Source organism: Streptomyces sp. NPDC050528, from assembly GCF_044457795.1.
Taxonomy (GTDB): domain Bacteria; phylum Actinomycetota; class Actinomycetes; order Streptomycetales; family Streptomycetaceae; genus Streptomyces.
The window spans coordinates 167063-224180 of the sequence record NZ_JBITHH010000001.1 but is presented as its reverse complement, the minus strand read 5'-3'; the positions used below and the strand labels follow the sequence as shown (position 1 = coordinate 224180).

The 57118-nt window shown below is 70.1% G+C and carries 50 protein-coding genes, 2 pseudogenes and 1 riboswitch (2 of these 53 cut by a window edge); of the genes and pseudogenes, 29 read left to right on the top strand and 23 right to left on the bottom strand.

Translation table 11 applies throughout. From position 1 onward, the window contains the following. The 6 genes from ACIBK4_RS01085 to ACIBK4_RS01060 form a co-directional block, all read left to right on the top strand. On the top strand, window positions 1-568 hold the final stretch of the coding sequence (locus tag ACIBK4_RS01085; RefSeq protein WP_366434036.1) for a gamma-aminobutyraldehyde dehydrogenase. The gene continues 872 nt to the left of window position 1, outside the view; the window shows 568 of its 1440 coding nt (coding positions 873-1440); the start codon falls outside the window, past its left edge; the stop codon is at window positions 566-568. Between the two features lie 217 nt (window positions 569-785). Next, window positions 786-1976, top strand: coding sequence for an extracellular solute-binding protein (locus ACIBK4_RS01080; protein WP_398990935.1), 1191 nt, complete (start codon window positions 786-788; stop codon window positions 1974-1976). Window positions 1977-2199: 223 nt separating this feature from the next. Next, a complete protein-coding gene (locus ACIBK4_RS01075; protein WP_398990933.1) occupies window positions 2200-3123 on the top strand; it encodes an endo-beta-N-acetylglucosaminidase H in 924 nt (307 codons plus the stop codon). Between the two features lie 259 nt (window positions 3124-3382). Beyond that, a complete protein-coding gene (locus ACIBK4_RS01070; RefSeq protein WP_398990931.1) occupies window positions 3383-3745 on the top strand; it encodes a hypothetical protein in 363 nt (120 codons plus the stop codon). Beyond that, on the top strand, window positions 3729-8042 hold the full coding sequence (locus ACIBK4_RS01065; protein ID WP_398990929.1) for a DUF6531 domain-containing protein: 4314 nt from the start codon (window positions 3729-3731) through the stop codon (window positions 8040-8042). Before ACIBK4_RS01070 ends, ACIBK4_RS01065 begins: the two co-directional genes overlap by 17 nt. Then, entirely contained in the window at window positions 8042-8254 is a 213-nt protein-coding gene (locus tag ACIBK4_RS01060) for a hypothetical protein (RefSeq protein ID WP_366434029.1), read from the top strand. Before ACIBK4_RS01065 ends, ACIBK4_RS01060 begins: the two co-directional genes overlap by 1 nt. Window positions 8255-8321: 67 nt before the next feature. Here the strand turns inward: ACIBK4_RS01060 and ACIBK4_RS01055 are convergent, their stop codons facing one another. After that, window positions 8322-9338, bottom strand: coding sequence for an Lrp/AsnC family transcriptional regulator (locus tag ACIBK4_RS01055; RefSeq protein WP_398990926.1), 1017 nt, complete (start codon window positions 9336-9338; stop codon window positions 8322-8324). A gap of 112 nt (window positions 9339-9450) precedes the next feature. Between ACIBK4_RS01055 and ACIBK4_RS01050 the strand changes: the two genes are divergently transcribed. After that, window positions 9451-10890 (top strand): carboxylesterase/lipase family protein, encoded by a 1440-nt coding sequence (locus tag ACIBK4_RS01050; protein WP_398990924.1) that lies wholly within the window; start codon window positions 9451-9453, stop codon window positions 10888-10890. Window positions 10891-11002: 112 nt separating this feature from the next. Further along, window positions 11003-11845 carry a PhzF family phenazine biosynthesis protein gene (locus ACIBK4_RS01045; RefSeq protein WP_398990922.1) on the top strand — a complete coding sequence of 281 codons (843 nt, stop codon included), beginning with the start codon at window positions 11003-11005 and terminating at the stop codon, window positions 11843-11845. 3 nt (window positions 11846-11848) lie between these two features. On the opposite strand, the gene ACIBK4_RS01040 is transcribed toward ACIBK4_RS01045, so the two are convergent. Further along, on the bottom strand, window positions 11849-12304 hold the full coding sequence (locus tag ACIBK4_RS01040; protein WP_398990920.1) for an Lrp/AsnC family transcriptional regulator: 456 nt from the start codon (window positions 12302-12304) through the stop codon (window positions 11849-11851). Between the two features lie 171 nt (window positions 12305-12475). On the opposite strand from ACIBK4_RS01040, the gene ACIBK4_RS01035 reads away from it, so the two are divergent. Continuing rightward, window positions 12476-13660: a trans-sulfuration enzyme family protein gene (locus ACIBK4_RS01035; protein ID WP_398990918.1), complete on the top strand. Its 1185-nt coding sequence runs from the start codon at window positions 12476-12478 to the stop codon at window positions 13658-13660. Window positions 13661-13714: 54 nt separating this feature from the next. Next, complete coding sequence (locus tag ACIBK4_RS01030) at window positions 13715-15019, top strand: amidohydrolase family protein (RefSeq protein WP_398990916.1); 1305 nt, start codon at window positions 13715-13717, stop codon at window positions 15017-15019. A gap of 16 nt (window positions 15020-15035) precedes the next feature. On the opposite strand, the gene ACIBK4_RS01025 is transcribed toward ACIBK4_RS01030, so the two are convergent. The 6 genes from ACIBK4_RS01025 to manD form a co-directional block, all read right to left on the bottom strand. After that, on the bottom strand, window positions 15036-15677 hold the full coding sequence (locus ACIBK4_RS01025) for a bifunctional 4-hydroxy-2-oxoglutarate aldolase/2-dehydro-3-deoxy-phosphogluconate aldolase (protein ID WP_398990913.1): 642 nt from the start codon (window positions 15675-15677) through the stop codon (window positions 15036-15038). Window positions 15678-15793: 116 nt separating this feature from the next. Continuing rightward, window positions 15794-16786: a sugar kinase gene (locus ACIBK4_RS01020; RefSeq protein ID WP_398990911.1), complete on the bottom strand. Its 993-nt coding sequence runs from the start codon at window positions 16784-16786 to the stop codon at window positions 15794-15796. Window positions 16787-16886: 100 nt separating this feature from the next. Then, a complete protein-coding gene (locus tag ACIBK4_RS01015) occupies window positions 16887-18008 on the bottom strand; it encodes an L-idonate 5-dehydrogenase (RefSeq protein WP_398990909.1) in 1122 nt (373 codons plus the stop codon). Next, the gene (locus tag ACIBK4_RS01010) at window positions 18005-19408 is read right to left on the bottom strand and encodes an MFS transporter (RefSeq protein WP_398990907.1); all 1404 of its coding nucleotides are present in this window, start codon (window positions 19406-19408) and stop codon (window positions 18005-18007) included. The genes ACIBK4_RS01015 and ACIBK4_RS01010 overlap by 4 nt, the downstream gene beginning before the upstream one ends. Window positions 19409-19474: 66 nt before the next feature. After that, entirely contained in the window at window positions 19475-20941 is a 1467-nt protein-coding gene (locus ACIBK4_RS01005) for a mannitol dehydrogenase family protein (RefSeq protein ID WP_398990905.1), read from the bottom strand. Next, window positions 20938-22146 carry a D-mannonate dehydratase ManD gene (gene manD, locus ACIBK4_RS01000; protein WP_398990903.1) on the bottom strand — a complete coding sequence of 403 codons (1209 nt, stop codon included), beginning with the start codon at window positions 22144-22146 and terminating at the stop codon, window positions 20938-20940. The genes ACIBK4_RS01005 and manD overlap by 4 nt, the downstream gene beginning before the upstream one ends. Window positions 22147-22268: 122 nt before the next feature. Here manD and ACIBK4_RS00995 point away from each other — a divergent pair, with 122 nt between their 5' ends. Then, on the top strand, window positions 22269-22982 hold the full coding sequence (locus tag ACIBK4_RS00995) for a GntR family transcriptional regulator (RefSeq protein ID WP_398990901.1): 714 nt from the start codon (window positions 22269-22271) through the stop codon (window positions 22980-22982). 15 nt (window positions 22983-22997) lie between these two features. Here ACIBK4_RS00995 and ACIBK4_RS00990 read toward each other — a convergent pair whose 3' ends face one another. Further along, entirely contained in the window at window positions 22998-23447 is a 450-nt protein-coding gene (locus ACIBK4_RS00990) for a MarR family winged helix-turn-helix transcriptional regulator (protein ID WP_398990899.1), read from the bottom strand. Between the two features lie 115 nt (window positions 23448-23562). On the opposite strand from ACIBK4_RS00990, the gene ACIBK4_RS00985 reads away from it, so the two are divergent. The 8 genes from ACIBK4_RS00985 to ACIBK4_RS00950 all read left to right on the top strand — a co-directional run bounded on the left by ACIBK4_RS00985 (window position 23563) and on the right by ACIBK4_RS00950 (window position 31441). After that, window positions 23563-24666 carry an ABC transporter permease gene (locus ACIBK4_RS00985; RefSeq protein ID WP_398990897.1) on the top strand — a complete coding sequence of 368 codons (1104 nt, stop codon included), beginning with the start codon at window positions 23563-23565 and terminating at the stop codon, window positions 24664-24666. A 96-nt stretch (window positions 24667-24762) separates the two neighbouring features. Beyond that, a complete protein-coding gene (gene lpdA / locus ACIBK4_RS00980; protein ID WP_398990895.1) occupies window positions 24763-26193 on the top strand; it encodes a dihydrolipoyl dehydrogenase in 1431 nt (476 codons plus the stop codon). A 155-nt stretch (window positions 26194-26348) separates the two neighbouring features. Continuing rightward, the gene (locus ACIBK4_RS00975) at window positions 26349-26726 is read left to right on the top strand and encodes a sortase-dependent protein (RefSeq protein ID WP_398990893.1); all 378 of its coding nucleotides are present in this window, start codon (window positions 26349-26351) and stop codon (window positions 26724-26726) included. Next, window positions 26723-27334: a class F sortase gene (locus ACIBK4_RS00970; RefSeq protein ID WP_398990891.1), complete on the top strand. Its 612-nt coding sequence runs from the start codon at window positions 26723-26725 to the stop codon at window positions 27332-27334. Before ACIBK4_RS00975 ends, ACIBK4_RS00970 begins: the two co-directional genes overlap by 4 nt. A 58-nt stretch (window positions 27335-27392) precedes the next feature. Beyond that, entirely contained in the window at window positions 27393-27884 is a 492-nt protein-coding gene (locus ACIBK4_RS00965; protein WP_366434010.1) for an RNA polymerase sigma factor, read from the top strand. Then, window positions 27868-28344, top strand: a complete 477-nt coding sequence (locus ACIBK4_RS00960; RefSeq protein WP_398990889.1) for a hypothetical protein — start codon at window positions 27868-27870, stop codon at window positions 28342-28344. Before ACIBK4_RS00965 ends, ACIBK4_RS00960 begins: the two co-directional genes overlap by 17 nt. A gap of 140 nt (window positions 28345-28484) precedes the next feature. After that, the gene (locus ACIBK4_RS00955) at window positions 28485-30101 is read left to right on the top strand and encodes a carboxylesterase/lipase family protein (protein ID WP_398990887.1); all 1617 of its coding nucleotides are present in this window, start codon (window positions 28485-28487) and stop codon (window positions 30099-30101) included. Window positions 30102-30172: 71 nt separating this feature from the next. Continuing rightward, a complete protein-coding gene (locus tag ACIBK4_RS00950; RefSeq protein ID WP_398990885.1) occupies window positions 30173-31441 on the top strand; it encodes an alpha/beta hydrolase-fold protein in 1269 nt (422 codons plus the stop codon). 57 nt (window positions 31442-31498) lie between these two features. Here ACIBK4_RS00950 and ACIBK4_RS00945 read toward each other — a convergent pair whose 3' ends face one another. Further along, complete coding sequence (locus tag ACIBK4_RS00945; RefSeq protein WP_398990883.1) at window positions 31499-32173, bottom strand: IclR family transcriptional regulator; 675 nt, start codon at window positions 32171-32173, stop codon at window positions 31499-31501. 95 nt (window positions 32174-32268) lie between these two features. Here ACIBK4_RS00945 and ACIBK4_RS00940 point away from each other — a divergent pair, with 95 nt between their 5' ends. Both ACIBK4_RS00940 and ACIBK4_RS00935 read left to right on the top strand, forming a co-directional pair. After that, on the top strand, window positions 32269-32913 hold the full coding sequence (locus ACIBK4_RS00940; RefSeq protein WP_398990881.1) for a nitroreductase family protein: 645 nt from the start codon (window positions 32269-32271) through the stop codon (window positions 32911-32913). 64 nt (window positions 32914-32977) lie between these two features. After that, window positions 32978-33505, top strand: coding sequence for a hypothetical protein (locus tag ACIBK4_RS00935; protein ID WP_398990879.1), 528 nt, complete (start codon window positions 32978-32980; stop codon window positions 33503-33505). Here the strand turns inward: ACIBK4_RS00935 and ACIBK4_RS00930 are convergent. After that, window positions 33498-34649: a serine hydrolase domain-containing protein gene (locus ACIBK4_RS00930; protein ID WP_398990877.1), complete on the bottom strand. Its 1152-nt coding sequence runs from the start codon at window positions 34647-34649 to the stop codon at window positions 33498-33500. The genes ACIBK4_RS00935 and ACIBK4_RS00930 overlap by 8 nt on opposite strands. Before the next feature lie 295 nt (window positions 34650-34944). Between ACIBK4_RS00930 and ACIBK4_RS00925 the strand changes: the two genes are divergently transcribed. Further along, entirely contained in the window at window positions 34945-36234 is a 1290-nt protein-coding gene (locus tag ACIBK4_RS00925; protein ID WP_398990875.1) for an alginate lyase family protein, read from the top strand. 23 nt (window positions 36235-36257) lie between these two features. Beyond that, a complete protein-coding gene (locus ACIBK4_RS00920) occupies window positions 36258-38453 on the top strand; it encodes an RNA polymerase sigma factor (RefSeq protein WP_398990872.1) in 2196 nt (731 codons plus the stop codon). Here ACIBK4_RS00920 and ACIBK4_RS00915 read toward each other — a convergent pair. Beyond that, window positions 38435-38572: pseudogene (locus ACIBK4_RS00915) on the bottom strand (winged helix-turn-helix transcriptional regulator); the annotation flags it as partial. The gene ACIBK4_RS00920 and the pseudogene ACIBK4_RS00915 overlap by 19 nt on opposite strands. A 14-nt stretch (window positions 38573-38586) precedes the next feature. Here ACIBK4_RS00915 and ACIBK4_RS00910 point away from each other — a divergent pair. Next, window positions 38587-38922 (top strand): annotated as a pseudogene (locus ACIBK4_RS00910) (NADP oxidoreductase); the annotation flags it as partial. Here the strand turns inward: ACIBK4_RS00910 and ACIBK4_RS00905 are convergent. Further along, window positions 38906-39592, bottom strand: coding sequence for a glycerophosphodiester phosphodiesterase (locus ACIBK4_RS00905; RefSeq protein ID WP_398990870.1), 687 nt, complete (start codon window positions 39590-39592; stop codon window positions 38906-38908). The pseudogene ACIBK4_RS00910 and the gene ACIBK4_RS00905 sit on opposite strands and share 17 nt — an antisense overlap. A 37-nt stretch (window positions 39593-39629) precedes the next feature. After that, window positions 39630-40697 (bottom strand): adenosine deaminase, encoded by a 1068-nt coding sequence (locus ACIBK4_RS00900; protein ID WP_398990868.1) that lies wholly within the window; start codon window positions 40695-40697, stop codon window positions 39630-39632. Window positions 40698-41276: 579 nt separating this feature from the next. Here ACIBK4_RS00900 and ACIBK4_RS00895 point away from each other — a divergent pair. Beyond that, window positions 41277-42065 (top strand): DUF4190 domain-containing protein, encoded by a 789-nt coding sequence (locus ACIBK4_RS00895; RefSeq protein WP_398990866.1) that lies wholly within the window; start codon window positions 41277-41279, stop codon window positions 42063-42065. Between the two features lie 331 nt (window positions 42066-42396). On the opposite strand, the gene ACIBK4_RS00890 is transcribed toward ACIBK4_RS00895, so the two are convergent. From ACIBK4_RS00890 to ACIBK4_RS00880, 3 genes are all read right to left on the bottom strand, one after another. Continuing rightward, window positions 42397-43272 carry an ABC transporter permease gene (locus tag ACIBK4_RS00890; RefSeq protein ID WP_398990864.1) on the bottom strand — a complete coding sequence of 292 codons (876 nt, stop codon included), beginning with the start codon at window positions 43270-43272 and terminating at the stop codon, window positions 42397-42399. Then, a complete protein-coding gene (locus ACIBK4_RS00885; protein WP_398990862.1) occupies window positions 43259-44233 on the bottom strand; it encodes an ABC transporter ATP-binding protein in 975 nt (324 codons plus the stop codon). Before ACIBK4_RS00885 ends, ACIBK4_RS00890 begins: the two co-directional genes overlap by 14 nt. Window positions 44234-44301: 68 nt before the next feature. Next, on the bottom strand, window positions 44302-45528 hold the full coding sequence (locus ACIBK4_RS00880; RefSeq protein ID WP_398990860.1) for an outer membrane lipoprotein carrier protein LolA: 1227 nt from the start codon (window positions 45526-45528) through the stop codon (window positions 44302-44304). Between the two features lie 376 nt (window positions 45529-45904). Here ACIBK4_RS00880 and ACIBK4_RS00875 point away from each other — a divergent pair, with 376 nt between their 5' ends. Further along, window positions 45905-46429, top strand: coding sequence for a hypothetical protein (locus tag ACIBK4_RS00875; RefSeq protein WP_398990858.1), 525 nt, complete (start codon window positions 45905-45907; stop codon window positions 46427-46429). A gap of 6 nt (window positions 46430-46435) precedes the next feature. On the opposite strand, the gene ACIBK4_RS00870 is transcribed toward ACIBK4_RS00875, so the two are convergent. After that, on the bottom strand, window positions 46436-47446 hold the full coding sequence (locus ACIBK4_RS00870) for a polyprenyl synthetase family protein (RefSeq protein WP_398990856.1): 1011 nt from the start codon (window positions 47444-47446) through the stop codon (window positions 46436-46438). 205 nt (window positions 47447-47651) lie between these two features. Between ACIBK4_RS00870 and ACIBK4_RS00865 the strand changes: the two genes are divergently transcribed. The 3 genes from ACIBK4_RS00865 (at window position 47652) to ACIBK4_RS00855 (ending at window position 52083) form a co-directional block, all read left to right on the top strand. Next, window positions 47652-49157, top strand: coding sequence for a peptide MFS transporter (locus tag ACIBK4_RS00865; protein WP_398990854.1), 1506 nt, complete (start codon window positions 47652-47654; stop codon window positions 49155-49157). Between the two features lie 16 nt (window positions 49158-49173). Beyond that, window positions 49174-51168: a CocE/NonD family hydrolase gene (locus tag ACIBK4_RS00860; protein ID WP_398990852.1), complete on the top strand. Its 1995-nt coding sequence runs from the start codon at window positions 49174-49176 to the stop codon at window positions 51166-51168. Window positions 51169-51399: 231 nt separating this feature from the next. Then, window positions 51400-51601: riboswitch (cyclic di-AMP (ydaO/yuaA leader) on the top strand. 5 nt (window positions 51602-51606) lie between these two features. Then, window positions 51607-52083 carry a transglycosylase SLT domain-containing protein gene (locus ACIBK4_RS00855; protein ID WP_398990850.1) on the top strand — a complete coding sequence of 159 codons (477 nt, stop codon included), beginning with the start codon at window positions 51607-51609 and terminating at the stop codon, window positions 52081-52083. A 109-nt stretch (window positions 52084-52192) separates the two neighbouring features. On the opposite strand, the gene ACIBK4_RS00850 is transcribed toward ACIBK4_RS00855, so the two are convergent. The 5 genes from ACIBK4_RS00850 to ACIBK4_RS00830 all read right to left on the bottom strand — a co-directional run. Beyond that, complete coding sequence (locus ACIBK4_RS00850; protein WP_398990848.1) at window positions 52193-52999, bottom strand: HAD family hydrolase; 807 nt, start codon at window positions 52997-52999, stop codon at window positions 52193-52195. Window positions 53000-53105: 106 nt separating this feature from the next. Next, entirely contained in the window at window positions 53106-54134 is a 1029-nt protein-coding gene (locus tag ACIBK4_RS00845; RefSeq protein WP_398990846.1) for a LacI family DNA-binding transcriptional regulator, read from the bottom strand. Between the two features lie 58 nt (window positions 54135-54192). Then, window positions 54193-55074 (bottom strand): carbohydrate ABC transporter permease, encoded by an 882-nt coding sequence (locus tag ACIBK4_RS00840; RefSeq protein WP_398990844.1) that lies wholly within the window; start codon window positions 55072-55074, stop codon window positions 54193-54195. Further along, window positions 55071-56060 carry a carbohydrate ABC transporter permease gene (locus tag ACIBK4_RS00835; RefSeq protein WP_398990842.1) on the bottom strand — a complete coding sequence of 330 codons (990 nt, stop codon included), beginning with the start codon at window positions 56058-56060 and terminating at the stop codon, window positions 55071-55073. Before ACIBK4_RS00835 ends, ACIBK4_RS00840 begins: the two co-directional genes overlap by 4 nt. Further along, window positions 56057-57118 carry the 3' portion of an ABC transporter substrate-binding protein gene (locus tag ACIBK4_RS00830; protein WP_398990840.1) on the bottom strand. 273 nt of this gene lie beyond the right edge of the window, so 1062 of the gene's 1335 nt are visible here — the last part of the coding sequence; the start codon falls outside the window, past its right edge — the gene reads right to left on this strand; it ends in the stop codon at window positions 56057-56059. The genes ACIBK4_RS00835 and ACIBK4_RS00830 overlap by 4 nt, the downstream gene beginning before the upstream one ends.

Here is a 57118-nt window from a genome sequence, read left to right as displayed (position 1 = left end):
GCTGGTCCAGGAGTCGATCCACGACGAGTTCGTGGCGGCGCTCGCGAAGGCGGCGGCCGAGACGAAGACGGGTCAGCCGGACGACGAGGACGTGCTGTACGGCCCGCTCAACAACGCCAACCAGCTCAAGCAGGTGACCGGCTTCATCGAGCGGCTGCCGGCGCACGCGAAGGTGGAGTCGGGCGGTCACCGGGTCGGTGAGGTCGGGTACTTCTACGCCCCGACCGTCGTCTCGGGACTGAAGCAGGACGACGAGATCATCCAGAACGAGGTCTTCGGGCCGGTCATCACCGTCCAGTCCTTCACGGACGAGGCCCAGGCCATCGAGTGGGCCAACGGCGTCGACTACGCGCTGGCGTCCTCGGTGTGGACGAAGGACCACGGGCGGGCGATGCGGCTGTCGAAGTCGCTGGACTTCGGGTGCGTGTGGATCAACACGCACATTCCGCTGGTGGCCGAGATGCCGCACGGCGGGTTCAAGAAGTCGGGGTACGGCAAGGATCTGTCGGGCTACGGCTTCGAGGACTACACGCGGATCAAGCACGTGATGACGTCGCTGGACGCGTGAGCGTTCGTAGATCTGTAGGAGCAACTGCGCGGCCCCGGACGGGAGTTGACCGTCCGGGGCCGCGCAGTTTTCGTGTGCTTCCTTGTTCGCCGCGCACGCTCCGTGTGAACGGGCGGTTACTTCACAGGCAACCGATCGACAAGGTGTCGGGTCCGCGGGAAGCCGCTCGACGCAGCGTCCATTGATCGGAGACAGGTCGGCGGGTCATGCTGCGCGGGTGCCCCAGACTCCGAAGTCGTTCCCGCCCTCCCGTCGCTCCCTCCTGCGCGCGCTCGGCGGAACCGCCGCGCTCGGCGCGCTCGCCGGGTGCGGTGTGCCCGCCGCGTATGTGAAGGCGGGGGACCGTGCCGGTGCCGATCTGTCCGCCAAGGACAAGAAGCTGACCTGGGCGAACTGGCCGCTGTACATCGACACCGATGACGACGACCAGACGAAGCGGCCCACGCTGGACGCGTTCGAGAAGAAGACCGGGATCTCCGTCGACTACATCGAGGAGATCAACGACAACGACGAGTTCTTCGGCAAGATCAGCCCGGCGCTCATGAACCACCAGCAGACCGGCCGCGATCTGATCGTCATGAGCGACTGGATGTGCGCGCGGTTCGTCCGCCTCGGCTGGGTCCAGCGGATGGACCGGGCCGCGCAGCCCAACGTGGCGAAGTACCTTGACCCGCAGCTCAGTTCGCCCGCGTTCGACCCGGGGCGCCGGTACACCGTGCCGTGGCAGTCGGGGATCACCGGCATCGCGTACAACCATCGCAAGCTGGGCCGCGAGATCCGCCATGTCTCCGACCTGTGGGCGAGCGACCTGAAGGGCCGGGTCACGCTGCTCTCCGGCCTGGACGAGGCGTTCGCGCTGCTGATGCAGGGCAACGGCGTCGACATCACCAAGTGGACCGCGGCCGACTTCCACAAGGTGTGCGACCAGGTGCGGACCCAGATCAGCCGGAACCAGATCCGCCGCTTCACCGGCAACGACTACACCAAGGACCTGGTCAGCGGCGACGTCCTCGCCTGTCAGGCCTACTCCGGCGACGTGATCCAACTCCAGGCCGACAACCCGGACATCCGCTTCGTCGTCCCCGAGGAGGGCGCCGAACTCTGGGCGGACTCCCTGATGATCCCGGACCTGGCCCGCCACAAGACCAACGCCGAGAAGCTGATCGACTACTACTACGACCCCGAGGTCGCCGCGGAACTCGCCGCCTGGGTCAACTACGTCTGCCCCGTCCCGGCCGCCCAGGACGTCCTCGCGTCCTCCAAGGACAAGGACACCGCGGCGCTCGCCGAGAACCCGCTGATCTTCCCGGACTCGACGATGCGGAAGCATCTTGCGATCGCGCGGGACATCACGTCGACGGAGCGGGTGGAGTTCGCGAAGGAGTGGAACAAGATCGTGGGGTTGTAGGGGCGGTGTCCGCGGCGTGCGCGTCCTGTTCGTTCGCGGCAGCATGGCGTTCCGTCAACTCCCCTGCCCGGATTGAGAGTTGTGGCGCGATGTGCGTGGAGTCGGGAAGGGCTGTCGCATGGTTCCGGGGGTGCGGTCCCGGGAACGGAGAGGGTCGGGGGAACCCACTCGGCGCTCGCCGGCAGGGCGGGCGCCGCTCCATGTGATGGGAGACCGATCAACGATGTTCACTCCGGTGCGGAGAAGAATACGGACGGCCGCGCTCGCCCTCTCGACGATCGCGGCCCTCGCCCTGGGCGCGACCGCCACGGGCGGCGCGGCAGCGGCGCCCGCCGCCGCTCTCGCGAAACAGGGACCGACCTCGGTGGCGTACGTCGAGGTGAACAACAACAGCATGCTGAACGTCGGCAAGTACACCCTCTCCAACGGCGGCGCCAACGTCTTCGACATCGCCGTGATCTTCGCGGCGAACATCAACTACGACGCGAGCACGAAGGCGGGGACCCTGTACTTCAACCCGAACGTGCAGAGCGTCCTCGACAACGCCGCCACGCAGATACGGCCGTTGCAGCAGAAGGGCATCAAGGTCGTCCTCTCGGTGCTCGGCAACCACCAGGGCTCGGGCTTCGCCAACTTCCCGTCCCAGCAGACGGCTTCGACGTTCGCGAAGCAACTGTCGGACACCGTGACCAAGTACGGCCTCGACGGCATCGACTTCGACGACGAGTACGCCGACTACGGCAACAACGGCACCACCCAGCCCAACGCCAGCTCGTTCGTGTACCTCGTGTCGGCACTGCGCGCCAACATGCCCGGCAAGATCATCAGCCTCTACAACATCGGCCCGGCCGCGTCGCGCCTGTCCTACGGCGGCGTCGACGTCACCTCCAAGTTCGACTACGCCTGGAACCCGTACTACGGCAGCTGGCAGGTCCCCGGTATCGCCCTGCCCAAGTCGAAGCTGTCGCCGGCGGCCGTCCAGATCGGCGGCACCTCGCAGAGCACGGCCGCCTCCCTCGCCGCCCGCACGGTCAGCGAGGGATACGGCGTCTTCCTGACGTACAACCTCGACGGCACCGACCGCACCGCCGATGTCTCGGCGTTCACCAAGCAGCTGTACGGCAGTGCCGCCGTCTACACGCCGTAGGCCGACCATGCTCCCCGGCGTCCGGCGCCCCCTCGGGTCTTGCCGCATTCCGTAGGGCCACGCCTCGGGCAGACCGCGCTTCCGACAACGATGTCGGGGGCGCGGTTGCCGTAGGTACCGCGGATCGGGGCCTCGCTGTCGGTGGCTCGCTGTCGCTGGCTTGCGCCAGGAGCGTTGCCTCTGCATGACCAAGACATGACCTTCCCTTGGTTCGACTCTTCTAGGGTCGTGGACGCGACTGCGAACGGGGGAACGCGCGATGGGTGACGGCAAGGATCCGGCCAAGGTCCTCGACATCAAGACCGCCGATATCAAACGGGCGGCGCCGGACTTCCAGACGGCGGCAGTCGATCTGGGCAAGGCGCTGACCGCGCTGGTGAAGTCCCTGGACGGCCTGGGCGAGCCCTGGGGAAACGACAAGCAGGGCAAGGAGTTCGGCGACTCCTACAAGCCGTTGCAGAAGAAGATCGAGAGCGCGGCGGGCACGCTGGTGCTCGGTCTGACCAGCATTCACGAGGCGATGGCCGACCTGACGGACGGTCATGTCGACAACGACGAGCTGATCGCGGGAATGTTCACCGAAGTGAAGGTCCCGAAGTCGGACGGTGCCGGTGAGCGTTGAGGACGAGGCCCGGAAGATCCTGCTGCATCTGGGCCTGTGGTGGCCGGAGGCCGACTCGGGGAAGCTGCGCTCGGCGGCGACGGCCTGGCGCACCTTCGCGGACGCCGTGGACGATGTACGGGGTCCGGTGCAGCAGAGCGCGTCCTCGATCATCCACAACAACACCGGTGAATCGATCGAGGCGTTCGACAAGTTCTGGGGCCGGTACGCCAAGGACAAGGACACCGGCTGGCTGAGTGATCTGGCCGGCTCCGGGCGTCAAATGGCCACCGCGCTCGACAAGTTCGCCGACGCGATCGACGACGCCATCAACAAGCTCTGGACGCAGATCGGCATCGACGCGGCCGTGATCGCGGGCGGGGTGGCGCTGGCGTTCTTCACCGCGGGGCTGGCCTCCGGCGCGGCTGTCGCGGCGGCCGACCTGGTCATCGAGTTCGGCGCCGGGCTCGGTGTGGCCGTCTCCACGACGATCGCGGAGATCGCCGGGGGCACGCTGGTCGCGGCGACCTTCGGCGGGATCGAGTCGGTGACCGTCGACCTGGCGGTGGCCCAGCCGCTGAAGATGGCGACCGGGCTGCAGCAGGGCTTCAGCCTGGACGAGGTCAACCAGGCCGCGAAGGACGGCATGATCTTCGGCGGCGCGCTGGGCGCGGGCGGCGGGGTCGTCAAGGCGGGCATCGAGGGCGCCTTCAGCGACACCACACCCCTGCTGCTACGGCCCCCGTCGCTTCGCCCCGACCTGGTGGAGCTGGGCCCGGCCGCCCGCAACGCCAAGGGCACCCCCTGCGTCGGCGAGCCGATCGACGTGGCGACCGGCGCGATGCTGATGACCGCGACGGACCTCGCGCTGCCGGGAAGCCTCCCGCTGGAGTTCACCCGCACCCACCTCTCCTCCTACCGCGGCGGCGTCTGCTTCGGCCCGACCTGGATCTCCACCCTCGACGAGTGCCTCCAGATCGACGGCGAGGGCGTGGTGTTCGCCGCGGCGGACGGCATGCGCCTGGTCTACCCGGTCCCGGAACCGGGTGTCCCGACCATGCCGGTCAAGGGCGCCCGCTGGCCCCTGGACTGGGACGGCAAGCCGGACAGCGCGATGACGGTCACCGATCCGGCGACCGGCGTCGTCCGCACCTTCGCCGCCCCGGTCCCCTCCCCCACCTTCGGCGTCTTCCACCTCGCCCTGGACTCCTGGAGCGACCGCAACGGCCACCGCGTCGACGTCGAACGCGACGACGAGGGCGTCCCGTTCGGCCTGCGCCACTCCGGCGGCCACTACATCGCCGTCGACACGACCGGCCCCCGCATCACCGCCCTGCGCCTCCTCGACGAACCCCCCTCGCGCTACGGCCCCGACGGCCCGGTAGGCGAGGGCACGGTCGTGATGCGCTACGGCTACGACGGCGCCGGCAATCTCACGGAGGTCGTCAACTCCAGTGGGGAACCACTGCGGTTCGCGTACGACGACCAGGGCCGGATCACCAAGTGGACCGACCGCAACGGCACGTGGTTCTCCTACGTCTACGACGAGCGCGGCCGGGTCGTCCGCACCGAGGGCGTCGACGGCATCCTCTCCGGCACGCTGGCCTACGACGACACCGCGCGCACGACGACGTACACCGACTCCCAGGGCCGCGTCTCCACCCACCGCCACAACACGGAAGGCCAGGTCGAAGAGGAGACCGACCCCCTCGGCAACATCACGCGCACCCAGTGGGACACGTACGGAACACACCCCGTCACGGTGACCGACCCACTGGGCCACACCACCCGGTACACCTACGACGACGCCGGTAATCTAACTGAACTCGCCCTGCCGGATGGGTCGTTGGCGCGGGCGGTCTACAACGGGCTCGGTCTGCCGACGGAGGTCACGGAGCCGGGCGGGGCGGTGTGGCGCCACACCTACGACGAGCGCGGCAACCTGCTCGCCACCGTCGACCCGACCGGCGCCGAGACGCGGTACACGAACGACGAGGCCGGCCGTCCGACCACGATCACGAACGCGCTCGGCCACACACGGACGGTGGCATACGACGCGGCCGGTCTACCCGTGTCCCTGACGGACGAGCTGGGCCACACCACGACGATCCGCCGGAACGTCTTCGGCCGGATCACCGCGATCACCGACCCGCTGGGCCACACCACCCGCCTGGGCTGGACGCCGGAGGGCAAGCCGTCCTGGCGTGAACTGGCCGACGGGGCACGGGAGTCGTGGACGTGGGACGCCGAGGGCAATCTCCTCGCCCACACGGACGCGGCGGGCGGCACGACCCACCACACGGCGGCGCACTTCGACGTCCCCGCGGCGCGGACCGACCCGGACGGCGCGCACTACGCGTTCTCGTACGACACGGAACTGCGCCTGGCCGGGGTCACCAACCCGCAGGGCCGGACCTGGTCGTACAGCTACGACGAGGCCGGCCGGCTCGTGGCCGAGACCGACTTCAACGGGCGCACGCTGACGTACGGCCACGACGCGGCGGGCCGGCTGGTCGCACGGACCAACGGGGCCGGGGAGACGCTGGACTTCGTGCGGGACGGGGCGGGCCGCGTCGTCGAACAACGCACCGCCACCGGGGGGACGACGACGTTCGAGTACGGAGCGGACGGACTGCTCGCCCGGGCGGCCAACCGGGACGCGGGGCTGGCCCTCGCCAGGGACGCGCTCGGACGGGTGCTCAGCGAGACGGTCGACGACCACGTCACGGCCTATGGCTACGACCTCATGGGCCGCTGCGTCCGCCGTGAGACTCCGTCCGGGCTGGTCTCGCTGTGGACGTACGACAGGGCAGGCCGCCCGACCGAGCTTCGTTCGGAGGCGGGGACCCTGTCCTTCGGCCACGACGCCGCCGGACACGAGACGGAGCGCCGTCTCGGTGCCGATGTCCTGCTGGCCCAGAAGTGGGACGCGGCCGGCCGCCTCACGGTCCAGTCCCTCACCGCGGGCGCCGCCGACGCACAGAACCTGCTGCAGCACCGCACCTACGCCTACCGCGCCGACGGCCATCTGACGGAGATCCGCGAACTCACCACGGGCACCCGCCACTTCGACCTGGACGGGACGGGTCGTGTCACGGGCGTACGCGCCCACGGCTGGACCGAGACCTACGCCTACGACCAGGCCGGCAACCTGGTGAGCGCCACGGCACCCGATCACGGCTCCGCCGGGCAGCGCGACTTCGACGGCACCCTCGTCCGCCGCGCGGGCCGCACCGCCTACGAGCACGACGCCCAAGGGCGTCTGGTCCGCAGGACCCGCAAGCTCCTCAACGGGCAGGCCCTCACGTGGACTTACTCCTGGACGGCGGAGGACCGTCTGGCCGAAGTCCGCACACCGGACGGCGAGCGCTGGAGATACGCGTACGACCCGCTCGGGCGCCGTCTCTCCAAATACCGGTCGGCGGACGACGGAACGCCGACCGATCGCACCGACTTCTCCTGGGACGACACCAGGCTGTCCGAACAGCGCCGGGCGGACGGCAAGGTGACGACCTGGGACTACGAGCCCGGCACCTATCGGCCGGTCGCCCAGAGCGATCACCGGCGATCGGGCGTCGGTCACCACGACTCGTTCCTCGCCCGGTTGGCCGAGGAGTCGGACCCCGGCCACGCGGTCCTCTTCCAGGCGGTCGTCACGGATGCCGTCGGCACTCCGACCGAACTCGTCACCGATGACGGCGCGACGACGTGGCAGGGCCGCACCTCGCTGTGGGGCACCGCGCTCCGCGACCCGGCCGGCCCCGCCGCCACCGACTGCCCGCTGCGGTTCCCGGGGCAGTACGCGGACGCCGAAACGGGCCTGCACTACAACTACTTCCGCTACTACGACCCGGAGACGGCCTGCTACCTCAGTCAGGACCCCCTGGGACTGGCACCGGCCCCCAACCCGTCGGCGTACGTCCGCCATCCCGGCACCTGGTCGGACCCGCTGGGTCTGTACGGCTGTGAGCTGGCGGACCTCGGAGACAGCTGGTACCGGTCGCCCGAAGGACTGGACTACGGTCCGGGGTCGGCCGAGGGGCACCGCATCACCCATGTCATGCAGCACACCCGGGACAACCCCGTGAAGCCCGCCCACGGAGTCTTCGACACGGGCAACCAGGGGGTGCTGGAGACGGTCGACGAGGCATGGAGCCGGCGGGCCGCGGCGGTCTCGGTCAACCAGCAGGGCGCTCGTACCACCTACATCATCCCGATGGCCCGGCAGGTGGGGTACAACCCCGGCGAAGAATATATTTCGATCACCGTCGAACACGGCAACGAAGTGATCACGGCCTTTCCGAGGAGTTGGAACTGATGGAAAAGGTTGCCTGCGCCCACTGCGGCCAGGACTGGGTGCGTTGCTACGAGCGCAAGGACACGGGCAGGAAATTCTTCCTGTGCCCGGAGTGCGAGTCCGTCTGGGAGCTGGGGGACGACCTCCACGAGGACACGGACCTGTACTTGAGCGAGTACCTGCTGACCGGAGATCCCGCGAAGGACTGGGAGATCATCGCTCCGTGCGACTGAGGGGGCGGTGCGTCGGGAGCCGGTGGCCTGCCCACCGCTCCCTTCAACTCCCGTTCCCCGAACAGGTTCAGAGACTGCCGGGGCGGACCAGGCCCGTTCTCTTCACCCCGCTCAGGATCGGGGTCACCTCCAGCGTGGTGACGTGGGGGAGGGCCCCGATCGTGTCGTTCAGGAAGTGGTACAGCGCGTTGAGATCGGCGGCGGCGACGGCCACGAGGAGGTTGGCCGAGCCGGTGGTGGCGGAGGCGAAGCGGACCTGGGGATGCCGGCTGAGTTCGCGGCCCGTCTCCTCCAGACCGCCGGGGGCGACTGTGATCCACAGCAGCGCCTCGGTACGGATGCCCAGCCGGGCCAGGTCCACCTCCGTCGCGAGCCTCACGACCTGATCACCGACCAGCGCCTCCAGCCGGCGCCGGGCGGTGAGCGCGGTGGTGTCGGCGCGGCGGGCGAGGTCGGAGTAGGAGGCACGTCCGTCCTCGACCAGGGTGGTGATCAGCGCGTGGTCGAGAGGCTGGAGGGTGGTCGGTCGGGCGGCCGGGGCGGAGGTGTCTTCCCCGCCTGGGCTGTCCGACCACCCCGGCTTCTCCGGCCGAAGGCTCATCAATTCCGCATCCGTCAGCAGGCCCCCGCTCCAGTCGAACGCCGCAGGGAAGACCCGGAGGAGGACGTGCGAGGTCCACGACTGGACCGCCGGGGTGGCCGGAAGGTCGCGCAGGAGAAGGGAGTTGCGTGCGTCGGGGCCGTCCAGGAACAGGATCGTGCAGATCTCGTCGCCGCCGCCGAGGATGTCCACCCAGATCGTGTCGGGGCGGCGGGCCAGGGTCGCGGCGATGGCGCTGATCCGGTTGGGCCGGCAGCGGACGCGCAGGGCCAGCGGGATCAGGTCGGGGAACCACACCGGGCTGCGTACGGCGGTGGCGCGCAGCGTCTTGTCGTGGAACAGCGGGGCGGCGCGACGCACCACGGTGCGCTCCGAGATGCCGAGGACGCGTCCGACCGTACGCCAGGAAGCCCTCGGGGAGGCCAGCATCGCGGCGGCGATCCGACGGTCCGTCTCGCTCAAGGAGTGGCTTGCTTTCTCCATGTCGACCTGGCTCTCTGTCCTGCTTTCGCGCTTCCGTCTCCTCATTCTGGCTCGGATCGATGATCGCCGCTAGAACGGTTCGGAGGCGTACGGCGGAGAGAGGGTGAGCCCGATGGTGGATGTCGTGGAGACGGATCGCGGCCGGGTCAGGGGTGTCGCGCGGGGCGAGGTGATCTCCTTCCGGGGGATTCCCTACGCCGCCTCGCCGGTCGGGGAGTCGCGGTTCGCGCCGCCCCTCCCGCACCCGGGCTGGACCGGTGTACGGGAGGCGACGCAGGCCGGGCCGGCCGTTCCGCAGGGGGCCTCCCGGCTGGAACGGGTGATGGGGGTCCGCGAGCCGGACTGGGACGAGGACGGCAGTCTGACCGTCAACGTCCATGTCCCGGCAGGGGCGTTGGCGGACAACGTGCCCCGCCCGGTCCTGGTGTGGTGGCACGGCGGCGGTTTCAGCAGTGGTTCCGGCGGGTGGGACTGGTACGACGGCGGGCGGCTCGCCGCGCTCGGCGACATCGTGGTGGTGACCGCCAACTACCGTGTGGGGCCCCTGGGTTACCTCTACCTGCCGGAGATCGGCGCCGCCAACCTCGGCGCCCAGGACCAGGCCGCCCTGCTGACCTGGGTGCGGGACAACATCGCCTCCTTCGGCGGCGATCCCCGTGAGGTGACGGTCGGCGGCCAGTCGGCCGGAGCGTACGCGTCGCTGGCCCTGGCACTCGACCCGGACACCTCGGGACTCGTGAACCGCGTGCTCCTCCAGAGCGGCCCCTTCGGCCTGCCGCTCCAGGACCCGCAGCACGCGGCCGAGAACGCCGAGGCGTATCTACGGCTGCTCGGCGTGGAGCGCGGAGCCGATGCGGCAACTGCCCTGCGCACACTGCCCGTTGAGCAACTGCTCGCCGCCTACGGCCGACTCGCGGGCCGACTCGCACGTCCGGGCAACGCCACCCCGCCCATGTATCCGGTGCTCGGCGGGCCCGGTGTTCCCCGCGACCTGCACCGCGCACTCGCGGACGGCGGGCTGGAGGGCAAGCCGCTGCTCATCGGCACCACCCGGGACGAGGCATCGGCCTTCACCGCCTTCGACCCGCGCATCCAGAACCTCGGCACCGAGGGCGCGTTGGACCTCCTGGCCAGCCAACTTGGGGAACGGCCCCGTGAGTTGTACGACGGGTACGCCGCCTCGCTCGAAGTGCCCACCCCCGCACGGGTGTTCACCGCGATGGTGACCGACCACCTGTTCCGCGCCGACTCGCTGCGGATCGCCGACCACCACGCGGCCGGCGGCAACGCGACCTACGTCTACGAGTTCGACCACCGGCCGGCCGAGGACCCGTATGACCTGGGCGCCACCCACTGCGGCGAACTCCCTTTCCTCTTCGGCACGTTCGACGCGTTTCCGGACTGCCCGATGCTGGGGCGGCCCACCGATGCCGTACGGGAGTTGGGGCGCACCTTCGCCACGGCGGTCGCCGAGTTCGTCGTGAGCGGATCGGTGCACGACTGGCTGCCGTACACGCCGGCGACGGCGGCTCGTGTCCGGCACTTCGGGTGACGTCCGGGGCACATCAATCCACTTTGTCGCGACTGGCCCTGTTCTTGTCGTGCGCGCACCCGCTCGGATGGACCTGCTTTCGTCGCAGCCGTGTGAAAGGGGCTTGATGACCATGCCGCGTACCCGTTCGTTCGTGCAGGTCGACGTGTTCTCCACGAGTCCCTACTCCGGCAACCCGGTCGCCGTCGTCCTGGACGGGACCGACCTGAGCGACGAGGAGATGCAGCGGGTGGCGCGCTGGACGAACCTGTCCGAGACGACGTTCTTGTTGCCGCCCACCGTCCCGGAGGCGGACTACCGGGTGCGGATCTTCACCCCCGGGGGCGAGTTGCCGTTCGCCGGGCACCCCACCCTCGGCTCCGCGCGGGCCTGGCTCGACGGCGGCGGCACACCCCGGGACGACGGACGCGTCGTGCAGGAGTGTGCCGTAGGACTGGTCGCCGTGCGGCGGGGTGAGGGGGCGCTGGCCTTCGCCGCTCCGCCCCGGGTGCGGGAGGGGGCGCTCGACGAGGATCAACTGCGGTGGATCGTGGGCGCGTTCGGGATCACGCGGGACCGGATCGTGGCGCATCAGTGGGTCGACAACGGGCCCGGGTGGGCCGTCGTGCAGTTGGCCACGGCCGAGGAGGTGCTCGCCCTCGAACCCGACTTCTCGCTCGCTCCGACCGCGATGGTCGGTGCGATCGGGGCGTACGGCGACGGGTCCCGGCACGCGTTCGAGCTGCGGACCTTCGCCCCCGGTGCCGGTGTGCCCGAGGATCCCGCGTGCGGGAGCATGAACGCCGCCGTCGGGCAGTGGCTCACCTCGACCGGCGGCGCGCCCTCCTCCTACCGGGTCTCGCAGGGCACGCGACTGGGGCGGGCCGCGAGCATCGCGATCACCGCCGACCCGGACGGCACGGTCTGGGTCAGCGGCGCCGCCGACGTCTGCATCCGGGGCGCCATCACGCTCTGACCGTCATGCGGTCCCTGTGTCGGTGTCGGCGGTGAGCGTCTTCATCGTGACGTAGCTGGTCACCGTGGCCACGGCGGGCAGGGTGGCCAGCTGGTTGGCGTGGAAGTCCTCGTAGGCGGGCAGGTCGGCCACCTCCACCTGGAGCAGATAGTCGAAGTTGCCGGTGATGTGGTGGCAGGCGACCACCTCGGGCAGCCGGGTGACCCCGCGCTCGAACGCGACCACGTCCGCGCGCGTGTGCCGCACCAGCCGTACGCCCGCGAAGACCCGCAGGCTGCGGCCGATCGCGGCGGGATCGATCACCGCGCGGTAGCCGCGGATGACCCCGGCCTCCTCCAGCTGACGCACGCGCCGCAGACAGGGGGACGGCGAGAGCCCGACGCGGGCGGCCAGCTCGTTGTTGCTGATGCGGCCGTGCTGCTCCAGCACGGCCAGAATCGATCGGTCCACCTCGTCCATGGCGGCAGATTATTGCGCGCAGAGCGCCACTACCACAATTCTACGCCCGTCCAGCGCGCAATTTGCTGCCAAAGTTGCCGAGATCCGGTCACATCGGACCATCGGTCGGTCACGCTTCATGGAGTCACACCTCATGGAGTCGGACCGACGGTCCACGGAAGGGCGGCAGCCATGCCGGGCAAGAGCACCATCACCGTTCACGCCGATCGCGAGGTCCACCCCAGCCGTGCCGTCGCCCCGCCGATCTACCAGACGGCGGCGTTCTCGGCCGAGGACGGGGAGATGTTCGCGCGAGGGGCCGTAGAACCGCGGGGCAAGGACTTCTACACCCGCTTCGGCAACCCGAACCACGCCCAAGTCGCCGCCGTCGTAGCGGAGTTGGAGAACACCGAGGCGGCCATGGTCACCGCGTCCGGGATGGCCGCGCTCACCACCGCCGTCCTGGCCCTGGTGTCCGCCGGTGACCATGTCATCGGGCAGCGGTCCACCTACGGCGGTACGGCGTCGGTGCTGCTGAACCTGCTGCCGCGGCTCGGCGTGACGACCACGCTGGTGGACCAGACCGACCCGGAGGCGTTCGCGAGGGCACTGACCCCGCAGACCCGGCTGATCCTGGTGGAGACCCCGAGCAACCCGCTGCTGCAGATCACCGACCTGCGCGCCGTGGCCGAACTGGCCCGCGCGCACGACGTGTTGACCATGGCGGACAACACCTTCGCCACTCCGCTCAACCAGCGACCGGTGGACCTCGGCATCGACCTGGTCTGGCACAGCGCGACCAAGTACCTGAACGGCCACTCCGATGTGTCCGCCGGAGTGCTGGCCGGGCCGGCCGAACTCCTCGACCGGATATGGGACGTCGGGCTGCTCACCGGTGCCACGCTCGGGCCGATCGACGCGTGGCTGCTGCTGCGCGGGATGCGCACCCTGCCGTTGCGGGTGCCGCGCCACAACGCCAACGGCCTTGCTCTCGCCGAGGCGTTGAGCTCGCATCCGGCGGTGACGAAGGTGCACTATCCCGGCCTGGCGACCCACCCCCAACACAAGCTGGCCGTGGACCAGATGAGCGGATTCGGCGGGGTTCTCGGCATCGAGTTCGCCGGGGGATTCGCGATGGCCGACGCCTTCCTCGGGCGGCTGCGCTACCCCCGCCGGTCGGCCAGCCTCGGCGGTGTGGAGTCGCTGGCCGTGCATCCGGCGTCCATGTGGCGCGGGATGCTCAGCGAGCAACAACTCGCGGACTCCGTGCCGTTGGGGCTGGTCCGGCTGGCGGCGGGGACCGAGGACACGGCGGACCTCGTCGCGGATGCGCTGCAAGCGGCCGACGCCGTGCCGGCCGAAGCGGCGACCACCTGAGCGGGCGACGACACCCCCCCCACAACCTCCCCCCACTACTGAGGAGTTCCTCCGATGACGAAGAAAACCCTGCTCACCGGCGGCACCGTGGTCAGCATGGACCCGGCGGTCGGCGATCTCGAACGCGGTGACGTGCTGATCGAGGACGGTGTGATCGTCGAGGTGGCCGAGCGCGTCGACGCGCCGGACGCCGAGGTGATCGACGCGACCGACCGGATCGTCATGCCCGGCTTCGTCGACAACCACCGGCACAGCTGGCAGACCGCGTTCCGGGGCGCCGGCGCGGACTGGACGTTCCCCGAGTGGGCGCTGGCCATGCACCGCACGGTCAAGCCCCACTACCGGCCCGAGGACGTCTACGCCGGCACCCTGCTCGGCCGCCTGGAGGCCCTGCACTCCGGGGTGACGACCATGCTGGACTGGTACCACGTCGCCCAGACCCACGACCACGAGGACGCCGCCGTCGCCGCGCTGCGGGACGCGCCGGGGCGGTCGGTCTTCTGCCTCGGCGCCGGTTGGGGTACCGCCGACTCCGTCGACGCCGACATCCGCCGCGTCCGCTCCGAGCTGCCCGGCGACGGCCTGGTCACCATGGCGTTCGGCCTGCGCGGACCCGACGACACCGGCATGGACACCGTCGCGCGGGAGCTGAAGCTGGCGGACGAACTCGGCCTGCGCACCAGCCTCCACGTCGATCCCGGAGGCACCACCCCCACGGTCGCCGACCTCCGCGAGCACGGCTTGCTGCGCGAGACCACCACGTTCGTGCACGCCAACGGGATCACCGACGAAGAGCTGCGGATGCTCGCGGACGCGGGCGCTTCGCTGTCCGTCAGTCCGGACGTCGAGCTGAAGATGGGCTTCGGATCGCCGGTCACCGGGCGGGCGTTGGCGGCCGGCATGCGCCCGACCCTGTCCGTCGACGACGTCCCCTCGGCCGGCGGTGACATGTTCTCCACGATGCGTACGGCCTTCGCCGTGCAGCGCGGTCTGGACGGCGGCCTGCGCTCCCGGGACCTGCTGGAGTTCACCACGATCGACGCGGCCCGCTCCTGCGGACTCGACGCCCGCACCGGCAGCGTCACCCCCGGCAAGGACGCCGACCTGATCCTCCTGCGCACCGACGACCTGACGGTGTTCCCGGTCACCGACCCGGCCGGCAGCATCGTCAGCGCGGGCCATCCCGGCCTGGTCGACACCGTCCTCGTCGCCGGTCAAGTGGTCAAGCGGAACGGGGAGTTGGTCGGCGTGGACCTGTCCGCACTGAGGTCCCGGCTGCTCGCGTCCCGCGACCGGATCGCGGCGGCGGCGGGGATTCCGGTCGACGGAACGTGGCGCCCGCGGCCCGAGCAGGCGTAGCGGGGCAGGGGTTTCCCTACACGGGCGACGGTACGGCCGACAGCGCGTCGGTGAAGGCGCGGGCCCGGCGGGTGATCTCCGCCCAGTCGCCCGCGGCCACCACAGCGGGCGGTACGACCTCCGAACCGGCGCACACCGCACGCGCCCCGGCCGCGAGGAACCCGGCCGCGTTCTCCGCGTTGACCCCGCCCGACGCCACCAGCGGTACATCGGGGAAGGGACCGGCCAGGTCACGGAAGTGCCGGGGGCCGAAGGCGCGCGCCGGGAAGATCTTCACCGCGTCCACGCCCAGGTCGAGGGCCATCCCGACTTCCGTCGGCGACAGTGCGCCCATCACGACCGGCACCCCGGCCGCCGCTGCCGCCTCCGCGACGCCGGGACGGCAACCCGGGGTGACGAGATACTGGGCCCCCGCCGCGATCAGCTCCTCGGCCTGCGCCCCGGTCATCACCGTCCCGGCACCGACCCCGTCCTGCCCGTCGGCCACCGCGCGCCGCAGATGCCCGACGAGTCCGGGAGTGGTCCGGGTGAACTCGATCCACCGGATGCCACCCGCTCGCAACGCCTCGCACAGCGCGGCGGCATCGGGTATCTCCGGCGCCCGGACGACGGCGATCACACGGTCCTTCGCCAACTGGGGGAGGAAGTCGGGGGTCATGGGCGGGCTCCTGTGGCTGTGGGGAGGGGAGGGGAGGGGAGGGGGCTATGGCGGTTGGTGTGCGGGGTGGGGTGTTGGTCGAGGTGACGCTGAAGTCGTTGTCCGCGTACGGCAGTTCATGCCGTCGTGGCCATGGACCACTCCACTTCGTCCAGCGCGAGCCGGCGATCGGTCTCCGTGCGCGGAGGCATCTCGGGTACGTCGGCCCGCGTTCGCAGCGCCGCGGAGGCCGCGATGTGGCCGAGGCGCAGGCGGGAGCGTTCGTCGCGGTGCTCCAGTACCGCCGAGAGGTAGCCCGCGGCGAACGCGTCGCCCGCGCCCACCGGTTCGACGACCTGGGTGGGCAGCGCGGGGACGAACGTACGGGTGCCGTCGGCATACGAGGTCGCTCCGTGTTCGGCGTCCTTGACCACGACCAGCGGGGCGGGGCCGAGGAGTTCGGCCACGTCGTCCGGGCGGGGCGTGCCCCACAGCGCCTCGGCCTCGTCGCGTCCGACGAAGACGATGTCGGCGGCGCGGGCGAGGGTGAGCAGGTTCTTCGCGGCGTCCGCGGTGCCCGAACGCCACAGCGCGGGACGGTGGTTGACGTCGAAGGAGACGATCGGTCCTCCAGCCTTGTCCGCCTCCGTGCTGAGCGCGCGGTCGACCAGGATCGCCTCCAGCAGCCCGGCGCAACTCTCGGAGAGCGCCGCCGCGACGCCCGACAGGTGGACGATACGGGCCAGGCGCAGCACGGGCAGCCGGGTCAGCTCCGGGCCCATCAGGGTCGCGGCCGATCCGCCCCGGTAGTAGTGGGTACGGGTGCCCTCCGGGGCCGGGTCCTTGAAGTAGACGCCGGTCGGGCGGGCCGGGTCGGTCTCCACTCCCGTCACGTCCACGCCCCGCGCGGTGAGTTCGGCCAGGATGCGGCGCGCGAACGGGTCGTCGCCGAGGCGGCTCAGCCAGGCGACACGGTGACCGAGACCGGCCAGACCGCAGGCGACGTTGGACTCGGCACCGCCGATGGCCATCGTGAGCGTCGGCTGTTCGTCGAGCGGACGGCTGTCCGGCGGACTGAGGACGGCCATGGTCTCGCCGACGCACACGACGTCGGCAGTCTGACCCGGCACGACTTCGGCAGCCTGCACCGGTCGGTCGGCCGTAAGGGGCGGGGGCGGCAAGGGCACGGGAATCTCCTGGTTGTTGTACTTCCGAGGGACGACCTGCGGGTCAGCTGCCGGAGCCGGACGTACCGAGGCCGGACGTACCGGAGTCGGACCAACCGGCATCAGACGCACCGGAGTTGCCCCCACCGCCCAGCCGCAGCAGCACCTTGCTGCTCCCGCTCCCCGGATCCGCCGCCACCGCCAGCGCCTCCTCCGCCCGCTCCAACGGGAACCGGTGCGTGATCACCGGCGACACGTCCAGCCCGTCCCGCAGCGCGCGCAACGCGTCGTCGATCTCCTCGACGAAGCGGTACGAGCCGATCCACGTGATCTCACGGGTGACCAGGTCACCGAGGGCCGCGGAGACCGCCGTACCGGGGAGGTTGCCGACCTGGACGAGGGTGCCGCCGCGCGCGGTGGACCGGAGGACCGGGCCGAGGGCGGAAGGGGCGCCGGACGCCTCGAAGACGACCTCGACGTCCTCCGGGAGGGACTCGTCGCGCGAGATGTCGCGGGTCTCGTCGGCGCCCATCGCGCGGGCTACGGCAAGGGAGTTGGCGGAGAGGTCGGCGGCGATGACCGTGCCCGCTCCGGCGTGTTTCGCCGCCGCGACCACCAACGAGCCGATCGGACCTGCCCCGTTGACCAGGACCGTCCGTCCGCGCAGCGCCGGCACCCGGCCCACGGCGTGCAGGGCGACCGCCAACGGCTCGGCCAGGGCGCCCTGTTGGGTGTCGACGCCGGCCGGCAGTGGGCGGACCTGGGCCGCGCGGACCGTACGGAATTCGCTGAACCCGCCGTCCGTGTGCGGGTCGAAGGCCGCCGAGCCGAAGTAACGGACGTGCGGGTAGAGGTTGGTGCGTCCGGCGATCCGGTCCGGGAGGACGCCGTCGCCCACCAACTGGGCCGGGTGGACGGTGACTTGCTGTCCCTCGTCCAGGCCGGTGACCCCGGGACCGAGCGCCGCGATCCGGCCCGCGACCTCGTGGCCGAGGACCAGCGGGTGGGCCAACGAGGCGGTGCCGGACGCGCCGTTCTTCCAGTAGGTGATGTCCGATCCGCAGATCCCGCCCCACTCCAGCGCGAGCAGCACCTCGCCCGCGCCTGGCGTCGGCCGGTCCCGTTCGTCGATGCGCACGTCTCCGGGACCGTGCACCACGACGGCCCTCATACGGCCTGTACTCATACGGCGTCCTCCAGTCGGACCAGGTCGCGTCCGCGTGTCTCGGGGGCGAGATACGCGCTGACGAGGGTGATGAGCGAGTAGACGATGAGCATCACGGCGATGGGCCACCAGCTGCCGGTGACGGCGGTGAGCGAGGCCGCGAGGACCGGGCCGATCGCGGTGGTGAGGATGCCGCCGATCTCCTTGGCGAGCGCGAGCTGGGTGAACCGGGTGCGGGAGCCGAAGAGTTCGGCCATCGTCACGCTCTCCAGCGAGAAGAGGCCCAGGACACCGACGTTCAGGCCGAGCACCATGCCGGACATCACCGCCGCCGCGGAACCGGACGCGATGAGGAACATCACCGGGAAGGCGATGACGGCGGTCAGGAGGGAGAACGCCATGTAGACGGGGCGGCGTCCGTAGCGGTCGCCCAGCAGGCCCACGGCCGGCACGGTGGCGAAGCCGAGCAGTGAGCCGTAGACGATCGCGTCCGTGGGGACGGAGCGGCCGACCGAGAGGTTGGTGGCGATGTAGCCGACGAGGAACGTCTGGATCAGCCCGGAGTTGCCCGCCTGGCCCAGGCGCAGGCCGAGCGCGAGGAAGAACGCCCTGCCCTTGCGCTGGCGGATGCCCGCCTCGAGGACGTCGACCCGGTGTTCGCCCTCCTCGGCGATCGTGGACTCGACCTCGCCGCGGGTCATCGCCACGCCGTCGACGACGTCGGCGCGTTCCTCGAAGACCGGGCTCTCCTTGAGGCCGCGCCGCAGCCAGACCGCGAAGAGCATGAGGACGAAGCTCAGCAGGAACGGCAACCGCCAGCCCCAGGACAGGAGTTGGTCCTCGCTGAGCACACCGATGAGGATGGCCCACAGACCCGACGCGGCGAGCGTCCCGGAGTTCGTGCCGAGCGACACCAGCGAGGCGATCAGGCCGCGCCTGCGCACCGGGGCGTACTCGGCGAGCAGCACGGTCGCCCCGGCTATCTCGGCCCCGGCGCCGAAGCCCTGGATCAGCCGCAGCAGGACCAGCAGGCTCGGCGCGAGGATGCCGATCGCGGCGTAGGTGGGCAGCGCGCCGATGAGGGTGGTGGACCCGCCCATCAGCAGGATCGTGATGACGAGGACCTTCTTGCGGCCGATTCGGTCGCCCATCCGCCCGAAGTAGACCGCACCGGCGAGGCGGGCGACGTAGCCGACGCCGTAGGTCGCCATCGCGGCGATCAGACCGATGGCCGGGCTGACGTCCGGGAAGAAGATCTTGTTGAAGACGATCGCGGCGGCCAGCGAGTACAGCTGGAAGTCCATGAACTCCATGGCCGTACCGAGCCAGCCCGAGACGGCGGCCTTGGTGAGATCGCGGGTCGTGCGCCGGGCGGGCGGCGATGGTTGTGTGAGGGCGGGGACGGGGGTGTCCTGCATCATGAACTCCGTTGTTCGTGAGCCGAGTTGAGCGCGGGGACGGGCAAGGGAGGGGCTTGGGGGCGGGGTTCAGATCTCGATGCGGCCGGCGCGCAGGCCGGGCAGTCGGGCGGCGATCGCGGCGGTGAGCTGGTCGTCTTCGGCCAGGTCCGTGGCGCCGAGTACGCGCAGCAGTGCGCGGACTGTCTCCACGGGGCGGGGGTTTCCGTCCCAGCACGCGGCGAGGGCGTCGGCCGCCGGGTCGGTCGGAGCGTCGGGCCCGAGCCGGGTGCTCAACACCCAGGCGGCGAGGGCGAGTTCGAGCACCGGCGTGCCCGCGCCCTGTTCGCGCAGGGTGCGCAGCGCGGGCAGCCAGCGTTCCGTGATCTTCAGCGAACCGTCGGAACCGATCTGCCGCAGCAGGTGTCGCATCGCGGGATTGCGGAACCGTACGACGAGATCCTCGGCGTACGCGGACGGATCGGGACCGCCGGACGGGAGCGTGGGCGCGACCTCCGCGCACAGCGCCCGGACGAGCCGTTCGCCCCAACTGGCCGCCATGGTCTCGGAGATGGTGGTGAGGCCCGCTGCCGTCCCCAAGTACGCGAGGGCGGAGTGGGAGCCGTTCAGCAGGCGAAGCTTCGTGAGCTGATACGGCGTCACATCGCTGACGAACAGGGCGCCGTCGAGTTCCCAGGGCGGCCGGGCGGCGGCGAAGGCGTCCTCCAGGACCCACTGCCGGTACGGTTCGGCCGTCACGGCGAGTTCGTCGCGTACCCCGAGAGCGGTCGCGGCGGCTACGCGGTCCGCCTCGCTCGTCGCGGGCACGATCCGGTCGACGACCGTCGCGGGGAAGGCGACGGTCTCGGCGATCCGGTCCAGGATCCGGTGCCGGTCTGGCCAGTGGGACGCGTCGACGAACTCCCGTACCACCCGGGCGAGTACGGCGCCGTTGTCCGCCATGTTGTCGCAGGACACGACGGTGATCGGCGCGCCGCCCGCCCGTGCCCGCGCCGCGAGCCCGGCGGCCAGTGCCCCAACTGCCGTACTGAACGGGCCGCCAGGGTCCGTCGCGAGGTCGGCGGCGACGGCCGCCGTGTCCAACCCGCCTGTGGACGCGAGCCGTTGATAGCCCTTCTCCGTCACGGTGAGCGTCACCACCGTGACCTCGGGATCGACGAGCAGCGCGCTGAGCGCCTTGGCGTCCGGGCCCATGGTCAGCGCGTCGATCACCGAGCCGACGACCCGGGTGCGGGGGCCCTGCGGACGGCGTTCGGTGAGCGAGTACAGGAAGTCCTGTGCGCGCAGGGCGCGTACGGTCGCCGCCGACCTCGGCGCCACGGCGGTGATGCCCCAGGGTTCGCCGGACAGCGCGGCGGCGTTCTCCGTGTAGACCGCCTGGTGCGCGCGGTGGAAGGCGCCGAGGCCGAAGTGGACGACACGGGTGCGGAGTTGGGCGGGGTCTACGACGGGCCGCGTCTGCGGGGCGAGGGGTGCCGTACGGCTCAGTGCGGGGAAGCGGGGACTCCTCCCGGGGGGAAGGTCGACGCCGCTCACCAGTCGTGCACCGACCCGTCGAGACGCCGCGCGACTGGAAGATAGCGCTGCTGGTACGGGAAACGCTCCGCCGCCTTCTCGTCGTACTCGACGCCCAACCCCGGTTCCTCCGAGGGGTGGAGCATCCCGTCGGCGAACGTGACACCGGTCCGGAACACCTCGGCCGCCTCGTCGGGATGACCCATGTGCTCCTGGATCCCGAAGTTCGGCACGCTGATGTCGAGGTGCACCGCCGCCGCCATGCTGACGGGGGAGAGGTCGGTCGCGCCGTGCGAACCGGTCCGCACCTGGTACAGCGCGGCGAGGTCGAAGATCCGCCGCAGGTGGGTGATGCCGCCCGCGTGCACGACGGTGGTGCGGACGTAGTCGATGAGTTGCTCGGTGATGAGGTGCTGGACGTCCCAGATCGAGTTCATCACCTCGCCGACCGCGATCGGGGTCGTGGTGTGCTGCCGGATGAGCCGGAACGCCTCCTGGTTCTCGGCCGGTGTCGGGTCCTCCATCCAGAACAGCCGGCACGCCTCGACGCTTTTTCCGAAGCGTGCCGCCTCGATCGGGGTGAGCCGGTGATGGACGTCGTGGAGGAGGTGGAAGCCGAAGCCGAAGCGTTCCCGGACGGCTTCCAGATAGGTGGGCGCGAACCCCAAGTAGGCCTCGGTGTCCCAGGGTTGCTCGTCGGGCAGCTCGGTCGCGGCGGGTTCGTAGACCTTGCCCTTGCGGACGCCGTAGGTGCCGCCGACGTCGGGCACCGCGGCCTGCGCGCGGACCGCCTTGTAGCCCAGCTCCAGGTAGCGCTGGACGTCGTCGAGGAGGGACGGTACGTCGGTGCCGCTGGCGTGCGAGTACACCAGTACGCCGTTCCGGGAGCGGCCGCCTAGGAGCTGGTAGACGGGCAGGCCCGCGGTCTTGCCCTTGATGTCCCACAGCGCGGTGTCGACGGCCGCGATCGCCGTCATGGTGACCGGCCCGCGCCGCCAGTACGCGCCCCGGTAGAGGAACTGCCACATGTCCTCGATGCGGGCGGGGTCCTTGCCGATCAGCAGCGGGACGATGTGATCGCGCAGATAGCTCGCCACGGCCAGTTCACGTCCGTTGAGCGTGGCGTCGCCGAGGCCCGTCACCCCGTCGTCCGTGGTGATGCGCAGCGTGACGAACGTGCGCCCGGGGGAGGCGACGAACACCTCGACGCGCTCGATCTTGCTCACGGGTGGCTCTCCTAACCGTGTCCTGTTGCCGGTCGACCGCGTTCCGCCGCCGGTCGCTCAGTACTTGTATACAAGCATGTGTCGCGAAGTGGCAATGGTCGCGTCACGGATACGATGGCCGCATGGCTCACTCGAATCGGGACCGCACCAGTCGGCGCGCGATCTATCTGAAACTGCGTCAGATGGTCCTGACCCTCGAACTCGCCCCGGGCGCCGCCCTGTCGGAGAACGAACTCGCGGCCTCGCTCGGCGTGAGCCGGACCCCGGTGCGGGAGAGCCTGATCCTGTTGTCGCAGGAGGGTCTGGTGCAGGTCTTCCCGAAGATCGGCTCGTTCGTCTCCCGCGTGGACCCGGCACAGGTCGCCGACGCGCAGTTCCTGCGGGAGGCCGTCGAACTCGCCTCGCTGGACGACCTGCCCGCCGAACTCGACCCCGAGGTCGACGGCGAACTCCGCGACAACCTCGCCCGCCAGCAGCGCGCGGACCTCGGCCTGGAGGAGTTCTTCGACCTGGACGAGGCGTTCCACCAGGGCCTGATGCGGCTCAGCGGCCACGGCAACGTGTGGACCAACGTCGCCGCCGCCAAGGGCCACCTCGACCGGGCCCGCCGCCTCGGCCTCCACGAGAACGTCTCCCCGGCCGTCTTCTCCATCCAGCACCGCGAGATCTACGACGCGGTCGTCGCCGGCGACATCCCGCTCGCCCGCGCCGCCATGCGCACCCATCTCCGGGCCGTCTTCAGCGACATCGAGCGCATCCGGGCGCATTCACCGGAGCTGTTCGCCAGCGGCCCCTCGACAGTGCCGGTGCGGCGCAACGTGGTGGTCTGGGAGTAGCGCCGGTCCGGCTCTTCAGGACAGCTCGCCCTCCAGGGCGGAGGGGTTCAGCGACGCCAGCAGCTTGAGCAGCAGCGCGTGCGTCTGCTCCTGCTCCGCCGGCGTCAGCACCTGGAGCGCCTCGGCGTGCGCGGCGTCCACGATCTCCGCCGCCTCCGCCGCGAGTCGTACGCCGGCCTCCGTCGCGTGCAGGCGCTGGGTGCGCCGGTCGCCGGGTGTCGTACGCCGCTCCAGCATCCCGCGCTCGACCAGTCCGTTGACCGCCGTACCCATGGACTGCGGGGTGATCGCCGCCCTGCGCGCGGCGGTCGCGCTGGAGACCCCCGGGTCGAGGACGGCCTGCATCAGGGCCCGGTGCTGGGCGAGCGTGAGCTGGAGCGGGCGCAGGGCGCGCTCCATCCGGGCCGCCATGATCTGGCCGATCTGCCAGGCCACATAGCCGGTACGGCGGTCGGGATGCTTCACGGAACGGACCTCTTCTGCGGGACGCCTCGGGGGCGCTTCTCGGCGGGCACTTTGTAAGGCAGCTGATTGTGATGTACAAATAATATCAGTTGCCTTCTAATCTAGGACCGCTCCGATGTCCCAGCAAGTCGCACCCCGAGCCACCGGCACGACCGGCACGACCCACGCCGCCCGGCAGCCGCACAAGCACGCCCTGGACGTGGCCCATCCGCCGCCCGGCCCCGGAAATCTGCGTGCCGTCCTGCTCCCCGTGGCGGTCGTCCTGCTGATCGGCGCCGTGTTCGTCAGCGTCTACCTCGCCGCCTTCCACGCCCCGAGCCCGCACCAACTCCGCGTCGGCACAACGGAGATAGGTACCGCGCAGGCCCACCTGAACCAGGACCTGGAACGCGTTGCCCCGGGCGGCTTCACCGTGCGGACCTACCCCGACGAGTCCGCCGCCCGGAACGCCGTACAGGACCGGCAGATCTACGCGGCCTACCTCGGCGACGGAAAGCTCCTCTACGGCAGCGCGAACGGTGCGGCCGTCACCGCCACCGTGACCACCGCCTTCGGCACCGTGGCCCACGCCGAGCAGCACGAACTCGCCGTCGAGGACGTCGCCCCGGCAGCGGCGGGCGACACCCGTGGCCTCTCGGTGTTCTACGCCGCCTTCGGCCTGGTCCTCGCGGGCTACCTCTTCGGTATGACGACCTACCAACTCGCCCCCCGCCTCCAGTACCGCTGGCGGATGGCGAGCCTGGCCCTGTTCGGCGTCGTCGGCGGTCTCCTGATCGCCACCATCGCCGGCAGCACGGGTTTCGGCGCGCTGCCCGGCTCGTTCCTGCCGCTGGTCGTCGTGATCTCCCTGATGGGCGCGGCCGTGGCGGCCACGACCATGGTGCTGCTCCGGCTGTTCGGCTCGGCGGGCGTCACCCTCGCGTCGATCCTGATGCTGATCCTCGGCAACAGCAGCAGCGGCGGGATCATGCCGGCGGCGTATCTGCCGGGCTGGCTGCGCCCGCTCTCCGAGATCCTGCCGGTCGGCGTCGGCGTCCGCGCGATGCAGGGCCTGTCCCGCTTCCAGAACGACGGCCTCTCCCGCGCGCTGGTGATCCTCCCGGTGTGGGTGCTCGGCGCCGTCCTCGTGCTGTACCTGAAGGACGTGTACCGGCGCGGGACTCCGGCGCCGGGTGCGGGGGAGGGGCAGGTCCCCCAGCCCGAGCCGGCGGCGGGCTGACCTCGCCGCGCGAGATCCGCCGACGAACGCGGCATCCTGGACATGTAGAGGATCTCCAGAAGGCCATGGGACCTCACCGTGGGAAAGGATCTTTCGATGGACCAGCAGGACGCGCGGGACGCGCAGGACGAGCGGTTCGACGTCGTCGTACTCGGTGCGGGACCCGGTGGCTATGTCGCCGCCATCCGTGCCGCCCAACTCGGCAAGCGGGTGGCTGTAGTTGAGGAGAAGTACTGGGGCGGTGTCTGTCTGAACGTGGGCTGCATCCCGACCAAGGCCCTGTTGCGGAACGCCGAGTTGGCGCACATCTTCACCCGTGAGGCGAAGACCTTCGGCATCAAGGTCGAGGGGGAGGTCTCCTTCGACTACGGCGAGGCGTTCCGCCGCAGCCGCCGGGTCGCGGACGGGCGGGTCAAAGGCGTCCACTACCTGATGAAGAAGAACAAGATCACGGAGATCGACGGCCGCGGCACCTTCCTCGACGCGAACACGCTCCAAGTGGCGGGCTACGACGGCGAATCGCGCACCATCGGCTTCGACCACTGCATCATCGCGACCGGCGCCACCCCCAGGCTGCTGCCCGGCACCAAGCGCACCGCGCGCGTGGTGACCTACGAGGAGCAGATCCTCGCCGACGACCTCCCGCAGTCGATCGTGATCGCGGGCGCGGGGGCCATCGGCATCGAATTCGCGTACGTACTCCACAACTACGGCGTGAAGGTCACGATCGTCGAGTTCCTGGACCGGATGGCACCCCTCGAAGACATCGAGGTCTCCACCGAACTCGCCAAGCAGTACCGCAAGTTGGGCATCGACGTCCTCACCTCCACCCGCGTCGAGTCCATCGACGAGTCGGGCCCGCAGGTCCGCGTCACGGTCACCGGCAAGGACGGCGGCCGGCAAGTCCTGGAAGCCGACAAGGTGTTGCAGGCCATCGGCTTCGCCCCGAACGTCACCGGATACGGCCTGGAGAACACCGGCGTACGGCTGACCGAGCGCGGCGCGATCGACGTCGACGGGCATTGCCGTACGAACGTCCCGCACCTGTACGCCATCGGCGACGTCACCGCGAAGCTGATGCTCGCGCACGCCGCCGAGTCGATGGGGGTGATCGCCGCCGAGACCCTCGCGGACGCGGAGACGATGGAGCTGGACTACGCGATGATCCCGCGCGCCACCTACTGCCAGCCGCAGATCGCCAGCTTCGGCTACACCGAGGCGCAGGCACGGGAGTTGGGGCACGACGTCAAGGTCGCGAAGTTCCCGTTCACCGCGAACGGCAAGTCGCACGGCCTCGGCGACACCACCGGTTTCGTGAAGCTGATCAGCGACGCGAAGTACGGCGAACTCCTCGGCGGCCACCTCATCGGCCCCGACGTCACCGAACTCCTCCCCGAACTCACCCTCGCCCAGCAATGGGACCTCACCGTCCACGAGGTCGCCCGCAATGTGCACGCCCACCCGACGCTCGGCGAGGCGGTGAAGGAAGCGGTGCACGGCCTCGCGGGACACATGATCAACATGTGACCCACGGGCCAACCGGCCTCCCCCTCGGGCGACTTTGCCAGCTCTTTACAACCCGCCCTCCCGCTGCCTCGTCTCTCCGCTCGATCACTGACCCGCCCCACCGCCGAACCGTCGTCCGACGGACCGGTGGGGCGGCCGACGAGAGAGAGCGATTCATGCGCCGAACTGTCCTCAGCGCCCTGGCACTTACGTGCGGCGCGGTCCTGGCGTCCACCGCGCCCGCGTTCGCGGCCGGGGCCTCCGCGTCCCCGTCCGCGGCGCCGACCGCCACCCAGGCGCCGACCCCGGCCCCCACCGCCGAACCCACCCGCAGCGCGAGCACCGCACCCTCCGCCGTACCGTCCGCCGAGCCCACCCGGGCCCCGAGCCAGGTCGCCGAGGTGCCCAGCGGCGCCCCCGACACGGGCGTCGCCCCGGTGTCGAAGTCGTCCAACGACCTGACGACCGCACTGGTCGGCGGGGGAGCCGCCGCGCTGGTCGTCGGCGGCGGCGCCTTCGTCGTCGTACGGCGTCGGAGGACGACCGGCGTATGACCTCGCTCTCCAGGCGCGCCTTCGTCACCGCGGCGACGGCATCGCTGCTCGCCGGCTGCGGCGGCGGGCACACGACCGCTCCGGCCGCGAACTCCGCCGCACCGCAAGGGAGTTCAACGCCCTCGCGGCAACCCGGCGCCAAGAAGGCACACACCCTCACCCGCTCCGTCCCGGTCACCCTGCGCGTCCCGGCGATCGGGGTCGACACCCCGGTCATGCAGCTGGGGCTGGCCTCGGACGGCACCGTCCAGGTGCCGCCGATCACCGCGCACGACCGGGCGGGCTGGTACCGGCACTCGCCGACGCCCGGCCAGACCGGGCCGTCGGTGATCCTCGGGCATGTGACCGTCGGCGCGTACGGGGACGGCGTCTTCCGCCATCTCGCGAAGCTGCGCAAGGGCGACCGGATCGAGGCGGGCCTGGAGAACGGCACGACGGCCACGTTCACCGTCACCACCGTACGGACGGTCGCCAAGGCCGAGTTCCCTACGGACGAGGTGTACGGGAACGTGGACCGTCCCGAACTGCGTCTCATCACCTGCGGCGGGACCCGTACCGGTACGGGTTACCTCGACAACGTGATCGTCTTCGCCACGCTCACCGGCTGAACTCCCGTACCCCGCACGCACTTTGCACGTACTTCGCACGTCACGACCATGGAGAGCGTTGAAACGGTCCCGCGAGAAGGCAGCGTCCGAACTGTTCGCCGCCGTCTACCCGCGCCTCGCCGGCTGGTGCCGCCGTCTCGTCGACGACGACGAGACGGCGCACGAGATCGCCTCCGAGGCGTTCACCCGGCTCTGGGCCCGGTGGACGAAGGTGGCGGAACCCCGCGGGTTCCTCTACGTCACCGCTGCCAACCTCGTCCGGGACCACTGGCGCAAACTGGAGCGCGAGCGCCGGGCCGTGCGCCGGGTCACCACCGAGGAGGCGATCCGCCCGCCGACCGAACAGACCGACCCGTCCGTACGGCTGCTCGTGCAGTCGCTGCCGGAACGACTGCGCGTCCCGATCCTCCTGCACTACTACGCTGACATGCCGATCCGGGAGGTGTCCGTGCTGACCGGGCGCAAGGAAGGAACCATCAAGGCCGACCTCCACGCGGCCCGCGAACTGCTCCGTGCCCACCTGAGGAGAAGCCTTGACCACACGATTTGACGAGGGAGACGAGAGCCCGGACATCGACCCCGACGACCCCCTCACGGTCATCCTGCGCCCCTCCTCCGCCGAGTACCTCGGCCCGCCCCCCGGCCGCTACGAGTCGATCCGCCGCGGCGCGAACCGCCGCCGCCTGCTCCGCGCGACGGTCGGCGCCGGCGCCACCTGCGCGGTGATCGTCCTCGCCGCCCTCCCGTTCCGCCTGGCCCACCACGACTCGCCTACGACCCCCACGGTGCCGCTCGCCCCACCTCCCGCGAGCAGCGCTCCTACGACCCCGCCGTCCCCGGATCCGTCCGCGACGCAGGTACCCACACCGAGGGCGAGCGCGAGCCGGAGTTCCTCCGCCGACGCCCGGAACCCGAGCCGCACGCCGGTCCCCACCACGGAACCGTCCAGGACCCCGACGGCATCGGCATCGGCGCCTTCGTCGGCGCCTTCGACGATCGCTGGTCGGTAACTCCCGCGCCCACAGGGGAATTTGCAGCCAATCCTGTCGCACATCTTGCCGACAATATTGCCGAGACGTTACACAAGTGGGTCATGGGAAGGACGACCACACTCCGCAGTAGAGTCCGCACCACCCTGGCTACCGTAAGCGTGCTCGGCCTCGGGCTGCTGTCCCCGATCGCCGTCCACGCACTGAAATCCCCTCCCGCCCAAGGGAGTTCACCCAGCTCGTCGTTGGTGGTGACCACCGCCACCGGCAAGGTCAAGGGCGAGGCCCAGACCGGGTACGACGCCTGGCTCGGCATCCCCTACGCCGCCACCCCCACCGCCGCCCACCGCTGGACCGCCCCCCGACCCGCCTCCGCCTGGAGCGGCATCCGCGACGCCACTAGCTTCGGCGATCGCTGTGCCCAGGCCTCCGGCTGGGACCCCGGCTACGAGAAGACGATCACCACCGAGGACTGCCTCGACCTCAACGTCTATGCCCCGCAAGGGAGTCGGGCCGACACCCCGGTCGTGGTGTGGATCCACGGCGGCGGTTTCACCGGCGGCGCCGGTCAGGACACCAACCCGCGCAAGTTCGTCCAGCAGACGGGCGCGATCGTCGTCACCGTCAACTACCGCCTGGGCCCGCTCGGTTACCTCAACCTGCCGCAACTCCGCGCCGAGAACGCCAACGGCGCCGGAAACTACGGCCTGTTGGACCAGCAGACGGCACTGCGCTGGGTGCGGGCCAACATCAAGCACTTCGGCGGCGACGCCGGCAACGTCACCATCGCGGGCCAGTCCGCGGGCGGCAGTTCGGTCTGCGACCAGCTCGCCTCGCCCACCGCCAAGGGCCTGTTCGCGCGGGCCGTCATCATGAGCGGCAGCTGTGGCCTCCAGACGGCGGCGGCCGGGGAGACGCAGAGCCAGGCCTTCGTCAAGCAGATCGGCTGCGCCACCGCCTCCGACGTCCTCGCCTGCCTGCGCGCCAAGCCCGCCTCGGCGATCGTCGCCGCCCAACTGAAGGCCCCGGTCCGCCCGTCCCTGGGCGGCACGGCCTTCCCGCTCGACCCGGGAACGGCCGTACAGACCGGAAACTTCACCAAGGTCCCGGTCATGCTCGGCCAGACCAACAGCGAACGCGGCCTGTTCACCTTCCAGAACTACGACTACCTCGGCACCCCGATGACCGCCGACCAGTACATCCAGGCCGTGAAGTCGACGTACGGCACCAACGCCGACAAGGTCCTCGCCGAGTACCCGCTCTCCGCCTACCCCACCCCGGGCCAGGCCTGGACCGCCGTCCAGAACGGCTCGACCTCCTACGACCGCCAACAGCTGATGGCCCGGCTGTCGAGGTGGGTGCCGACGTACGCCTACGAGTTCGCCGAGAGCGACACCCCGCACTTCACGTCGATCTACCGCCTCCAGCAACAGAGCGCCACGGCACGGGACTTCCCCTTCGGCGGCGCCATCCATGTCGACGACCTGGGCTACATCTGGGACTACCTGGGCCAGACGTTGCCGTACGACGACGACCAACTGGAGCTGTCCCGCCAGATGATCACCTTCTGGGATCACTTCACCACTACCGGCACCCCGAACGGCCCGGGCACCCCGACCTGGCCGAAGTACAGCACCAAGACAGGGGAGTTGATGTCGCTGAAGGCCTGCGACACGGCCCCGTCGAGCAACAGGCCCCCGGCGGCGTGCTCCAAGGTCACCGGTGACTTCGCGCAGGAACACGACCTGGCCTTCTGGCAGAGCCTGGGTTCGGCGTGAGGTTCCCAACTCCGCGCGGGGCGAGGAGGTTTCACCACCTCCTCGCCCTTCTGGCGACCCTCCTCCTGACCGTGGGCGGCAGCACGGCCGCCGCCCACGGCTCCACCACAGGCACCTTCTCGCCCCAGGTGACCCGCACCGGCACCGGTCCCACCGGCTACCAAGTCACCTTCCGCTACCGGGACTCGAAGGCCACCCGAGTCCAGCTCAAGGGTGAGTGGTACTTCGCGAACCCCTACGAACTCTCCGCCCTCTCCAGCCCCGAGGGCAGCACCGTCGAGACCCCGGGGACGACTCCGGCCGACTGGCGCCCGGGAGACATCCCGATCGCTTACCCGAACTCTCCGGCCGCCAACTGGCCGGTGGTGGACATGAAAAGGGGCGCCGGGGGAGTGTGGACGTACACGACACCCCTCCCGTCCGGCGTCTTCACCTACTCCTTCTACGTCGACTGCGCGGACCCGACCCAGACCGGCTGCACGGCGCACTCGGACCCGGCCAACCCGCCCTGGAACGACCACAACGGCAGGGCGACCGGCACGGTAGAGGCGACCAGCCAGGTGTACGTCCCCGCAGACCCGGCCTTCGACACGGTCGACTACGCCTGGCAGGGCCCGAGTCGGACCCACGGCAAGCTGACCCACGTCACCTACCGGTCCCCGACCTCCCTCACCCCACCCGGCGAGAACTACCTCTCCGTCTACACCCCACCCGGCTACGACCCGCACCGCGCGCAGCCGTACCCCACGCTCTACCTCTTCAGCGGCGACGGGACCGAGATGGACTGGAGCACCCAGGGCGACGCGGGCAACATCCTCGACCACCTGATCTCCACCGGGCAGATCCAGCCGATGGTGGTGGTGATGCCCAACACGGCGGGCTACCCGGACTCGACGAACTATGCGGCGTTCGACGCCAACCTGCTCAACACCCTTGTCCCGTACGTGGATTCGCACTACCACGTCGCCACGGACCCGGCCCGCCGAGCCGCAGCCGGCCTGGGCTACGGCGCCTCCCTCACCAACTCGCTCCTCTTCGAACACACCGAGGCCTTCGGCTCGTACGGCGCGATGAGCCCCGGCCTGCGCGGCAACTACACGCTCCCGACGACCCTCACCGCCCAACAGGCCGCCGCGCTACGGCAGGTGAACATCTTCGTCGGCGGTGGCCGGCAGGACCCCAGCCACTACTACCACGCGAGCGAGATCACCCTGCTGAACCGGGCGGCCGTCCCCGTCACCCCCGGCTTCGTCAACGGCGGCCACAACTGGTTCGCGTGGCGCCTCGGCCTCAGTGACTTCCTGACCCACACGGCCTTCTTCCCGCAGGCCGCGGGCTAGAGAGGAGAGGCAGAAGGGCGGAGGAGCGAAAGCTCGGGCGAGCCGACGCCGCTACGGCTACGGCTTGTCCAGGTCACGCCCGACGGCGGCGGCAGCCTCTCGCACGGCGGCGGCCAGTCGGTCGTACGGCGTGCCGGTGGTGGCCGTGACCGACACGGCCGCCACCGTGACACCGCCCCTCAACACCGGTGCCGCCAGGGACAGTTCGCCCAGCCGGTACTCCTCGTGCGCGGCGGCGAGGCCCGTCGTGCGGACGCGGGCGAGCTGGGCGGCGAGGGGGCCCGGCGCGGTCAGCGTGTGGGGGGTGTGGCGTTCGACGGCGGCCGGTGGGCCGTGTCCGTGGGCCAGCAGGACCTTGCCCGCGGCGGTCGCGTACAGCGGGAGCCGTTCGCCGCTGACCAGGCACAGCGCCGTACCGTCCGCCGGAACGGCGATGTCGGCGTGGCCTCCCGTGCGTGCGGACAGCGCACGGAGCGCGGGCAGCGCCGCGTCCAGCAGGCCGCGAGGGCAGGGCGCCGCCGCGCCGAGCGCCCGGATGCGGGTGCCCAGGCGGTAGGAACCGTCGGCCGCCCGCTCCAGCCCGCCCCACGTCACCAGCTCCCGGACCATCCGCAGCACGGTGGGCAACGGCAGCCCCGTCCGCCGCGCGATGTCCGTCAGCCGCAGGGTGTCCGGCGCGCCCACGAAGGCGTCCAGCACCGAGAAGACCCGCCCGGCCACGCTCTCGGCCATGAATCCCCGATCCTTCATCGCGACTGTCATCCCGACTTTCATCCAGTGAAAGCCCGGCGTTGCCGCCGCCCGGCACGTCCCGCGAAGGTCAACGCATGACTCTCGACCTCTCTTCCGACGAGCTGCTGTCCACCACCCGGGCCGTCCGCCACCGCCTCGACCTCATCCGGCCCGTACCTCCTCAACTCCTTCAGGAATGCGTCGACTTGGCGGTGCAGGCGCCGACCGGACGCAACCGTCAGCGCTGGCACTTCGTCATCGTCACCGACCCGGAGCGACGGGCCGCCCTCGCCGAGGTGTGGCGGGCCGGGGTGAGCACGCCGGGAGCCTCCGACCCCGTCCCGGCGCGCGACGTGCGCCGGGCGGGCGTCGCCCACATGGAGCGGGTGTACTCCGGCGCCGCCCACCTCTACGAGCACCTCCACGAGGTCCCGGCGATCGTCGTCCCGTGCGTGGAGGGCCGTACCGACGACGCACCCGTGCTCCGTCAGGCGGGCACCTGGGGATCCATCCTCCCGGCCGTGTGGAGCTTCATGCTCGCCGCCCGCGCCCGGGGCCTCGGCACCTGCTGGACCACGGGCAACCTCGTCCACGAGACGGAGGCGGCCCGTGTCCTCGGCATCCCGTACGCCGACGTGATGCAGGCGGCCCTCATCCCCGTCGCGTACACCCTCGGCACGGACTTCCGGCGGGCCCGCCGTGTCCCTCGCGAGGAGGTCCTCCACTGGGACGGGTGGTGACGCGGCGGAGCAGCCTCTCCGGAACTGTTTTGAACACGTTCAATTCTCGGCGTACGCTGCTGCCATGAGCGACAGAGCCGCCCTCCTGAAGGGCATCCGCGCCTGGCTGGTCCTGTTCGTCGTCTGCCTGGTGCTCAGCGGCGCCACGGCCTTCCCGCTGGTCCACGAACTCCGGTGGACCGAGGACGTGTTGAGGTCCCTGTCCGTACCGCACTACCTGCCCACCCTGATGGACTGGATCGTGCGGGTACGCCAGGGACTCGACACCGCCGACACCGACTACCCCTTCCTCCTCTACGGCACGGACTGGCTGGCCTTCGCCCACCTCGTCATCGCGATCGCCTTCTACGGCCCCTACCGCGACCCCGTCCGCAACATCTGGGTGGTCGAGTTCGCGATGATCGCCTGCGCCGGGATCGTCCCGCTCGCCCTGATCTGCGGGCCGATCCGCGGAATTCCCTTCTGGTGGACGGTGATCGACATGTCCTTCGGCGTCATCGGGATCGTCCCGCTGTACGTCGTACGGAGGAAGATCAAGCGCCTGGAGGCCGTGACGCTCACGTCAACTCCCGCTCTCGCGACGGCTACTTGAGCGCCGCCAGCGCGATCCGCTCCGCCACCGCGTTCATCGACTCGCCCTTCGCGTCCGTGGAGTTGACCGAGTAGACGAGGGTGCGGGACAGGTCGCGGGTGGCGAGGACGACGGCGCTGTAGCCGTACCGGGAGCCCGACTTGAGCCAGTACACCTTGCCGTCGTACTCGAAGCGCTGGAGCCCCGCGCTGTAACTGGCGCCCTCGATGCCCGCCGGGACCGTGAACATCTCCCGCAGCTGCGGCCCCGGCACGATCCGGCCCCGGAACAGTGAGGTGATCAGCCGCTCCAGGTCGGCGGTCGTCGAGATCATGTCGCCGGCCGCCCAGCGGTCCGCCTGGTTCCAGTCGGTGACGTCCACGAACTTCGGTGTCCCGTCGGCCTGTTGGACCAGCTGGTAGCCGTGGTTGTGCGGGCCCCGGATGCGCGGATCGGTGCCGGGGAAGTACGTGTCCCGCATGCCCGCCGGGCGCAGGACGAGCCGCGTGGCTTCGGTCGCGTACGAGTGGCCCGTCACCTTCTCGATCAGCAGGCCGAGGATCGTGTAGTTGATGTTCAGGTAGTCCTGTTGCTCACCCGGCCGGAACTCCGGCCCCTTCGCCACCGCCGACGCCACCACCTGCCTTGGCGTCAGCGTGTCGAAGCGGTGCGCGTACTGGTCCTCGAAGGCGTCCCCGAAACCGTCGCCGGCCTGGATCCCGCTGGTGTGGTTCAGCAACTGTCGTACGGAGACGGGCTCGAAGGCCTTGGTGAGGAGCCCCGGGAGGTAGTGCTGGATCGGGGTGTCCAGGTCGACCTTCCCCCACGCCGCTAGCCGCAGCACGGTCGCCGCCGTCACGATCTTCGTCGTCGAACCGGCCCGGAACCGCGCGTCGGGATCGGCGGCGGCACCGCTCGCCAGATCGTGCACACCCGCGCTGCCGCGCCAGGTCCCGTCGGTGCCTCCCACCCGTACGAGAGCCGCCGTCGCGTCGGAGTCGGGGAGCCCGGCGAGCGCGGCGCGCAGCGCGTCGGCGTCCGGAGCGGTCGTCCGCCGTGCGGTGGCCGACGGGGGTGCGGCGAACGCGGGGGCCGCCAACGGGCCTGCCGCCAGGGCGAGTACGAGGGAGGCGGTGAGGACGGTGGTGCGACGACGGGGGCGCATCGGCTGCTCCTGTGATCTCCGGCGGGTGTCGGTGATCAGCCTCGTCCCGCGCGGGCGTAGGCGGATCGTCGGCGAGGAGGGTGCCGACCCTGGTGCGGCCCGGAGCAACTGCCGTACAGGACAAGGGGTTTGTGGGGGATGCCCCCTACGGGGCCCAACTCGGCACGCCTGACGAGGAGTTGAAGCCGGCGCTGAAACCGGTGTTGAACTCGGCGCCGGAAAAACTGTTATCGCGGAGGCCTTCACTCCGTCTCCCTCTGCGTCCCCAGTCTCCTCACGCACCGGAGCCACCCACATGGCCACCAGCGCACGCAAGCCCAGCAACAAGCACCGCCTCACCCGTCGGGGCCTCTTCACCCTCGGCGGGGGAGTCGCGGCGGCGGGAGTCGTCGGAGGCGGGATCGCCGCGTTCTCCGGGGGAGGGGCGGACGCCGCGCAGACCGGTACGGCCACCGCCATCGGCACCGCGACCGCCCGCCCACCGGCCCTGACGCACCCGGGCATGCTGCACAACGCCGGCGACCTGCACCGCGCCAAGGTCCGCGTCGCCGCCCGCAAGAACCCCTGGCTGAAGGGGTGGACGCGGCTCACCGACAACCGCCATTCCGCGAGCACTTGGGTGCCCCGCCCGCAGGCCGTGGTCGTACGCGGCGGCACCGGCCAGAACTACGGCATCCTCTACAACGACATCCACGCCGCCTACCAGAACGCCCTGCGCTGGCAGATCGGCGGCACAAAGGCCAACGGTGACACGGCGGTTGCCATCCTCAACGCCTGGTCGGCCACGCTCACTACGGTCAACGGCAACGCCGACCGCTTCCTGGCCTCCGGCATCTACGGCTACCAGTTCGCGAACGCCGCCGAACTCGTCCGCGACCACCCGCACTTCGAGTTCGCCCGCTTCAAGAAGATGCTGCGCACGGTGTTCACGCCGATGAACATCGACTTCCTCACGAACCACAACACCGCCAACATCACCAACTACTGGGCGAATTGGGACCTCTGCAACGTCGCCTCCCTCATGGCCACCGGCATCCTCTGCGACGACCGCGCCACCTTCCAGCGCGCGGTCACCTACATGAGGTCCGGCGCGGGCAACGGCTCGTTCAAGCACGCCATCCCCTTCGTCTACGGCGGCCAGGACCTCGCCCAGTGGCAGGAGAGCGGCCGCGACCAGGGCCACACCACGATGGGCATCGGTCTGCTGGGCGCGATCTGCGAAATGGCCTGGAACCAGAACGTCGACCTCTACGGCTACCTCGACAACCGCTTCATGAAGGCCGCCGAGTACGTCGCCAAGTACAACCTCGGCGCGGGCGTGCCCTTCACGACGTACGCCTGGCGCAGCGGCCAGGGCAACGGCAAGTACATGGAACAGCCTGTGATCTCCGACATAGCCCGCGGCACCGTTCGCCCGGTTTGGGAGATTCTGCACAACCACTACGCCCGCCGCCGACGCCTCTCCACCCCGTTCATCACCCTCATGGCTGAGAAGGTGCGTGCGGAGGGCGGTGGTGGCGACTACGGCCCGAACAGCGGCGGTTACGACCAGCTCGGCTTCGGAACGCTGCTGTACACCAAGTGACACCGGGGAGGGCGAGGGGCGACGTGGACGGGCGGCAGTGGCACTCCACCATCGCGGCGGCACAGGCCGGTGACCGGCGGGCGCTGGACGAACTGGTCGCGGGCTGGCTGCCGTTGGTCTACAACGTGGTCGGCCGCGCCCTCAACGGCCATGCCGACGTGGACGACGTGGTCCAGGAGACGATGCTCCGCGCCGTCGACCACCTCGGTTCGCTCCGCGACCCCGACAGCTTCCGGTCCTGGCTGGTGGCGATCGCCATGCGCCAGATCCGCGACCGGGCCCGCCGCCGCAAAACCCCCGACCAACTGCCGGACGGACTACCGGGGGACGCCGCCGACTTCGCCGAACTCACCGTGCTGCGGCTCCAGTTGGAGGGCCAGCGGCGCGAGGTCGCGGAGGCGGTGCGCTGGCTCGACGACGAGGACCGCCAACTCCTCTCCCTGTGGTGGCTGGAGGTCGCGGGCGAACTCACCCGCCGTGAACTGGCGTCGGCGGTCGGCATCAGCCGTCAGCACGCGGCGGTCCGCGTCCAGCGGATGAAGGAACGCCTGGAGAACGCCCGAGGCATCGTCCGCGCCCTCGACGGCGCCTGCCCCGACCTCCGCGACGTCACCGCCCGCTGGGACGGCCGCCGCGACTCGGTCTGGCGCAAACGCCTCGCCCGGCACCTACGGGGCTGCGCCTACTGCGGCGACCCCCGCGAGTCCGTCGTACCGGCGGAACGCCTCCTCGTCGGCATCGCCCTCGTCCCGCTTCCCCTCGGCTTCACGTTGTCGCTCGCCTTCGGGGCGAAGACGGCGGCGGCAGCGGCGGGGATGGGCGTGGCCGGGGCTGCCTTTGGATTCGGGGCGGCGGGTGGGGCGGGTGGGGTGGCGGGGGCGGTCGGGACTGCTGGGGCAGCGGGGGTGGCTGGTGCGGCGGGGGTCGCGGGATCGGCGGGTGCGGGTGGCGCGGGCGCTGCTGGGGCTGTGGGTGCGGCGGGGTTCGTGGGCTCGACGGGTGTGGCAGGGGGCGTGGGGTCGGCGGGTGCTGCGGGTGCCGGTGGGGCCGTAGGGGCGGCTGGTTCGGCGGGTGTTTCCGGCGTTGCGGGCTCCGCAGGAGTGGCCGGCTCGGCGGGTGCCGTCGGGAGCGCGGGTGCCGCGGGTTCGGCAGGAGCAGCGGGTGTTTCGGGCGCCGCAGGTTCGGCAGGGGCCGCCAGCGCTTCGGGTGCTGCGGGCTCGGCCGGGACCGTCGGTGCTTCGGGTGTCGCCGGTTCGGCGGGGGCCTCGGGGGCGGCGGGGGCGGCGGCCGGTTCTGCCGGGGGAGCCGGTGGGGCTGGTGGGGCTGTCGGCTGGTCGGCCAAGGTGCTCGGGGTGTTGACCAAGCCCGCGGTCGCCGTGGCGGCGGGTGCGACGATCGCCGCGGGTGGCGTCTACGTCGTCACCCACTCCCCGAACGACCCGCCCCCCAAGGCCCTCACGCCCACGGCGGCGGCCACCACACCAGGCCCGGGAGCCGGCACCCCGACCACCGCGTCCCCCTCGCGCTCCACGTCGACGTCCGCGTCCCCTTCCCCCTCGCCGTCCCCTTCCTCGTCGAAGACGACCACCGGCCCCTACGGCTCGGTCGTCGACGCCGTGGACCGGGCGCCGAACCCCGACACCCCGCCCGCCGCCCTCCCGCACCGCCCCGCGTCCGGCGTGACCAGCACGGGCGGCGCGCACGCCACGATGAACCATCGCGGGGACAACGTGACGCTCAGCGGCCAGGGTTATGTCCTCGTCCGCTGGCAGATCTCCCCGCAGTACCGCAACGGCGCGCTGGTGATGCCGAGTTGGACCGCCCTGAAGGGCAAGCTCTTCCACGTGGCCTCGGGCGGCGGCCGCCGGATGGACGACCCGGTCAGCACCACCGACACCACCGCGACCGGCATGGGCAACTCGACCACCGGCTACGACGTCCTGCCCACCGGCACCCAACAGATGTGGCAGAACGAGTACTTCTACATCGACGGCAGCGTCACCCTCACCGTCAACGAACGTGGCGCGGACTACGGCCTGAACGTCTTCCCCACCACCTGGGACGCGGTGAACAAGGACATCACCACCGGCCCCACCCAGGGCGCGACCCGCTACGGCCTGACCCGGGACACCGGCAAGGACAACACCCCGATCCCGCAGTACGTCACCCGCACGACCCCGGCCGACCCGGCAACGGTGGCTCAGGAGTCCCGCGTGTAGTCGTCCTGCGCGGCCATGACCTCGTCCCCGTGCTCGAAGGCCCAGGCCCCGAACGCGTCGATCGGGTCGAGCAATGTCCGCCCCAGTGTGGTGAGTTCGTACTCCACGAGGGGCGACGAGCATGAAGGTGCGCATCGGCGCCGGCTTCCGACTGCTCACTGCGGGCGGCCCCTCCGCCGCAGCGCAACTCGCCGTCGCCGCAAGCCCGGAGGCCCGTGTCGTCAAGGCGTTCAACCTCTGCTACGACCCCGAAGCCCTCGCGGTCGTACGCCAGTTGGTGCGGGACATGGGGTGCGAGCCGTTCGCGGCGGGGGAGTTGGAGCAGGGCGCGGCGTTGCTGGAGGCGACCGCCGCGCTGTTGATCCGGCTGTGGGTGGGGGAGGGAGTGGACGCTCAATCGATCGCCCCGCCAAGGGAGTTGGTGGGGCGGCGGGAGGTGTCAGAGGTGTCCCTCAGCCCTTCTTCCTGAGCCCGCAGAGCACGTCGACGCGGTTGGTGGTGATCGAGTCGACGCCCATGTCGAGGAGGCGGCGCATCGAGCGGCGGGTGTCCGGGGTCCAGACGGAGAGGAGGTAGCCGTCGCGGTGGACGCGGGCGGTGAGGTCCCGATCGACCAGTGTGAAGCGGTAGTTGAGCCAGCGCGGCCGTACCGCTTCGAGGACCGCGGGGCGCGGGGGAGCGAGCGAGGTCCAGGTCAGGGCGATCTCGGCGGAGGGGTCGGCCGCGCGGACGGCGAGCATGGCGTCGGCGCCCGCGCAGTAGTACACGCGGTCCTCCGCGCCGTACTCGCGGATCGCGTCCACGATCCGGCGCGCGGCGCGCTGGTCGGCGGGCCCGGGCAGGTCGACCATCACCCGGCTGCCCTCGGTCGCGGCCAGCGCCTCGACCAGCGTCGGCACACGGCCCTCCGTGAGCCCTCGCACCTCGTCCACCGACAGCGAGGCCAGCGGCCGTTCCAGCCCCCACAGCCGTTTCAGCGTCTCGTCGTGCAGCAGCACGGGGACGCCGTCACGGGTCAGCCGTACGTCGAACTCGACTGCGTCCGCGCCCTGTTCGAGCGCGGAACGCAGCGAGTCGATGGTGTTCTCGCGGACACGGTAGGGGTCGCCGCGATGGCCCACGGCGGTCACGTTCTGCATGGGCCCCATTGTGCTGGTTGTCGGCGCGCGCCGGTTGTCAGGGCGCGAGCCACGCGGAGGTGTAGGTGTCGATCTCGTCCTCGATACGGGCCTGGCCGGCCGCGTCGAGGAAGGAGGCCCGCACGGCGTTCTTCGCGAGGTCGGCGACCCCGCGCTCGTCGAGGTCGAGGAGGCGGGCGGCGACCGCGTACTCGTTGTTGAGGTCCGTGCCGAACATCGGCGGGTCGTCGGAGTTGATCGTGACGAGGACCCCGGCGCTGACGAACTCCTTGATCGGGTGCTCGTCGAGCGTGCGGACCGCGCGGGTGGCGATGTTGGAGGTCGGGCAGACCTCCAGCGCGATGCCGCGCTCGGCGAGGTGGGCGAGCAGCTTGGGGTCCTGGGCGGAGGTGGTGCCGTGGCCGATGCGCTCGGCGCGCAGGTCGTTCAGGGCGTCCCAGACCGTCTCGGGGCCGGTGGTCTCACCGGCGTGCGGTACGGAGTGCAGGCCGGCGGCGATGGCCCGGTCGAAGTACGGCTTGAACTGCGGCCGCGGTACGCCGATCTCGGGCCCGCCGAGCCCGAACGACACGAGCCCCTCCGGCCGTACCCGGTCCTCGGTGGCGAGCCGTACGGTCTCCTCGGCGGCTTCGAGCCCGGCCTCACCGGGGATGTCGAAGCACCACCGCAGTACGGTTCCGAACTCCGCTTCCGCCGCCTTGCGGGCGTCCTCGATCGCGTCCATGAAGGCCCGCTCGTCGATCCCGCGCCGCGTCGACGAGAACGGCGTGATCGTCAACTCCGCGTACCGCACCTGCTGTCGGGCCATGTCCCGGGCGACCTCGTAGGTCAGCAGCCGTACGTCCTCCGGCGTGCGGATCAGATCCACGACGGACAGATACACGTCGATGAAGTGCGCGAAGTCCGTGAAGCTGAAGTAGTCGACCAGGGCTTCGGGGTCGGTGGGCACCTTGGAGTCGGAGTGCCGGGCGGCCAGCTCCGAGACGATCCGCGGGGAGGCGGAGCCGACGTGATGGACGTGCAGTTCGGCCTTCGGCAGCCCGGCGATAAAGGCATGCAGGTCACGGGCCTGACCGGCGGCGGGTGCGGCGCTGTGGTCGGACAAGGTTCCTCCCCGGAACGGCGTCCCGGGCAGTGCGGTACGGGGCGCGGGTGATCGGCTGATCGTTGACTCGGGATCATCGTAGGCCGGGGTGGGGTGGGGTGCGCTGGGGTGGGGTGGGGCGGGGTCGGGGGTGGTGGCTTGGGGTCTCGTTGCCGGGTGCGGGTGTGTGGGGGCTGGTCGCGCAGTTCCCCGCGCCCCTGAGGGGGTCGGGGTGGGCCGGGGTCAGAGGTGCGGGGCCCGCAGCGGGTGGTCGGTGGGGTCGGGGTCGTGGCGGTACGGCGAGCCCGCCGCCGGTCGGGCCCTTTGGTTTCTCACCATGGTTGAACGAGTTGGTGCCGGCTGAGCGGCGGGCTGCGCCGTACCGCCACGACCCGCTCCCGTCTCGTCGGCGGCTGCGGGCGAGTGGGCCATCCCGGCTGGTTCCGGGCGATGCTTGGGGGCCGGAGTCCGTGGTGCCGTCCATGGTGGCCGGTGATGGTGATGTTGATGGCGTCCGGGCCAGCCCGCGTGGCGGAGGTGGCCCGGGGACGCTCTAGCATGGTCGGTCTGACGATCGACCGACGGGGACGGGGACACGACGTGGGGGACCAGACACAGCCGGACGGCGGCGTGGGGGCGAACGGCGACCCGTGGGCGCCGCCGGAGAGCAAGCCGTCACTGGAGAAGAGCGTGCCGCAGCAGCCGGCGCCGGGACAGCAGCCCGCCCCCGGGCAGTGGGCCGCTCCGCAGGACCAGCAGCCTCCGCCGCAGTCGCCGTCCGTGCACAGCCAGGCCACGGTGACCGCCATGCCGTCCGACGGCTTCGCCCCACCCGCACCCGGCACACCTCCCAACACCCCCGGCTACGGTCCCCCCGGCACACCCCAGGGCCTCCCCACCTACGGCGCCCCGGGCTACGGCCAGCCCGGCCCACAGAACGGCCCCGGCCCCGGAATGCCTGGCGGCGGTCCCGGAATGCCCGGCGGCTACGGCTACCCCGGCTACCCGCAGGGCTACGGCTACCCGGGTATGCCGATGGCCCCGCAGAACAACATGGGCACCGCCGCGATGGTGCTGGGCATCCTGTCCTGCTGCCTGTTCTGCATCTACGGCGTCGTGTCCCTCGGCCTAGGCATCACCGCGATCATCCTCGGCATCAAGGGCAAGAAGCGCGCCGACCGCGGCGAGGCCACGAACCGCGGCCAGGCCCAGGCGGGTCTGATCACGGGCATCATCGGAACCGTCCTGGGCGTCATCACGGCCGCCGCGCTGATCGCCACGATCGTGTACGCCATCAACCACGACGACAGCACCGACACCTCGGACTCGGACCCCTTCTACAACTCCGCCCCGAGCCTGACGGCGCCCCCGGTCCTGCCCCAGATCTGACCCCGCCCGGGCACCAGCCCCACTTCACACCCACGGGAGCCAGCACACGCTGGCTCCCGTGGGTGTTCCCATGCCCATGCTCATGCCTGTGCCCGCGATCGCGTATCCCCGCCCGGACCAGCCGGGATGGCCCACGCGCCCGCAGCCGCCGACGAGACGGGAGCGGGTCGTGGCGGTACGGCGCAGCCCGCCGCTCAGCCGGCACCAACCCGTTCAACCATGCTGAGAAACCAAAGGGCCCGACCGGCGGCGGGCTCGCCGTACCGCCACGACCCCGACCCACCCACACACCCGCTGCGGACCCCCGCACCAACCCCGACCAACTACACCGTCACGCCGTAATGTCCTTCGCCGTAAACCGCGCCCAGGCCGCCGACCCGAACACCGCCGCGTACAACGCCTGAAGCCCCAGGTTCTTCACCAGGTCGTCCCAGTACACCGGTTCACGCATGAGGTCGGCGAAGGACAACCAGTAATGGGAGAAGAAGTACGGCTGGAGCGCGTGCAGTTGGGGAATCTGGTCAAGAATCTGAACGGTGATCAACAGCCCCACGGTGGTCGCCATCGCCGCGATACCGCTGCTGGTCATGGTCGAGATGAACAGCCCCAGGGCCGCGATGCCGACAAGAGACGCGGCCACCACGAGGGCGATCAACAACGCCCGCCCCAACCCCTCCGCGAAGCTGATCTGCGTACCGGAGATGGTCGTCAGATCCCCCAGCGGAAAGAGCAACGCCCCGACTGTGAGCGCCGACAGCGCCACCACGAGCGTGGCCACCACGCAAAACGCCATCACCGTCGCGTACTTGGTGAGCAACAGCCGAGTACGACCGGCCGGAGCCACCAGGAGATACCGCAGGGTCCCCCCGCTGGCCTCACCGGCAATCGCGTCACCCGCGACAACCCCGATGGCCATAGGCAGGAAAAACGGAAGCGTGGCGGCCAACGCCGTGAACACCAGGAACAGCCCGTTGTTGGTGATCTGCGCGATGAACGCCGGTCCACCGCCCCCGTCCCCACGCCCAGGCCCACCCCCATCCTGCGTCTCCAACTTGACCGCGATCCCGACCAGAATCGGCACAGCGGCCAGCACACCGAGCAACGCAAGCGTGCGCCACCGCCGGAACGTCGTCACGAGCTCGCTGCGCAGCAACCCGAACGTCCACACCAACCGCGGCGCCCGCAAGGCGACTTCAGCCTGCGACATCGAACCCCTCCCCCGTCAACGCCACGAACGCGTCCTCCAGAGAAGCCCGTTCAACCCCGAAGCCCCGCACCCGCACCCCGGCCGTCACCAACGCCTTGTTCACATCACCGAGTTCACGATCGGGCGGCTCCGCAGTCACCCGCTCCTCCGCCACAACGACATCGGCGAGCCCCAGTTCCTTCAGCACCCGCGCCGCGTCCCCGGCATCAGGCGTGTCCACGAACAACCGCCCCCGCGTCCCCGCAGCCAGCTCGGCCACCGACCCCTGCGTGATCAGCCGCCCCTGCGCCATCACCGCCGCATGCGTACAGACCTGCTCGATCTCATCAAGGAGATGGGAGGAGAGAAAAACGGTCGTACCGTCGGACGCCAACTCCCGGATCAGAGACCGGATTTCACGCATCCCCTGCGGATCGAGCCCATTGGTCGGCTCGTCCAGAACAAGCAGCTCCCGAGGCTGAAGCAGAGCAGAGGCGAGCCCCAACCGCTGCTTCATCCCCAGGGAGTAAGCCTTCGCCTTCTTCCCGGAAGCCGCGGTCAGCCCGACCCGGTCCAGCGCGGCGGCGACACGATCCCGCCGGGTACGCGGATCGGCGGTGGGATCGGCGGCGTCGTAGCGCAGCAGATTGTCGCGGCCGGAGAGAAACCCGTACAACGCAGGCCCCTCGATCAGCGCACCGACCCGAGGCAGAACCGTACGCACAGACCGAGGCATGGGCCGCCCCAGCACCCGAGCCGTACCCGACGTCGGTTCGATGAGCCCCATCAACATGCGAATGGTGGTGGTCTTGCCCGATCCATTGGGCCCGAGGAAGCCGAAGACGCTGCCCGCCGGGACGGTCAGGTCGAGACCGTCCACGGCGAGCTGCCCGCCGCGAAAGCGCTTGGTGAGTCCACGGGTGGCGATGATGCCGTCACCCGCGTCCACCTGTTCCGGCACTTCGGCGGAAGGTCCGCCCATCGACTCCTCGATTCGCCCAATTCGCGGTCACCGCACGGGACTTACCCCGCACGGTACCTACTTGGCACTTACTTGGCCGCGTCCGCGGCCTTGACCAACGCACTCTTGGTGACAGCCCCGACATACACCTTGCCGTCATCCGTGATCAGGGCATTGACCAGCCGGGTGGAGAACACCGTGCCCTTGCCGAAGTCACCCTTCACCTGGTCCCCGAGCGAGTTCAGGAACCCACCGAGGTCACCGCTGCCGGACGAGGAGCCGGTCGGAACACCCTGGCCGCCGGTCTCGAAGACGGCGATGGAGTTCCAGCCCTTGCCGATGACGGTGGGCTCGTCGGCGCCCTTGGCGAGGCCCTTGTCGTCCTTGTTCGCCTTGCCGTCCTTGCCGAACGGGGCGGAGTGGTCCGGAGTCGCCTTGCTCGCGCTGTCCTCCGTGGTGACCTTCGCACCCTTCGGCGTCTTGAAGTCGAAGGTCGAGGCGGCCGGCTTGCCGAGGCTCAGCTGCGTGAAGCCTACGTCCACGACGGCCGCGCCGCCGCTCGCCGGGGTGAGCGTGAACTTGAGCGGCAGACCGGTCTTCGCATCCACCGCGACACTGATCGTGCCCACCGTCGTACCGGTCTGCTTCGGCTTGATCAGCAGCTTGTAGGCATCCCGCCCGGCGACATGCTCAGTACCGTCGACCGTCACAGACGTCGTGTCGTCGACCGACTTCAACGCCTCGTCGGTGAGGCCCTTGGGCGTGGCCCGGGTCTCGTCGCTCTTCGCGGCGCCCGCGGCCGTCGTACCGTGGAAGACCTCGTTCGACTTGCTGTCGTAACCCCAGACGTCCTTGCCGTTGTGGATGAGGCTGTACTCCGCCGCGTTCTCCAGCAGCGAGACCTTCTGCTTGTCGGGGCCGTCGGCCGCGACGCGCAGGGTGTGGGTGCCGGAGGCCAGCTCGGTGAGCTTGGTCGTCGGGTCGGCGGAGGAGCCGTCGCCGGACTTCGCGGCGCCGGACATCAGGTTGCTCTCCAGGCCGCCGAGGTCCGGCAGGCCGAGGTCCGTGCTGATCTTCACCGTGCCGGACAGCTGCTGGACGTCCGACTTGGCGATCTTGTCGAGGAGCTGCTGAGCGGTGATCTTCGGAAGGTTCGGGTCGCCGGAGTCGGCGAGCGCGGGGACCAGTCCGATGGTCGCGGCCGCCACCCCCACCACGGTGACCGGGACGATGTACCGCGCCGCCCTGCGCCGCCCGGCCCGGAGCTCGTCGCGCTCTCCGGTGTCCGTGCTGTCGTCGGTTTCGTACGGTGCCATGTCTGCCTTACCTCCGTCGTCGGCGGCGGCCAACCCGTCCTGTACTCGTCCCACCCTGAGCCGCCATTCTCACCCGATTCGGTGAGGAGTGGTGTTTTCCGTGTTCTCCATCTGACCAAATCGGCGAGAGATAAGCGTCAGACCCGGGAGGCAACTCCACGTACTCCTGCGGTATGACACACGGAGGCGACGCCTCCCCGAAACCCCTAGGGGGAAGACGCCGCCCGCGCAGGGCAGTTGACCGGCACCGGCCAGGACGACCGCATCCTGCGCTCCCCTCCACGTCACACGCATCGCATCGCATCGCATCGAGTAATAAACGGCCCGAATCCGTACTTAAGGGTGGCACCACACCGCATCGACCAAAGGGGTCGCCATGCACGCCACCCATCACCTCACCGGATACGCGGCCACGGGCGCCGCGATCCTGACCCTCACACTCGCCGGCTGCGGGAGCGGCGGCAGTGGAAGCGGCGGCTCCGCCGCCATGCCGGCCGCGGTCACCACGGGGACGACCCTCATGACCGCCAAGGTCGCCAAGGTCGGCACCGTCGTGACCGACAGCAAGGGGTACGTCCTCTACCGCTTCGACGCGGACTCCGCCCACCCGACGAGGATCAGCTGCTACGGCACCTGCGCGGCCGTCTGGCCCGCCGCGACCGCCAAGGGCTCCGTCACCGTCAAGGGCATCGACAAGAGCCTCGTCTCCACGGCGAAGCGCTCCGGCGGAACCTCACAGCTCACGCTCGCCGGCTGGCCCCTCTACCGCTACGCCAAGGACGACAAGCCCAAGGAGGCCTACGGCCAGGGCGTGGACGGCACCTGGTGGGCGGTGACACCCACCGGAGCGAAGGCCATGACCGCCGCCTCCGGCACGAACACGGGAGGCAGCGGCTACTGACGGGCCTCAGCCCGCCCGATGCACCACCGCATCGCACATCTCCAGCAGAGCGACCTTCGCATCGCACTCCGGAAGCGGGGCGAGCGCCGCCCGCGCGTCCTCCACGTACCGCACGGTGTCCCGCCGGGCCTGCTCCAGGGCCGGGTGGACGCGGAGCCGGGAGAGCGCCTCGGCGTGCCGGGCGTCGTCCGTGAGGTCGGAGTCGAGCAATTCGCACAGGGCGATGTCCTCGGCGAGACCCAGGCGCTCCGCCCGCTCCCGGAGCAGCAGCACCGGCAGCGTGGGGATGCCCTCGCGCAGGTCCGTGCCCGGGGTCTTGCCGGACTCCTCCCCGTCGGAGGCGATGTCCAGGACGTCGTCGGCGAGCTGGAAGGCGACGCCGAGCCGCTCGCCGTACTGGGTGAGGACGTCCACGACGGTGTCGTCGCAGCCGGACATCATCGCGCCGAACCGGCACGCGACCGCGACCAGCGAACCGGTCTTGCCGCCGAGCACGTCGAGGTAGTGCTCGACCGGGTCGCGCCCGTCGGAGGGGCCGGCCGTCTCCAGGATCTGGCCGGTGACCAGCCGTTCGAACGCCTCGGCCTGCACCCGCACCGCCTCGGGGCCGAGGTCGGCCAGGGTGTGCGACGCGCGCGCGAACAGGAAGTCGCCGGTGAGGACCGCGACCGAGTTGCCCCAGCGGACGTTGGCGCTCTCCACCCCGCGCCGTACGGTCGCCTCGTCCATGACGTCGTCGTGGTACAGCGTGGCGAGGTGGGTCAGCTCGACGACCACGGCCGAGGGCACGACACCCGGCGCGTACGGGTCGCCGAACTGCGCGGCGAGCATCACGAGGAGCGGCCGGAACCGCTTCCCGCCCGCGCGCACGAGGTGCTGGGCGGCCTCCGTGATGAAGGGGACCTCGCTCTTGGTGGCTTCGAGCAGACCCTCCTCGACTGCCGCCAATCCGGCCTGGACATCGGCTTCCAGAGCCTGGTCCCGCACGCTCAGCCCGAACGGCCCGACGACGGTCACGAGGGGTCTCCTGTCTGCTGGTGTCCCTGGGCGGTCACACGGTTTGTCGATAGGTCGCTGGCATCACTCAAGTCAGCGTATCCGGTCAGCTTTCGATCACCCATGCCGCCCACCCCGTCCAGCGGGGGCGGTATCGGATCACGACCGGTATGTTTTCGATCACCTGATAAGAACGGATATTTATCGACTTACGCGGAAGTAGTGGATGGTGTCCCGAACCGCACTGGAAGCCGAGCCCGACAACGAACCGCCGCCCGAGGACGACCACGCCTTCTTCGGCCAGCCCAAGGGGCTGCTCACGCTCTCCGGGCTCGAAGTCTGGGAGCGCTTCTCGTTCCTCGGCATGCAGGCCATCCTCGTCCTCTACTTCGCGGATACCGTCGCGCACGGCGGCATGGGCATGGCGTCCGGAACGGCCGCATCCGTGTCGGCAGCCTACGGAACGCTGGTCTATCTCGTCTCGGTCGCGGGCGGCTGGCTCGCGGACCGCATCCTCGGCTCGTACCGCGCGGTGCTGTGGGGCGGCATCCTCATCGCCTGCGGGCACTACTCGATGGCGGTGCCGACCGCCACGATGACCTGGGTCGGCCTCGGCCTGATCAGCGCCGGCACCGGCCTCCTCAAGCCCAACGTGGCCACCATGGTCGGCAAGCTCTACCGCACCGACGACGAGCGCCGGGACGCCGGTTTCGCGCTCTACTACATGGCGATCAACATCGGCGCCTTCGCGGGCCCGCTGATCACCGGCTGGCTCGGCGACCACAAGGGCTGGCACTGGGGCTTCTCCGCGGCCGCGGTCGGCATGACCTTCGGCCTGATCCAGTACGTCGCAGGGCGCCGTCACCTGGCCGGCCGCAAGAACACCGCGGAGTTCGCGCTCGCACCGGCCGCGATGCGCCGCGCGGTCCGCCTGATCGTCGTAGGCATCCTGGTCGCCGCCGTACTCGCGACCGGGCTGGCCACCGCCGGCTGGCTGACGATGGGCCGCTTCGTCGACCTGCTCACCGTCATCTCGGTCATCGCGCCCGTCGTGTACTTCGCGGTGATGTTCATGAGCCCCCGGGTGACGGCCGACGAACGCGGCCGGCTGCGCCCGTACATCGTGCTCTTCCTGGCCTCGACGGTCTTCAACTTCATTCTCTTCCAGGCCTATTCGACGATGATGCTGCTGGCCGCGTCGAACGCCGAGACGACCATCCTGGGCTTCGACTTCCCCGCCAGCTGGTACGCAAGCGCGCTCGGCGCCTTCGAGGTGGGGCTCGCGCCCGTGGTCGCCGCGCTCTGGGTCCGCATGGGCCGCAGCCAGCCGCACGCCTCCAACAAGATCGCGATCGGCGTCGTACTCGGCGGCCTGTCGTTCCTGCTGATGGTGCTGCCGACCAGCGGGCACAGCGGCGACGCCTACCGCATGTCGGCCTGGTGGATCGTCGGCTCGTACTTCCTGCTCGGGCTCGGCGACGTCCTCCTGGAGACCTCCGGAATGTCGGCCACCACCAAGCTCGCCCCGGCCGCCTTCTCCAGCCAGACCATGTCCCTCTGGTTCCTGTCCCTCGCCCTCGCGAACGGCATCCAGGCCCAGACGGTGAAGCTCTACGACGACGTCTCCAAGCCGGCGTACTTCGGCGTCAACGGCGCGATCGCGGTGGCCGCGGGCCTCGCGGTGATGGCCGCCGCGCCGTGGCTGCGCCGCACCATGCACCCGGTCCACTGAAGCCAGGGGTCCCCTCATGCGCATCCGAACGTCCTACCCGTACGAGACGGCCCACGAGGACATCCGCATCCCGATGCCCGACGGAACACGCCTCTACGCGCGCGTGTGGCGCCCGCTGACGGACGAACCCGTCCCCGCGCTCCTCGAATACCTCCCGTACCGCCTGACCGACTGGACGGCGCCCCGGGACGCCCAGCGCCACCCCTGGTACGCGGGCCACGGCTACGCCTCCGTCCGCGTCGACGTGCGCGGCCACGGCAACAGCGAGGGTGCCCCCGGCGACGAGTACGACGCGCAGGAACTCGCGGACGGCGTGGAAGTGGTCAACTGGCTTGCCGCGCAACCCTGGTGCACCGGCAAGGTCGGCATGTTCGGCATCTCCTGGGGCGGCTTCAACTCCCTCCAGATCGCGGCCCTCGCCCCGGAACCCCTGAAGGCGATCGTCACGGTCTGCTCGACGGACGACCGCTACGACAACGACGTGCACTACATGGGCGGTTCGGCCCTCGCGGTCGACCTGCACGCCTGGGCGGCCACCATGCTCGCCTTCGTCGCCCGCCCGCCGGACCCCGAGTACGCGGGCCTGATCTGGCGCGACCTGTGGCTCAAGCGCCTGGAGCAGATCGACCCGTTCATCCACACCTGGCTCGCCCACCAACTCCGCGACGACTACTGGAAGCACGGCAGCGTCTGCGAGGACTACGGCGCGATCGACGCGGCCGTCCTCGCGGTCGGCGGCTGGCACGACCCGTACCGCGACACGGTGTTGCGCCTCGTCGAACACCTCCCGCAGGACCGCGTACGCGGCCTGATCGGCCCCTGGTCCCACCAGTACCCGGACCGCGGCCTGCCGCCGGGCCCCGCGATCGGCTTCCTCCAGGAGACCCTCCGCTGGTGGGACCAGCACCTCAAGGGCATCGACACGGGAGTCATGTCGGACCCTCTCCTACGGGCCTACGTCAGCGACTCGCACCCCCCGGCCACGGTCTACGACACCCTCCCGGGCCGTTGGGTCGGCGAACCCGCGTGGCCCTCGCCGCACGTGAAGACGACGACGTACGGCCTCCGGGGTGCGCCCGTGATCGTCCGCTCGCCCATGCACACCGGGGTGGACGCGGGCCGGTTCTTCCCCTTCGGGAACGATGCCGATCTGCCGCCGGACCAGCGGGACGAGGACGCGCGGTCGGCGTGCTTCGAGTTCGAGGTGCCGGCGGAGACGTGGGTGCTGGGGCGGCCGAGGGTACGGCTGCGGCTGACCTGCGAGGTGCCGCGCGGGCAGGTGATCGCCCGGCTGTGCGACGTCGCCCCCGACGGCGCCTCGACCCTCGTCACCCGGGGCGTGCTGAACCTGTCGGCGCGGCACGGGCGGGACCGCGCGGTGCCGTGGACGCCGGGTACGACGGAGGACGTCACCTTCGAGCTGAACGGCATCGGGCACGCGTTCCCGCCCGGGCATCGGATCCGGCTCGCGGTGTCGTCGGCGTACTGGCCGTGGATCTGGCCGCAGCCGGAGTCTTCGGCGGGGTTCACGTTGGACCCGGAGGGGAGTGCGCTCGAACTCCCGGTGCGGGAGCAGGAGTTGACCTCCGGTATCGGTTTCGACGAACCCGAGGAGGCCGAGCCGCTCGGGGTCAACTACCCGGCCACGCTGGACGAACCGCGGCCCGAGCGGCTGGTCGTGCGGGATGTGGCGAAGGGCGAGTGGCGGCTGGAGGTGGACCCCCGGTACGGCGGGACGCGCGTATATCCGGACGGGTTGGAGTTCACCGAGGACGCGTTGGAGACGTACACGATCGACGAGTCGGACCCGTTGTCCGCGCGCACCCTCTCGGAGTGGTCGATCCGGCTGCATCGGCCGGAGCTGGGGTGGGACACGAGCGTGCGTACGCGGTCGGAGATTACTTGCGACGAAACGGACTTTCTTACCTCAAATGAGGTGATCTGCACCGAGGGTGGAGAAGTGATCTTCCACCGCACTTGGGAGAAAAGGATTCCGAGAACTGCCAGTTGAGGGCGAATGCCCGATTTGCCGTTCTTAATCCTCCCGTGAGTTGGGTCACGCGTTTCTGTGCGTGACCTGTGTCCTGGTCTGCCCGCGTTTTCCCTTACGGCATTTGACAGTTGACCCTTGGCTCGCGCAAAGGATCAAGTGCCCCATACGCCTCAGACCAAGGTCAATAGGGGTTAGGTGTGATTCCGCCACTTGTTCCGGACATGTGCTCTCGCATAGTTTCCCGGCCTGTCGAGCGGAACGCCGAATCCTGCCGCCGCCCGGCATCCCAGTCACGAACTTCTCGCACGGCAGGAGCGGGGGAACCAGGTAAGTCGCCGGGCCGGTCATCTCGACCGGAACGGCTTGGGGTTAAGTCACGTCCGCAAGGGCCTGGCCGGGCACCTCCCAGCCCGAACCCGACAGCTCACCTCGCAGGCGACGGAGAGGAACCTCGTCATGCCTGCATCCGCTCAGTCCCGCCGCGCCCGCCTCGTCCGCCGTGTCGTCATCGCCGGTACCGGTGCGGCGATCCTGGCCCTGCCTGTCGTCGGTGCGACCACCGCGTCCGCGGCCACCACGTCGACCACCGCGTCCACCACTCTTGCCGGGTACCCCAACACCCTTGACGGGTGGATTCGGGAGTCGCTCGCGATCATGGCGCAGAAGGGGATTCCGGGTACGTACAACGGGATCTACCGGAACGTGATTCGTGAGTCTTCCGGTAACCCGTACGCGATCAACAACTGGGACTCCAATGCGGCGGCGGGTACGCCGTCGAAGGGGCTTCTCCAGGTCATCGACCCGACGTTCAGCGCGTATCACGTTGCCGGGACCTCGTACGACCCGTATGACCCGGTTGCGAACATCACGGCTGCTTGTAACTACGCGGCGGCGGTGTACGGGTCTATCGACAACGTGTACGGCGCTTACTAGAACCGTTGGATCAGCCACGACTGGTTGTGTTTTGAGTGACACCGCCGTCGTGGCTGGTCGCGCAGTTCCCCGCGCCCCTGAATGCGCCCCTTCGGGGCCATTCAGAATCTCAGCTGAACAATCTCTCAAGTACCAGGGCGATTCCGTCGTCCTCGTTCGACGACGTCACCTCGTCGGCCACCGCCTTGAGTTCGGGGTGGGCGTTGGCCATTGCCACCCCGTGGGCTGCCCAGTCGAACATCGGGATGTCGTTCGGCATGTCGCCGAAAGCGATGGTGTCCGACGGGCGCAGGCCCAGGTGTTGGGCGGCCAGGGCCAGTCCCGTCGCCTTGGTGATGCCGAGTGGCTGGAGTTCGACGGTGCCGGGGCCCGACATGGTGACCGAGGCCAGGGAACCGACCACCGAGCGGGCCGTGGAGGCCAACTCGTCGTCCTCCAGGGCGGGGTGACGGAGCAACACCTTGCTGATGGGTTCGCACCAGAGGTCGTCCCGCTTGCCCACCCGTACCGCCGGCAGCGTGGGGTGCGGCATCAAGTAGCCGGGCTCGATCAGGGTCAGGCCGTCCACGCCGTCCTGGTCGACCGCCGCGTACACCTGGCCCACTTCCGCCTCGATCTTGCCGAGCGCGGTCTCCGCCAACTCCCGGTCCAGGGTGACCGACCAGAGCAGACGGTCCGCGCCGGCGTCGTACAACTGCGCGCCCTGTCCGCACACCGCGAGCCCTCTGGAGCCTAGGTCTTCGAGCAACGGGCGCACCCTCGGGGCCGGCCTGCCGGTGACGACGAGGTGCCGGGCGCCGGCCGCCGTCACCCTCGCGAGTGCGATGCGGGACCGGTCGGAGAGTGTGTCGTCGCCGCGCAGCAGCGTCCCGTCCAGGTCGGTGGCGATCAGTGCATATGCGAGGGGTGCGGCCATGATCAGAGAATACGGATGGAACGCCCCACCGACTCGACACGAACCGGACGGCTGCTGCCTTCACATGCGTTGACCCGTGTTCCGGTTGGTTTGACAATTACGGCCGTTATGCCGACTCCCGTACCACCAGTTCCGTAGGCAGAATCACGCCCGCCGTGTCCTCGCCGGCGATCTGGGCCAGGAGCATGCGGACCATTTCGGCGCTGATGCGGTCGTAGGGCTGGCGCATCGTCGTCAGGGCCGGCGTGATGGACGTGGCCGCCGCCGAGTCGTCGAAGCCTCCGACAGCGATGTCATCCGGGACCGAACGGCCGGATTGCTGAAGGGTGTTGACCACTCCTAGGGCCATCAGGTCGGACGCCACGAACACTGCGTCTATGTCGGGGGCCTGGGCCAGGAGGCGTCGGGCTGCTTCCTCTCCGCCCGTGCGGCGGTAGTCGCCCTCGACCACGAGGGTCGGGTCGTGCGGGAGGCCTGCCTCTGTGAGGACGTCTCTGTAACCCGCCAGGCGGTCCGGGCCGCCCGGTGCGTCGAGTGGGCCCGTGACCATGCCGATGCGGCGGCGGCCGCCGGCGATGAGGTGGCGGACCATCTCCTGGGCGCCGTCGCGGTCGGCGGCGGCCACGTAGCTGTACTTGGAGGCGGAGCCGAGCGGTTTGCCGCAGGCCACCAACGGGATTCCCGCGTCCCGGAGTTCGGCCGCCACCGGGTCTCCGCTGTGGTTGGAGACGAGGAGGACGCCGTCCACGTGGCCCGAGGTGATGTACCGGGTCAGGCGGCGGCGTTCGTCCTTCGACGAGGCCAGCATCAGGAGCAGGGGGATGTCGTGACGGGCCAGGTGTTCGGTGCAACCCCGCAGCAGGACATTGAAGTTGGGGTCCTCGAAGAACTTCTCCTGCGGCTCGGTGAGGAGGAACGCCACCGAGTCCGACCGTCCGGTACTCAGGGAACGGGCATGCCGGTTGACGACGTAGCCCGTCTTCCTGATCGCCGTCTCCACGGCGGTGCGCGCGGCCGGTGAGACGTAGTGACCGCCGTTCAGGAACCGGGAGACGGTTCCCCGGGAGACCCCTGCCTCCCGGGCCACGTCGTGGATGGTGGGCGGTTTGCGGCGTCCGTTCGGACTGGTGGTCATGGTCCTCGTTCTGCCGGTTCAGGTGCGGTGGGGGGAGATACGGCTCAGTACTTGCACCTCACGCCTTGACTGACCCGCTGAGCAGGTCCAGGGACCAGAACCGCTGGATCACCAGGAACAGTGCGATCAGCGGCAGGATCGCGAGGAAGCAGCCCATGATGACCAGGGTGTAGAGCGCGGGTTGGGAGGCGCCCTGGGCGAGCAGGGTGTAAAGGCCCAGCGTGAGCGGGAACTTGGTGTCGTCCGCGAGCATCACGTACGGCAGCAGGAAGTTGTTCCAGATGCCGACGAACTGGAACAGGAACACCGTGATGAGGCCCGGCATCATCATCGGCACCGCGATCCGCGAGAAGATCCGCCACTCGCTCGCGCCGTCCATGCGGGCCGCTTCGAGGAGTTCGGCGGGCACGGACGCGGCCGCGTAGATCCGGACGAGGTAGACGCCGTAGGGGGAGAGGATCGACGGCAGGAGCATCGACCAGTACGAGTCGGCCAGGCCCATCTTGGACAGCAGGAGGTACTGGGGGACGGTCAGCACGATGCTCGGGACGAGGACGCCGGCCAGCATCAGCTTGAAGACGAACTCCCGTCCCCTGAAGGCGAATCGGCCCAGTGCGTAGCCGCCGGCGGCCGAGACCGCGGCGGAGAGCAGCGCGCCGAAGCCCGCGTAGAAGAGGGAGTTGGCCATCCACTGCCAGTAGATGCCGTCGCGGTAGGAGCTGAGCTCCTTGAAGTTGTCGGCGAAGCCGGAGCCGGGGGCGAAGGTGAACGTGGAGAAGAGTTCGCCGCGGCCCTTGCTGGCCGCGATGACCACCCAGACCACGGGGATCAGGCAGTACAGGGAGCCGAGGATCAGGACGAGGGTCGGCACCCACGCCGTGCGCTTCGGCTTGCTCAGGCCCGGGCGGGCGTCGGTGGCGGTGAGGGTGAGGGGGGTCATGCCCGGTCCTCCCGGGTGTAGCGGTCGGAGACGCGCAGCAGCGTGAAGGAGAGCGCGAAGGTCGCCAGGGCCAGCACCACGGCGGTGGCGGAGGCGCCGTAGATGTCCGACCTGAGGAAGGCGGCGTCGTAGATGGCCATCAGCGGACTCCAGGAACCGGAGATGCCGTTGGTCAGCGGCTTGAGCGCCATGGGCTCGGTGAAGACCTGGAGCGTGGCGATGACGGAGAAGAAGAACGTGAGCACGAGGGAGGGCAGCACGATCGGGATCTTGATCCGCAGGGCGATCTTCAGGTCGGACGCGCCGTCGATGCGGGCGGCCTCGTAGATCTCCTGCGGGATCGAGCGCAGGGCGGTGTAGATGACGATCATGTTGAAGCCCGTGCCGCCCCACACCGCGATGTTCGCGAAGGAGAGGTACAGGTTGCCGCCGTCGAACAGGTCCGGCTGCGGGAGGTTGAACTCCCGCAGGAGGTAGTAGAAGGGGCTGACCGTCGGGAGGTACAGGAAGCCCCACATCAGGGCCGCGATGATGCCGGGCACGGCGTACGGCAGGAAGATCGCGAGGCGCGCGAACTTGGCGCTGCGCGCCCGCGGGGTGTCCAGCATCAGCGCGAAGACCAGCGCCAGACCGAGCATCGTGGGGATGACGATCAGGCCGTAGCCGAACGCGCGCAGGACGCTGTGGCCGAACTCGGAGTCCTGCAGAACGTCGGTGTAGTTGCCGATGCCGTTCCACACTTGCTGGCGGGCGCCCTTGCCGAGGCCGATGCCCTTGACCTGGACCTTGTGGAGACTGAGCCACACCGCGTACCCGATCGGTACGACGGTGAAGGCGGCGAACAGGAGCACGGCCGGTACGAGGAACCAGTACGGCGCGCTGCGGCCACGGCGACGGAGGCGGCGGGGGCGGACGGTGGTGGCGGTGCCGTCCGCCAAGGGCCCGGCCGGCGCGCGGTCGGAGCCCTTGAGCGGAGTGGCGGTCATGCCTCGGTCACCTTGAAGCCCTGCTTCTTCATGTCGGTGAAGGTCGACGACTGCATGGTGGCGAGCGCGGTGTCGAACTGCGCCGCCTTCTTCGCCTTGGTGGCCTTGCCGAACGCGTCGCTGAAGGTGTCGTAGGCGACCTGAACGTTCGGGCCCCAGGCGGACGCGGCCGTGGTGGCGGCGATCTTGGCGGCCGTGTCGTAGAAGTCGGTCTGGTTCGGGAAGAACTCGGGGGTGGTGAGCACCGAGCCGGACTGGCCCTTGGTGGCCGCCGGGTAGATGGAGACCTCCTTGACCAGGGCGGCCAGCGCCTCCGGGTCGGTGTTCAGCCAGGTGGCGAACTTGGCGGCGGCCTCGGCGTGCTTGGAGTCGGTGGAGACGCCGGTGGAGGAGCCGCCCCAGCTGCCGGTGACGTCCTCGCCCGCGCTCCACTGCGGCAGCGGCGCCATGCGCCACTTGCCCTTGGTGTCGGGGGCCGAGCTGACCAGCACACCGGGCGCCCAAACTGCGGAGACCCAGGCGATGTTGGTGCCCTTGTTCAGCGCGTTGTTCCAAGCCGGCGTGTACATCGGCTGGTTGTCGATCACGCCCTCCTGGACGAGCCCGCCCCAGAAGTCGGTGACCTTCTTCGTGGCCGCGTCGTCGATGCCGACGGTCCACTTGCCGCCGCTCTCCACGGTCCACCACTTGGCACCGGCCTGCTGCGCCAACCCCGCGAACAATCCTGGGTCGTTGGAGGAGAACGTCGTCAAGTAGGCGTTCGGGAGTGCCTTCTTGGCGGCGCGGGCGGTCTTGGCGAAGTCGTCCCACGTCGCCGGGACGGTGAGGTTGTGCTGCTTGAACAGGTCCTCGCGGTAGAAGAACATCAGCGGCCCGGAGTCCTGCGGTATCGCGTACACGGCGTCGGTGCCGAGCGTGACCATGCCCCAAAGTCCCGCCGCGAACTCGGACTTGGCGGACTTCGCGTACTTCGAGATGTCGGCGAGCACGTCGTTGGAGACCAGCGTCGGCAGCGACTGGTACTCGACCTGGATCAGGTCGGGGGCGTTGCCCGCCTT

What these genes read in the sequence shown, in the direction of transcription:
- ACIBK4_RS01075 (WP_398990933.1), top strand. Translation starts at nt 2,200, where the DNA reads ATGTTCACTCCGGTGCGGAGAAGAATACGGACGGCCGCGCTCGCCCTC.
- ACIBK4_RS00885 (WP_398990862.1), bottom strand. Translation starts at nt 44,233, where the DNA reads ATGGGCGGACCTTCCGCCGAAGTGCCGGAACAGGTGGACGCGGGTGAC.
- ACIBK4_RS00905 (WP_398990870.1), bottom strand. Translation starts at nt 39,592, where the DNA reads ATGCAGAACGTGACCGCCGTGGGCCATCGCGGCGACCCCTACCGTGTC.
- ACIBK4_RS00860 (WP_398990852.1), top strand. Translation starts at nt 49,174, where the DNA reads ATGCGCATCCGAACGTCCTACCCGTACGAGACGGCCCACGAGGACATC.
- ACIBK4_RS00935 (WP_398990879.1), top strand. Translation starts at nt 32,978, where the DNA reads ATGAGCGACAGAGCCGCCCTCCTGAAGGGCATCCGCGCCTGGCTGGTC.
- ACIBK4_RS00855 (WP_398990850.1), top strand. Translation starts at nt 51,607, where the DNA reads ATGCCTGCATCCGCTCAGTCCCGCCGCGCCCGCCTCGTCCGCCGTGTC.
- ACIBK4_RS00930 (WP_398990877.1), bottom strand. Translation starts at nt 34,649, where the DNA reads ATGCGCCCCCGTCGTCGCACCACCGTCCTCACCGCCTCCCTCGTACTC.
- ACIBK4_RS01010 (WP_398990907.1), bottom strand. Translation starts at nt 19,408, where the DNA reads ATGATGCAGGACACCCCCGTCCCCGCCCTCACACAACCATCGCCGCCC.
- ACIBK4_RS00845 (WP_398990846.1), bottom strand. Translation starts at nt 54,134, where the DNA reads ATGACCACCAGTCCGAACGGACGCCGCAAACCGCCCACCATCCACGAC.
- ACIBK4_RS00925 (WP_398990875.1), top strand. Translation starts at nt 34,945, where the DNA reads ATGGCCACCAGCGCACGCAAGCCCAGCAACAAGCACCGCCTCACCCGT.
- ACIBK4_RS01030 (WP_398990916.1), top strand. Translation starts at nt 13,715, where the DNA reads ATGACGAAGAAAACCCTGCTCACCGGCGGCACCGTGGTCAGCATGGAC.
- ACIBK4_RS00970 (WP_398990891.1), top strand. Translation starts at nt 26,723, where the DNA reads ATGACCTCGCTCTCCAGGCGCGCCTTCGTCACCGCGGCGACGGCATCG.
- ACIBK4_RS00940 (WP_398990881.1), top strand. Translation starts at nt 32,269, where the DNA reads ATGACTCTCGACCTCTCTTCCGACGAGCTGCTGTCCACCACCCGGGCC.
- ACIBK4_RS00875 (WP_398990858.1), top strand. Translation starts at nt 45,905, where the DNA reads ATGCACGCCACCCATCACCTCACCGGATACGCGGCCACGGGCGCCGCG.
- ACIBK4_RS01015 (WP_398990909.1), bottom strand. Translation starts at nt 18,008, where the DNA reads ATGAGTACAGGCCGTATGAGGGCCGTCGTGGTGCACGGTCCCGGAGAC.
- ACIBK4_RS00890 (WP_398990864.1), bottom strand. Translation starts at nt 43,272, where the DNA reads ATGTCGCAGGCTGAAGTCGCCTTGCGGGCGCCGCGGTTGGTGTGGACG.
- ACIBK4_RS01045 (WP_398990922.1), top strand. Translation starts at nt 11,003, where the DNA reads ATGCCGCGTACCCGTTCGTTCGTGCAGGTCGACGTGTTCTCCACGAGT.
- ACIBK4_RS00975 (WP_398990893.1), top strand. Translation starts at nt 26,349, where the DNA reads ATGCGCCGAACTGTCCTCAGCGCCCTGGCACTTACGTGCGGCGCGGTC.
- ACIBK4_RS00995 (WP_398990901.1), top strand. Translation starts at nt 22,269, where the DNA reads ATGGCTCACTCGAATCGGGACCGCACCAGTCGGCGCGCGATCTATCTG.
- ACIBK4_RS00880 (WP_398990860.1), bottom strand. Translation starts at nt 45,528, where the DNA reads ATGGCACCGTACGAAACCGACGACAGCACGGACACCGGAGAGCGCGAC.
- ACIBK4_RS01035 (WP_398990918.1), top strand. Translation starts at nt 12,476, where the DNA reads ATGCCGGGCAAGAGCACCATCACCGTTCACGCCGATCGCGAGGTCCAC.
- ACIBK4_RS01060 (WP_366434029.1), top strand. Translation starts at nt 8,042, where the DNA reads ATGGAAAAGGTTGCCTGCGCCCACTGCGGCCAGGACTGGGTGCGTTGC.
- ACIBK4_RS01050 (WP_398990924.1), top strand. Translation starts at nt 9,451, where the DNA reads ATGGTGGATGTCGTGGAGACGGATCGCGGCCGGGTCAGGGGTGTCGCG.
- lpdA (WP_398990895.1), top strand. Translation starts at nt 24,763, where the DNA reads ATGGACCAGCAGGACGCGCGGGACGCGCAGGACGAGCGGTTCGACGTC.
- ACIBK4_RS00850 (WP_398990848.1), bottom strand. Translation starts at nt 52,999, where the DNA reads ATGGCCGCACCCCTCGCATATGCACTGATCGCCACCGACCTGGACGGG.
- ACIBK4_RS00840 (WP_398990844.1), bottom strand. Translation starts at nt 55,074, where the DNA reads ATGACCCCCCTCACCCTCACCGCCACCGACGCCCGCCCGGGCCTGAGC.
- ACIBK4_RS01040 (WP_398990920.1), bottom strand. Translation starts at nt 12,304, where the DNA reads ATGGACGAGGTGGACCGATCGATTCTGGCCGTGCTGGAGCAGCACGGC.
- ACIBK4_RS01025 (WP_398990913.1), bottom strand. Translation starts at nt 15,677, where the DNA reads ATGACCCCCGACTTCCTCCCCCAGTTGGCGAAGGACCGTGTGATCGCC.
- ACIBK4_RS00945 (WP_398990883.1), bottom strand. Translation starts at nt 32,173, where the DNA reads ATGGCCGAGAGCGTGGCCGGGCGGGTCTTCTCGGTGCTGGACGCCTTC.
- ACIBK4_RS00835 (WP_398990842.1), bottom strand. Translation starts at nt 56,060, where the DNA reads ATGACCGCCACTCCGCTCAAGGGCTCCGACCGCGCGCCGGCCGGGCCC.
- ACIBK4_RS01055 (WP_398990926.1), bottom strand. Translation starts at nt 9,338, where the DNA reads ATGGAGAAAGCAAGCCACTCCTTGAGCGAGACGGACCGTCGGATCGCC.
- ACIBK4_RS00985 (WP_398990897.1), top strand. Translation starts at nt 23,563, where the DNA reads ATGTCCCAGCAAGTCGCACCCCGAGCCACCGGCACGACCGGCACGACC.
- ACIBK4_RS01070 (WP_398990931.1), top strand. Translation starts at nt 3,383, where the DNA reads ATGGGTGACGGCAAGGATCCGGCCAAGGTCCTCGACATCAAGACCGCC.
- ACIBK4_RS00865 (WP_398990854.1), top strand. Translation starts at nt 47,652, where the DNA reads ATGGTGTCCCGAACCGCACTGGAAGCCGAGCCCGACAACGAACCGCCG.